This is a genomic window from Pseudoalteromonas sp. SMS1 (assembly GCF_021530565.1).
Lineage (GTDB): Bacteria > Pseudomonadota > Gammaproteobacteria > Enterobacterales > Alteromonadaceae > Pseudoalteromonas.
This window is the reverse complement of sequence record NZ_JAKGBI010000006.1, coordinates 57,672-115,342: the sequence shown is the minus strand read 5'-3', so window position 1 is coordinate 115,342 and position 57,671 is coordinate 57,672. Positions and strand designations below refer to the sequence as shown.

At 43.4% G+C, this 57,671-nt stretch carries 52 protein-coding genes (2 of these 52 cut by a window edge); 26 read left to right on the top strand and 26 right to left on the bottom strand.

The genetic code is table 11. The annotated features are described in order from the left end of the window. The 4 genes from L1286_RS09305 to L1286_RS09290 all read right to left on the bottom strand — a co-directional run. A protein-coding gene (locus tag L1286_RS09305; RefSeq protein WP_235406630.1) for a hypothetical protein crosses the window boundary here: on the bottom strand, positions 1-312 show its start. Its footprint begins 555 nt before the window's first position; only the first 312 of its 867 coding nucleotides appear in the window; its start codon is at positions 310-312; its stop codon lies beyond the left edge, outside the window. Beyond that, positions 309-2,768, bottom strand: coding sequence for a fimbria/pilus outer membrane usher protein (locus L1286_RS09300; RefSeq protein WP_235406629.1), 2,460 nt, complete (start codon positions 2,766-2,768; stop codon positions 309-311). Before L1286_RS09300 ends, L1286_RS09305 begins: the two co-directional genes overlap by 4 nt. A gap of 8 nt (positions 2,769-2,776) precedes the next feature. Then, positions 2,777-3,472 (bottom strand): fimbria/pilus periplasmic chaperone, encoded by a 696-nt coding sequence (locus L1286_RS09295; protein ID WP_235406628.1) that lies wholly within the window; start codon positions 3,470-3,472, stop codon positions 2,777-2,779. A 707-nt stretch (positions 3,473-4,179) separates the two neighbouring features. Next, the gene (locus L1286_RS09290) at positions 4,180-5,925 is read right to left on the bottom strand and encodes an amidohydrolase (RefSeq protein ID WP_235406627.1); all 1,746 of its coding nucleotides are present in this window, start codon (positions 5,923-5,925) and stop codon (positions 4,180-4,182) included. A gap of 71 nt (positions 5,926-5,996) precedes the next feature. Here L1286_RS09290 and L1286_RS09285 point away from each other — a divergent pair, with 71 nt between their 5' ends. Both L1286_RS09285 and L1286_RS09280 read left to right on the top strand, forming a co-directional pair. Beyond that, entirely contained in the window at positions 5,997-6,680 is a 684-nt protein-coding gene (locus L1286_RS09285) for a response regulator transcription factor (protein ID WP_235406626.1), read from the top strand. Continuing rightward, complete coding sequence (locus tag L1286_RS09280; RefSeq protein WP_235406625.1) at positions 6,670-7,827, top strand: sensor histidine kinase; 1,158 nt, start codon at positions 6,670-6,672, stop codon at positions 7,825-7,827. Before L1286_RS09285 ends, L1286_RS09280 begins: the two co-directional genes overlap by 11 nt. A 7-nt stretch (positions 7,828-7,834) precedes the next feature. On the opposite strand, the gene L1286_RS09275 is transcribed toward L1286_RS09280, so the two are convergent. Next, entirely contained in the window at positions 7,835-8,302 is a 468-nt protein-coding gene (locus L1286_RS09275; protein WP_235406624.1) for an OsmC family protein, read from the bottom strand. Positions 8,303-8,439: 137 nt separating this feature from the next. Between L1286_RS09275 and L1286_RS09270 the strand changes: the two genes are divergently transcribed. Both L1286_RS09270 and L1286_RS09265 read left to right on the top strand, forming a co-directional pair. Further along, entirely contained in the window at positions 8,440-9,348 is a 909-nt protein-coding gene (locus L1286_RS09270) for a LysR family transcriptional regulator (RefSeq protein ID WP_235406623.1), read from the top strand. A 355-nt stretch (positions 9,349-9,703) separates the two neighbouring features. Then, the gene (locus tag L1286_RS09265; protein ID WP_235406622.1) at positions 9,704-10,636 is read left to right on the top strand and encodes a hypothetical protein; all 933 of its coding nucleotides are present in this window, start codon (positions 9,704-9,706) and stop codon (positions 10,634-10,636) included. 87 nt (positions 10,637-10,723) lie between these two features. Here L1286_RS09265 and L1286_RS09260 read toward each other — a convergent pair whose 3' ends face one another. Further along, a complete protein-coding gene (locus L1286_RS09260) occupies positions 10,724-11,020 on the bottom strand; it encodes a SelT/SelW/SelH family protein (RefSeq protein ID WP_235406621.1) in 297 nt (98 codons plus the stop codon). 41 nt (positions 11,021-11,061) lie between these two features. Continuing rightward, positions 11,062-11,955: a transcriptional activator NhaR gene (nhaR, locus tag L1286_RS09255; protein WP_235406620.1), complete on the bottom strand. Its 894-nt coding sequence runs from the start codon at positions 11,953-11,955 to the stop codon at positions 11,062-11,064. Between the two features lie 144 nt (positions 11,956-12,099). Here nhaR and L1286_RS09250 point away from each other — a divergent pair, with 144 nt between their 5' ends. The 6 genes from L1286_RS09250 (at position 12,100) to arfB (ending at position 17,953) form a co-directional block, all read left to right on the top strand. After that, positions 12,100-12,390, top strand: coding sequence for a hypothetical protein (locus L1286_RS09250; protein ID WP_235406619.1), 291 nt, complete (start codon positions 12,100-12,102; stop codon positions 12,388-12,390). A gap of 413 nt (positions 12,391-12,803) precedes the next feature. Beyond that, positions 12,804-14,072: an efflux RND transporter periplasmic adaptor subunit gene (locus L1286_RS09245; protein ID WP_235406618.1), complete on the top strand. Its 1,269-nt coding sequence runs from the start codon at positions 12,804-12,806 to the stop codon at positions 14,070-14,072. A 10-nt stretch (positions 14,073-14,082) separates the two neighbouring features. Then, positions 14,083-14,772, top strand: coding sequence for an ABC transporter ATP-binding protein (locus tag L1286_RS09240; protein WP_235406617.1), 690 nt, complete (start codon positions 14,083-14,085; stop codon positions 14,770-14,772). 10 nt (positions 14,773-14,782) lie between these two features. Beyond that, the gene (locus L1286_RS09235) at positions 14,783-16,111 is read left to right on the top strand and encodes an ABC transporter permease (protein WP_235406616.1); all 1,329 of its coding nucleotides are present in this window, start codon (positions 14,783-14,785) and stop codon (positions 16,109-16,111) included. An 8-nt stretch (positions 16,112-16,119) separates the two neighbouring features. After that, positions 16,120-17,325 (top strand): ABC transporter permease, encoded by a 1,206-nt coding sequence (locus L1286_RS09230; protein ID WP_235406615.1) that lies wholly within the window; start codon positions 16,120-16,122, stop codon positions 17,323-17,325. Positions 17,326-17,539: 214 nt separating this feature from the next. Beyond that, a complete protein-coding gene (gene arfB / locus L1286_RS09225) occupies positions 17,540-17,953 on the top strand; it encodes an alternative ribosome rescue aminoacyl-tRNA hydrolase ArfB (protein ID WP_235406614.1) in 414 nt (137 codons plus the stop codon). Here the strand turns inward: arfB and L1286_RS09220 are convergent. From L1286_RS09220 to L1286_RS09205, 4 genes are read right to left on the bottom strand one after another with little or no spacing between them, the layout of a single operon-like run. Beyond that, entirely contained in the window at positions 17,950-19,194 is a 1,245-nt protein-coding gene (locus L1286_RS09220; protein WP_235406613.1) for an ATP-binding protein, read from the bottom strand. The two genes, arfB and L1286_RS09220, sit on opposite strands and share 4 nt — an antisense overlap. A gap of 6 nt (positions 19,195-19,200) precedes the next feature. Continuing rightward, complete coding sequence (locus tag L1286_RS09215; RefSeq protein ID WP_235406612.1) at positions 19,201-19,890, bottom strand: response regulator; 690 nt, start codon at positions 19,888-19,890, stop codon at positions 19,201-19,203. After that, complete coding sequence (locus L1286_RS09210) at positions 19,890-20,294, bottom strand: DUF3019 domain-containing protein (RefSeq protein WP_235406611.1); 405 nt, start codon at positions 20,292-20,294, stop codon at positions 19,890-19,892. Before L1286_RS09210 ends, L1286_RS09215 begins: the two co-directional genes overlap by 1 nt. Continuing rightward, entirely contained in the window at positions 20,284-21,240 is a 957-nt protein-coding gene (locus L1286_RS09205; RefSeq protein WP_235406610.1) for a MipA/OmpV family protein, read from the bottom strand. The genes L1286_RS09210 and L1286_RS09205 overlap by 11 nt, the downstream gene beginning before the upstream one ends. Positions 21,241-21,395: 155 nt before the next feature. Here L1286_RS09205 and L1286_RS09200 point away from each other — a divergent pair, with 155 nt between their 5' ends. Continuing rightward, entirely contained in the window at positions 21,396-23,531 is a 2,136-nt protein-coding gene (locus L1286_RS09200; protein WP_235406609.1) for a beta-propeller domain-containing protein, read from the top strand. 79 nt (positions 23,532-23,610) lie between these two features. Here L1286_RS09200 and L1286_RS09195 read toward each other — a convergent pair whose 3' ends face one another. The 6 genes from L1286_RS09195 to L1286_RS09170 all read right to left on the bottom strand — a co-directional run bounded on the left by L1286_RS09195 (position 23,611) and on the right by L1286_RS09170 (position 29,145). Next, positions 23,611-24,132: a GNAT family N-acetyltransferase gene (locus L1286_RS09195; protein WP_235406608.1), complete on the bottom strand. Its 522-nt coding sequence runs from the start codon at positions 24,130-24,132 to the stop codon at positions 23,611-23,613. Between the two features lie 35 nt (positions 24,133-24,167). Beyond that, positions 24,168-24,902, bottom strand: a complete 735-nt coding sequence (locus L1286_RS09190) for a 5-oxoprolinase subunit PxpA (protein WP_235406607.1) — start codon at positions 24,900-24,902, stop codon at positions 24,168-24,170. 16 nt (positions 24,903-24,918) lie between these two features. Then, a complete protein-coding gene (locus L1286_RS09185; protein WP_235406606.1) occupies positions 24,919-25,716 on the bottom strand; it encodes a D-glutamate cyclase family protein in 798 nt (265 codons plus the stop codon). 72 nt (positions 25,717-25,788) lie between these two features. Next, positions 25,789-27,561 carry a glycoside hydrolase family 3 protein gene (locus tag L1286_RS09180; RefSeq protein WP_235406605.1) on the bottom strand — a complete coding sequence of 591 codons (1,773 nt, stop codon included), beginning with the start codon at positions 27,559-27,561 and terminating at the stop codon, positions 25,789-25,791. A gap of 235 nt (positions 27,562-27,796) precedes the next feature. Next, a complete protein-coding gene (locus L1286_RS09175; RefSeq protein ID WP_235406604.1) occupies positions 27,797-28,531 on the bottom strand; it encodes an MBL fold metallo-hydrolase in 735 nt (244 codons plus the stop codon). Then, complete coding sequence (locus L1286_RS09170) at positions 28,528-29,145, bottom strand: chemotaxis protein (RefSeq protein WP_235406603.1); 618 nt, start codon at positions 29,143-29,145, stop codon at positions 28,528-28,530. The genes L1286_RS09175 and L1286_RS09170 overlap by 4 nt, the downstream gene beginning before the upstream one ends. A 174-nt stretch (positions 29,146-29,319) precedes the next feature. Here L1286_RS09170 and L1286_RS09165 point away from each other — a divergent pair, with 174 nt between their 5' ends. Continuing rightward, positions 29,320-31,596, top strand: a complete 2,277-nt coding sequence (locus L1286_RS09165; RefSeq protein ID WP_235406602.1) for a putative bifunctional diguanylate cyclase/phosphodiesterase — start codon at positions 29,320-29,322, stop codon at positions 31,594-31,596. A 5-nt stretch (positions 31,597-31,601) separates the two neighbouring features. On the opposite strand, the gene L1286_RS09160 is transcribed toward L1286_RS09165, so the two are convergent. After that, positions 31,602-32,321, bottom strand: coding sequence for a hypothetical protein (locus tag L1286_RS09160; RefSeq protein WP_235406601.1), 720 nt, complete (start codon positions 32,319-32,321; stop codon positions 31,602-31,604). Positions 32,322-32,752: 431 nt separating this feature from the next. Between L1286_RS09160 and L1286_RS09155 the strand changes: the two genes are divergently transcribed. From L1286_RS09155 to L1286_RS09120, 8 genes are all read left to right on the top strand, one after another. Beyond that, positions 32,753-32,962 (top strand): cold-shock protein, encoded by a 210-nt coding sequence (locus L1286_RS09155; RefSeq protein ID WP_023398377.1) that lies wholly within the window; start codon positions 32,753-32,755, stop codon positions 32,960-32,962. Between the two features lie 318 nt (positions 32,963-33,280). Next, complete coding sequence (locus L1286_RS09150) at positions 33,281-33,943, top strand: GntR family transcriptional regulator (protein ID WP_235406813.1); 663 nt, start codon at positions 33,281-33,283, stop codon at positions 33,941-33,943. Between the two features lie 27 nt (positions 33,944-33,970). Continuing rightward, a complete protein-coding gene (gene prpB, locus L1286_RS09145) occupies positions 33,971-34,849 on the top strand; it encodes a methylisocitrate lyase (RefSeq protein WP_235406600.1) in 879 nt (292 codons plus the stop codon). Between the two features lie 83 nt (positions 34,850-34,932). Further along, positions 34,933-36,054: a bifunctional 2-methylcitrate synthase/citrate synthase gene (gene prpC / locus L1286_RS09140; RefSeq protein WP_235406599.1), complete on the top strand. Its 1,122-nt coding sequence runs from the start codon at positions 34,933-34,935 to the stop codon at positions 36,052-36,054. A gap of 100 nt (positions 36,055-36,154) precedes the next feature. Further along, on the top strand, positions 36,155-38,743 hold the full coding sequence (gene acnD / locus L1286_RS09135) for a Fe/S-dependent 2-methylisocitrate dehydratase AcnD (RefSeq protein ID WP_235406598.1): 2,589 nt from the start codon (positions 36,155-36,157) through the stop codon (positions 38,741-38,743). A 54-nt stretch (positions 38,744-38,797) separates the two neighbouring features. Further along, the gene (gene prpF, locus L1286_RS09130; protein ID WP_235406597.1) at positions 38,798-39,976 is read left to right on the top strand and encodes a 2-methylaconitate cis-trans isomerase PrpF; all 1,179 of its coding nucleotides are present in this window, start codon (positions 38,798-38,800) and stop codon (positions 39,974-39,976) included. 103 nt (positions 39,977-40,079) lie between these two features. Then, entirely contained in the window at positions 40,080-40,685 is a 606-nt protein-coding gene (locus L1286_RS09125; RefSeq protein WP_235406596.1) for a LysE family translocator, read from the top strand. A gap of 19 nt (positions 40,686-40,704) precedes the next feature. After that, a complete protein-coding gene (locus L1286_RS09120) occupies positions 40,705-42,042 on the top strand; it encodes a class I SAM-dependent methyltransferase (protein ID WP_235406595.1) in 1,338 nt (445 codons plus the stop codon). On the opposite strand, the gene L1286_RS09115 is transcribed toward L1286_RS09120, so the two are convergent. Beyond that, positions 42,039-42,809 (bottom strand): putative porin, encoded by a 771-nt coding sequence (locus L1286_RS09115; RefSeq protein WP_235406594.1) that lies wholly within the window; start codon positions 42,807-42,809, stop codon positions 42,039-42,041. The two genes, L1286_RS09120 and L1286_RS09115, sit on opposite strands and share 4 nt — an antisense overlap. 163 nt (positions 42,810-42,972) lie before the next feature. On the opposite strand from L1286_RS09115, the gene L1286_RS09110 reads away from it, so the two are divergent. The 3 genes from L1286_RS09110 to L1286_RS09100 all read left to right on the top strand — a co-directional run bounded on the left by L1286_RS09110 (position 42,973) and on the right by L1286_RS09100 (position 44,609). Beyond that, a complete protein-coding gene (locus L1286_RS09110; protein ID WP_235406593.1) occupies positions 42,973-43,356 on the top strand; it encodes an STAS/SEC14 domain-containing protein in 384 nt (127 codons plus the stop codon). 110 nt (positions 43,357-43,466) lie between these two features. Then, positions 43,467-44,165, top strand: coding sequence for an SDR family oxidoreductase (locus L1286_RS09105; RefSeq protein ID WP_235406592.1), 699 nt, complete (start codon positions 43,467-43,469; stop codon positions 44,163-44,165). Between the two features lie 192 nt (positions 44,166-44,357). After that, positions 44,358-44,609 (top strand): YdcH family protein, encoded by a 252-nt coding sequence (locus tag L1286_RS09100; protein WP_235406591.1) that lies wholly within the window; start codon positions 44,358-44,360, stop codon positions 44,607-44,609. A gap of 96 nt (positions 44,610-44,705) precedes the next feature. Here L1286_RS09100 and L1286_RS09095 read toward each other — a convergent pair whose 3' ends face one another. The 3 genes from L1286_RS09095 to L1286_RS09085 all read right to left on the bottom strand — a co-directional run bounded on the left by L1286_RS09095 (position 44,706) and on the right by L1286_RS09085 (position 47,099). Continuing rightward, the gene (locus tag L1286_RS09095) at positions 44,706-45,110 is read right to left on the bottom strand and encodes a hypothetical protein (RefSeq protein ID WP_235406590.1); all 405 of its coding nucleotides are present in this window, start codon (positions 45,108-45,110) and stop codon (positions 44,706-44,708) included. Positions 45,111-45,204: 94 nt separating this feature from the next. Next, positions 45,205-46,542: an NAD(P)/FAD-dependent oxidoreductase gene (locus L1286_RS09090; RefSeq protein ID WP_235406589.1), complete on the bottom strand. Its 1,338-nt coding sequence runs from the start codon at positions 46,540-46,542 to the stop codon at positions 45,205-45,207. After that, on the bottom strand, positions 46,539-47,099 hold the full coding sequence (locus tag L1286_RS09085; protein WP_235406588.1) for a GNAT family N-acetyltransferase: 561 nt from the start codon (positions 47,097-47,099) through the stop codon (positions 46,539-46,541). The genes L1286_RS09090 and L1286_RS09085 overlap by 4 nt, the downstream gene beginning before the upstream one ends. 250 nt (positions 47,100-47,349) lie before the next feature. Here L1286_RS09085 and L1286_RS09080 point away from each other — a divergent pair, with 250 nt between their 5' ends. Further along, a complete protein-coding gene (locus tag L1286_RS09080) occupies positions 47,350-48,819 on the top strand; it encodes a chitinase (protein ID WP_442961698.1) in 1,470 nt (489 codons plus the stop codon). Positions 48,820-48,858: 39 nt separating this feature from the next. Here L1286_RS09080 and L1286_RS09075 read toward each other — a convergent pair whose 3' ends face one another. Together L1286_RS09075 and L1286_RS09070 are read right to left on the bottom strand one after the other, a co-directional pair. Continuing rightward, positions 48,859-50,214: a hypothetical protein gene (locus L1286_RS09075; protein WP_235406587.1), complete on the bottom strand. Its 1,356-nt coding sequence runs from the start codon at positions 50,212-50,214 to the stop codon at positions 48,859-48,861. Between the two features lie 146 nt (positions 50,215-50,360). Further along, positions 50,361-51,743, bottom strand: coding sequence for an FG-GAP repeat domain-containing protein (locus tag L1286_RS09070; protein WP_235406586.1), 1,383 nt, complete (start codon positions 51,741-51,743; stop codon positions 50,361-50,363). Positions 51,744-52,052: 309 nt separating this feature from the next. Between L1286_RS09070 and L1286_RS09065 the strand changes: the two genes are divergently transcribed. Further along, on the top strand, positions 52,053-53,279 hold the full coding sequence (locus tag L1286_RS09065; RefSeq protein WP_235406585.1) for an RsmB/NOP family class I SAM-dependent RNA methyltransferase: 1,227 nt from the start codon (positions 52,053-52,055) through the stop codon (positions 53,277-53,279). A gap of 113 nt (positions 53,280-53,392) precedes the next feature. Beyond that, the gene (locus L1286_RS09060; protein WP_235406584.1) at positions 53,393-53,644 is read left to right on the top strand and encodes a DUF2999 family protein; all 252 of its coding nucleotides are present in this window, start codon (positions 53,393-53,395) and stop codon (positions 53,642-53,644) included. A gap of 84 nt (positions 53,645-53,728) precedes the next feature. On the opposite strand, the gene L1286_RS09055 is transcribed toward L1286_RS09060, so the two are convergent. Then, entirely contained in the window at positions 53,729-56,761 is a 3,033-nt protein-coding gene (locus L1286_RS09055) for a TonB-dependent receptor plug domain-containing protein (RefSeq protein WP_235406583.1), read from the bottom strand. Positions 56,762-57,138: 377 nt separating this feature from the next. Beyond that, a protein-coding gene (locus L1286_RS09050; protein ID WP_235406582.1) for a NupC/NupG family nucleoside CNT transporter crosses the window boundary here: on the bottom strand, positions 57,139-57,671 show its 3' portion. It continues 691 nt past the right edge of the window; only the last 533 of its 1,224 coding nucleotides appear in the window; its start codon lies beyond the right edge, outside the window; its stop codon occupies positions 57,139-57,141.

The window sequence follows — 57,671 nt, the reverse complement described above, 5'->3', positions numbered from 1 at the left end:
ATTTCTTACTCTGATTTTTTTAAACTGCGCGTCGTATAATTTGGCATACTTGTCTTGAGTTGGGCCTGAAAATACCATTGAGTAGTAATATACATCTTCGACCCATATTTCATCCGCACAGTCTAACAAACTGTCGGAGACTTGGATCTTAATAGGTAAATATACAGTGACTCGATTATTATGTTCTTCAATAATGTCTGTTGGGTTTGATGTTGCCAGCATCGTACCATCGCAGTCATACCATCTAGCCGCTGCGCTAGGGGTCACCAACCACAGGCTCAGAGATAGCACGGTAAATAGTATCATCTTCATTTGTTATCGCCTCCTTTAGATTGGCTATGCGTAAGCTGTAATGCGCCGACTCTAATAAAACGTTGTTCTGCGTCTGTTACACTAAATTGCCCGGTCATCTCGTTTATTTCAACGGCATAGTTACCTACACTTATCCCTTCCACAACAAAACGTCCAGTACGATTGGTAAATATGGGTATACTTTCGGCTGTATTATCTATGTTCGTTTGCTCTTGCAGTTTAATCACACGACCTCGTTTCATTGCAATAGGCATGCCTTGATCATCCAACAGATTTCCAATCACAGTATAAGAGAGCTCTGAACCAATTTGGATATGGTGTCCGGTTGTGGCGCCACCGACTAATACATACATACCTGGGCCCCAATCATAACCAAGCGGCGCATCTGGTACATCGATGTTTAATTGTGAATTGGTATACCCTGTGCCAATTTCCACCAGTGCACCAATGTGTTCACTGGGCTTGGTTTGTGCTCGACCTTTACGGTCCACATTTACCAAGACATCTGAGTCGCTGAGTGTGTGATGTTTGGTGATGATTGCAAACGGTGCCGTAGTGGTCGCACCCATACCAAAGTGACCATCTGCAATGCCTAAACTAGTAGAGAGGTTGATGCTGGAGCTACTATCCGCCCGTTGTTGGTCGCGGGTATAATTCGTCGCGCTGATATCTGCTCTGACAAATGCGCCCGTATAGCTTGCTTCTAGTTGCTCTTGTCTGAAATCTCGCCCTTTTTCTGTTCGCACTTCATAGCCATAGTCGTTGACAAAGTTATTGTTAGTTTTCGCATAACTGGCGCTCGCTACCTTGTCCCTACTGCTATATTGTGCTCGAGCACGATTATCAGTATTACGTGCGTAGTGATTCCAAGTGAAGTTTAAGAAAAATTGGTTCTCAGAGATGACGCGCGTGTCTGTGCTATCCGTATGCGAAAAGCCCGTGCGGACGCGGATATCTTCGTAGCGCAAGTTAAACTCTATCGCGGCATTGTCCGTAATATAATTATCTTCGCCTTTGTCACGAGACGCGTTCACGTTAAAGTCTAGGTGATCGTTAATAAAATAGCTGTAATCCGCAAATGCGCGTTTGCTACTTGAAATAGTGCTAAATTCCTGCCAAGGAGTGTTGGTAAAGTCTTGTCTAACTTCATACCCTAATCGTAAATTGGGTGAGCCAAAATTACCGTGCCCAAATACACTGTGTTCTGATTCAATAGAGTAAATATTACCAGACTGTGCGGCGTATGCCTTGCTCTGTGAATAACGCAATGATAGGTTGCCTACCACGCTATTAACCGTCGCGATCGTGCCCACGACATGACCGCTGGGGTGGGCTGCGCCATTGATCCCGAGCGTGAGTTTATTGGTGACGCCGTACTCGTAGCTGCCAGAAACAAAAAGTTCGTCATCATACTCGTAACGCCCTTGCTCAATAGAAGACAAATGACCAATGGCAAACGCGTAATCACTTAAACCTTTTGCAAGTAACCTAGCATTGTAGTGCGTGGTGAAATAAAACTCTTGCGTGTCACCGTTTGGGTAGGTCGCAATCACTTGGATATTATTGACACCAGATGTGAGAGGCAGATCACTCAAGTCATAACGTCCGGCTTTCAATCTAATCCGAGATATTAAAAAGTCATTGATATAAATTTCCAAATTAGCGGCACGAGGTAAGACGAACTGTTGACTATTTCCCGGCGTTATTCTGCGTTGAGGTTGCAGTCTTGAGTAGGCACTTTCTATGCTGAATCCTGCCAATTGAGCGCCTGCAAGGTGGCCTGTACTATTCATTTCTGTATCACCAAGCGTAAAACGCTGCGGCGTTTCAGGCTGGTCGTAGAATATAGCGATATCACCACGATATAGATCACTGGTCTGCGTGCTTCCTTCCTCCCAAAATAACGAACTACGCCAGTTTAGACCTTCACTGCCGCCAATATTGGCATTCATGGCCCATTCGAGCTGGGATCTGTAATCATGGTTATTATTGCTGCGTTCATGGCTCAAATTAAAGTTGCTGAGCATTGCCCAATGGGCCTCACCACTTGGTTTATCAAAGTGCTTTTGCTTACCGTATGTTAAGCTGTCTGTTGCCATTGCTTTCTCCGCAAGTGTCATCTCTATGGTGAGATCTTGTGGTTGCATCTGCAGAACAATACCTTGCTTGGCAAACTCTTCTAAGGTGATTGGTGCATCTCCTAGGCTGGCAAGCCAGTTATTGACGTCGTCACTAAGAACCGTGTGCAAATTGTTTTTGAACTCAGCAGCAGAAATAGTGGCAATTTCAATCCCATTGGTGGCGGCAGATACTTGCCCCACGTCGGCAGTATTTAGCCGCACAGGAAAGTCCATATTGAATGTTGCCGCAAAAGAAGTGCAAGCCCAAAGTAATAGAAGTGAGAAAGTAACGTACTTGAGCTGAGCAGGCCATGTACAAAAGCCCGTTTTAACCATTGTTTACCTTACTTTTTATTGAATAAGTTGATCAATGCAGCGCTATCTGTGGGGGTTTCTCCTAACAGAGGCGAAATATCCAACTCCACTTTGTGTCCAGGCATAATAAAGCGCCCCGGTGTGATAGATTGAAATTGCGCCCAATTTATGGTCGTTTTGCCTTGATGAAAATGGTAGTCAAAGTGAGACAAGTCTAGTACACGTTGTCCCTCATTACTGATTGTTAATGTGCAGTCTGCTAGTTTGGCACAATTTAAGGTGCTTTTTTGCTGCGCACTGATCCCGTCTGGGCTGACAAACACCAAGGTTGCAAAGTTAAACACCATTTTTACGCCTGACTTTTCGTCCTCGTTAGGTAAAGGCAATTGTTTAAAAACAATACGATAAGAGTCTGTCTCTTTTAGCGCAGGTGAGCCCAAATATTTTGCGCGAAATACTTGATAACTTTTTGCTGGGACCTCTACTTGTGGAGGAAGCACGATAAAGTCATCTTCAGCTGGGATAAGTACTTCTTTTTGGTTTTCGTCGAAGGTTCGTTTGAAAACTTCTATTTCAATTGGTAATGCACTTTCGCTGGGGTTTTGCAGACGATAAGTGACAAGCGACTTTTTACCATGTGACGCAAGGTCAACGATCATAGGTTGAACTTGATAGGCCATGGTCGGGGTTGATAACCACAAAAGCAACAACAACAGTTTACGCATCAGACTTCCAATTGAGAAACAAGATAAAAATTTTGCTATACGATACCCTGACTATTCGGTAATACAAGCGTAAATTGCAATTGAGTGGTCGTACTTGATCTTTTCAATCGCTTTGTATGCTTTCTTGTATAATCCATTGGCGAGTAGATGGTTTAATTTGGCGCCAATTAGAGGCGCACACTTTAAGGTTTATTGGCGTTTTTGACCCCTATTTTATTTAATTGTGGTTGTTAATCCTGAGTGTGATATGCACTGATAAACTGTACTTGAATGATGCGGCAATGATTTTTATTGCGCTAGGCTACGTATTTGTTAGCACTATTAATTTTTTTGCAAATTGTATATTTTGGAATAAATAACACATAAAAATTAGCTAGCGTGTAAAAAAACGAAAAATACGACGTCAAAGGTGATTTTTCTGAATCTTTAGCTATGCTTGTTTGGCTGTAATACGATGACTTACGTCTTTAAGCTCATTGTATTCGGAGGTGTGTTTAGATTATGTGTTTATGAGAGTAGAATCTTCATTTTATCTTTACGCACCTATATTCATTGCACGAAGTAAGAATTTTTCATTCTCTATTAGAAAGGCAAGTACTTATCGATGAAACATCAGTACGGTTGGTTGTATCGTGTGTTTGTGCAATAAACTGAGCGCACCAGAGCGAAAGGCCATGACGAGATAGCCTTTCACTCAGCATAGGTGTTTATCGTTTGTAAACGACTTCTCCGTCAAGCAAAGTCATTACTACTTTCGTTTCAGCGATTTCGTTTACGGTACTGTCAAACAGGTTTCTATCGAGGATGACTAAGTCAGCAAGTTTACCCACTTCAATACTACCAACTAAGTGTTCTTGCCCCATTGCGAAAGCACTGTTAATGGTATAAGCCTCGAGCGCCTGCGTTAGCGTGATAGCTTGGGGAACTCTAGAAATCGCGTTACTGATCCCAATAAATGGATTGAACGGACTGACATTCCAATCACTGGAAAGGGTCAACGTGGCATTATTTGCTACTAAGCTTTTTATTGGCACCAAGTCTTGTGAACGCTCAGCGCCTAGCAGGGGGATGTTTTCTGGCCAGTGACTTGGATCAGTAAAATCTCCCGCGACTTGCGCATCGGCAATTACGCCCAGTTTATTAAATCGTGGGTAATCTTCAGGGTCTACGACTTCCAAGTGAGTCAGTCTATGACGAGATTTACCCGCAGACGCATTTTCTATGGCATTCAGCGCTTCGTGGATGCCTCTGTCACCGATGGCATGAATATTAAAGTTGAATCCACTTGGCTCAAGGGCTTCTATATACTGCTCTAATCGTGCTTGAGTAAAATAGTTGAGGCCTTTGTTGCCCGCTAAATCTAGCCAGTTTTGATGGTATGCGTCATGCATTGCCGCAGTGGTGTTGACCAAAATACCATCGACATAGAATTTCACCTGATTTACTTTTAACAGGCTATCTTCAGAGGCTTGATAGAGAGACTTAAGCTTTGCAATTTGGCTCGCATCATTCATCTGAGGGTAAGCCCATAAGCCCAAATGTACTCGCAAACTGAGCTTATCTTCATCAGAGACGCGTTGCCAAGTCTCTAAATGGCCACGTTGCCAGTAAGTACGAGCATCACTAATGGAGGTAATGCCTACTTGGTTGAGGGCTGGCATCGTGTATTCGATCAGGCCTAAATAATCATTTTGCTGTGCATTACCGAGAGAGCGCATCGCGATTTCCATCACCTGATTCCCGGCATTGTCGTATAAAATACCGTCCAATCGCATTTGCTCATCTCTGCCGATCACACCACCAATTGGGTCTAGGCTTTGTGCATGGATCCCTGCAAGTGCCAGTGCTTTGCTATTGACCCACATTGAATGCGATGTTTGTTCCATGATAATAACGGGGCGGTTAGGCGCAGCTTCGTCAAGTACCTCTAATGGGCTATCAGACATTTCTAGTAAGGTGGCAATATTGTGACCGTATCCTATTAACCATTGTGCTTCAGGATTTTGCAGAGCAGCTTCTTGTACCAAGGCGATATATGTGTCGACCGTCGCTTCCTGTGGAATTGTAAACTGTGTTGCATCCGATCCTGATTCTAACGGATGCATATGCACATCATGAAAACCTGGCATCATCATTTTCCCAGCCAAGTCTGTGATTTGTGTCTTGTCGCCAATGTATTTTTTGACCTGTTCATTGCTACCTACAAAAACGATTTTATTGCCATCAATTGCGATAGCTTGTGCCCAAGGGGTTGTCGCGTTGACGGTATAAATTTTTCCGTTTGTAAATACTTGCGTGGCGTCATTGTCAGTATGGGGTTTTGTGGGGCTCACCGCTGGTGTGTTATTGCTGCTATTAGAATGATTGGTTGTGCTGCTTGAATCAGAGTTACACCCTGATAGACATAGACCCGCTAACAATAAAGGAAAAATAGGCATATTTGTTACTCGCATAGTTGACTCCTGTTAGATGGCACTACACTATCAATGACATGGTAACCGTAAGGTAACAGTGTAGAGGTTATATGCTGGTATTGCTCGTTGAAGATGACACTGTGTTGGCAGCTCAGTTGATCGACTTTTTGCAACATGAAAATATTGAAGTAGACTATGCAAGTTCTGTGAGAAGTGCGCAAGAGATTGCGGGACAAACAAAAAGGTATAGCCGATATGACGCCGTCATTTTAGATATGGACTTGCCCGACGGCACTGGGTTGAGCTTGGTAAAGTCGGACATAATTGGCGAGGGCGTACCTGTCCTATTTTGTACCGCTGCCACCGCTTTGGAAGATAAGCTCGCTGCTTTCTCTGCTGGTGCGCTTGATTACATCACTAAACCATTTGATCTGCCAGAGCTCGCTGTTCGGCTAAAAATTTTAGCTAAAAAGCAGTCTGTTCAGCAGGGCAATACATTTGAGATAGATACATTAGTAATTGATTTTTTTGCTAAAATAGCCAGGCGAGGTGAGCGCATTTTGGTACTTTCTCCGCAGCAGTGGCAACTATTAGAATTGTTGGCAAAACACTCACCCAGTCCAGTCAATAAAGAACAGATTCTGGCGCATATCTGGCCAGATAAGGACGTCAATAACAACATGTATAAATCATTGGTTACCCGTTTACGAAAGAACATAAGTAAAGCGGGGGAGCAAGAATTATTACAAACGTTGAAAGGTCAGGGTTTAGTAATGAGGACCTATGCCGAGTAAACACCAAAGTATCATCCGATACCTAAGTGTACGCTTAGGTTTGCTATTTGTGCTATTTATCCTTATTTGGACTATCGTGGCTAAGTGGGTGTATCACTATGCATGGGATGATACGACTGAGTTCTATCTGCATCAAGATTTGGAGTTGGCTCTGAGTGGGCGGTTGGCAATACCTTACGAAGTCGATGGAAAATATATCGGCACGATTGCGCACATGCCACAACATTACCGCGCTGTTATAGAGCAAACCGAAATTCCTTTGCACCATACTGCTTTGTTTGACATTCAGTCAGGTGATTTATACGTGCTAAAAGAACAAGGTGTTACAGGGCAAATGCTCTATATTGTGCACTACTTTTCCAAAGGTGACTCACCAAGCTTGATCCCCGTTTTTATGATCCTAGCGGGAACCATGTTGTTGCCACTGGGGGTTGTGATTTGGCGAGTTTGTACAAGTGTATCAAAAGAAGCAGATAATCTCATTGAAGGGATTGCTAATGATGATGCAAAGTCGGCTCGGTTTGCTGAATTTGTGCAGTTAGCGACGGTTTTGAAAACAGCACAATATGCGCAGCATCATGCACTTGAACAAGAACGCTTATTTGCGGCATTTTTGAGTCATGAAATCCGTACGCCACTGACCAAAATCAATCATAGCGTGAGCCGATTGCAACAGCTTGATGAACTGCCCTTTGAAGCGTTGGCGGTATTAGACGTTCTGGAAGCAAGTCAAGACGAGCTATCACGGGTCGCACAAGCAGTTTTACTCTTGAGTCGCCCGAATGCCAGTCAACTACAAAACCTTAATTTAAACTGTATTCTAGTAGACTGGCGTGACAGATGGGCCGAGCATGGGCTGAAGATTAACCTTAATGGAATCGATACACCCGCAGTACAAGCCATCCATTTAGTGTTGTTTACATTGTTATTAACACAACTTGCTAAAAATGCCTTACAACATGGACGGGGGCCTTTAGAAGTGACCCTTTTGAAGTCTGGGCTACGATTTGAAAATGATTCGGTTATTGAGCGTAGCGTAAGCGGCTATGGGCTTGGCAGTAAAATTATGAAACAAGTTTGCGACTGTTTTGGCTGGGATCTAAAGATATCCTCCCAGCATCGATATACAATTGAAATTGGTTTTTAAACTGCGCTTAGGATTGGGAGCAAATGACAATGTTCGTGTGCACTGAGTTTGCTAAAAAGCAGGCTTCATGTGCCTGGTGATGGAGCTCATCTGTCATCGTTGATGACACTACACTTTTATTTGACCATGTTACATTTGGGTTCAGAATAACTTTCGTCATAGCGAGCTTTCCCTGTGCATTATTTGCCATCATTCCCTCTGCATGATCAATGTAAGTATCCACTGTTAAGCCTGACTTCGCTGCAAAGTGCAGAAAAAACAACATGTGGCAACTTGATAATGAGGTCACAAAGGCTTCTTCAGGATCGACATTATCTGGGTTGGAGTAGGGGAGTGGGACAATGCTAGGAGAAGATGAAGCTGCAACTTTTATCCCACCATCAAATATCCAAGTGTGCGCTCGACTGTATTTTTGGTCAACAAACTGTTCGCTTTGAGTTCGTTGCCATGCTATTTGAGCGGTGTATTTTGCCATGTTGATACTCCTTAATTGGGCTGCTAAATAAAACCGACTGATCTGCGAGTGTGTTTAACGTCGATAGTGAGTATGCATTTGACAGCAAGATATTAGAAGCGATAATGCCTCAACTTGGTATGAGGTAGATTCACATCATGAGTAAGCCCAATTTCTCAATGACAGCACTACAGACATTCTCTGTTGTTACTAAAGAACTCAACTTTTCAAAGGCTGCTGAGGTATTAAATATATCGCCAAGTGCGGTTAGCCATCAGATGAAGTTGCTCGAATCACAGCTTGGTGTGAGCTTGTTTCATCGAAAATCTAAAGGCGTCATGTTAACCGACACGGCTGAACAATTGGCTGAGAAGGTGAATAAAGGATTTGAGTTGATTGACTTTGGTATTGGAGCCGCCCAACAAACTGACTCGATTCAGCGGATTGTGTTAGCGGTTGTCCCCTCTTTGTTGGAACACTGGTTGATACCAAGGTTAAATGACTTTTATGACGCGTTTGGTCATGTAGATCTACACTTAATTGCAGCGGATCAATTAGTTGACTTTAATCAACGGCACATTCACGGACACTTGCATTTTGGTCATGGTCAGCAGGCTGAACTTACGAGTGTGTTTATGGCACATGAATACGTTTACCCTGTGTGTTCACCTAGTTATGAAAAAACACTTTTAGAAAGTGAGTGTTTACTATCGTATGCTGGAGGTGCTGAAGATGCACCTAGTAATATGAGCTGGGCTACGTGGTTTAAACACCAATCTCTGGTGCTGCCAAAGCAGCCTAGGTATAGACGTTTTAGTCACGTCGGACATACTTTAAATGCGGCAAAACACGGCCAAGGAATTGCGTTATGTTGGCATCATATTGCCAGTGCTCAGCTTGCTGATGGGGCTTTGCTGCGGCTTCCTTTTACTGCGATTCAACTCCCTTTTTCATATCACCTTATGATGCCAAAAGATATTGCCACGCGACCGATAATGCAGCAGATTACACGGTGGCTTGCGTCGCAATTTGCAAGGTCACACGGTATGGAAAGTGACATAAACTGAGTAATTCGAGGTGATGATAAAACAACGGCATGACACCAATGCTTCAGCCCGTTCTAACCTGTTCAGGTTATCCTCATGAGTATTTTATCGTGCCCGTTTGTGGCTGTCTAAAATACGCAATTCGGGTCGCCATCTGTGACCGTGGTGCTTGGATTTTCGAAATTCCCCACGTTTGAAGGCGATTAAAAGCGTAGCTGGCATCTCGATTTGCAATTTACCCCTAATCTATGGCTAAATTTGAAGTACAACTTTTAACAGTTTTTTAGTGCTGAATAAGCTAGATTACTGCATCGAGTTTTTAATCAAGGAAGTGTGTTTAATTATTAAACCTAATAGATAGGTAAATAGGTACGAGATGTCTCAAACGAAAAGTAATATCGCGCTGGGCCTAGCTGCAACGGCACTCGCATTAACTGTTTATAATCAGAATTTTACACAATCTACCCCCTCGCCTGAGTCATTGCCTTCTGAGTCGGTATCGCAATCGCATCATGCGATTGATGCTAACACGACGCTCAGTGAGTCAATTAGCAAATCACACAGTGATTTAGAGTTGATGGATAAGCGAGCACTCATAGAGCGCATAGAGTATTTAGAAGCACGTGTACTTGATATTGAAAATAGTGCTTTTACAAGCGCCCCTTCGGCTGAAAATATGGAAGAAACCATCCTTGCCGTATTAGAAGAAAAAGAACGTCAAGACAAAGCTCAAAATCGAGAAGACAACCCTGTTTATGGATTCTATGAAGATTTGCCGAAGGATTATGACCTGAAGCTGAAAACTGATCCTGAGTTTGCGATGAAAGTCAGTCAAGATTTAAGAACAAAAGTCTTAGATGAAAGTTTGTCGCCGACAGAGCGTTTGTCTGCGATGGGTCAGTTACAAATGAACATGTATATTCTTAATCGCACACAAGGTGAAATGTTTGACTATGAGACGGTCGATGCCGTGCTTGATATTAGCCGCAATAGCCAAGATGAGAAATTAAAAGTACAAGCGCTAGAGGTGGTTGCACACTCCCCAATTGTAGACCATCGAATTGCAAAGTCTTTGCAAGATATTATAGAAAAAGAGCCAAATAAGTATATGAAAACAATGGCGGCTGAAGGGTTAATTGGTCAATATTATCAGTCTGGCGAGACGTCTCCTGAGCTGAAGCAGCAACTGGCCAGTGACATATTGGATTTATACAATAATTCTAACAGCTCAGAAACGCAGCTGGTGATGCAGCGTTTAATCCGTGATGATGAATTACTCGAACAAATTAAAAGAGACGCGGGTAGATAATCTATTCGCCAATGCTGTGCAGGCAATGACTTAATGTATGCGTCTGCACAGCGTGTGTTTTTTCATTCAATGCTCTCAACTGTAAGCCTATTGAGGGTTTTGATCTGAATGTTTATCGATGTGCCCTAAATCACGATCTGGGCATAATTTGTCTCTTACTCTTCGTTTGAGCTCTTTGGCTTCTGGGAAGCCCCCATCTTTTACTCTGCACCAAATTAACTCTTGATTATAATAGATCTCGAAGACGCCCTTTGACGCGGGTGCCAGTGACACTTCCTCTAAGTCTTGACCAAAAGTGGAAAGTAGTTCTTGTGCAAGCCAACCGCTTCTTAATAGCCATTGACACAATACACAGTAGTGAATCGTAATTTTTGGACCGTTCATAGCTCTCCAACTCAGCTTTAATAACCCACTTGCGATGTAGTTTACTCGCCCTCTTGTTGTGCATTTTGCACAAACTCGGAGTATATCGTGTCTTTAATTAGTCTATCTGGGGTAAATGCATAGTAGTGCTGAAATACGTTTTCAATACTACCGATAAACGTGACATCGTAGTGTCGCTCAATTTCTTCTTTAATGGATAAGGGGGCTGGAAAGATGCCAAAACCTTGTTGTCCTAAAGACTTCATTAATGCGCTGTCATCAACGTGCCCCGCAACAGACATTTTAATATCAAGGTCTTCCAACCAGTACTGAATCGCATTGGTCACGGGGCTGGACTTAGCGGGTAAAATGATCGGCATGTCTTTGAGTGTATTAGGGTAATCTTTGCTAAGTTTGGCATAGTAGTTCGAGTTACCATACAACCCAAGTTGGCTTTTCCCAATCTCGTGACAGAATGCTTTAAATGGCGTTGAGCTATCTAGGGGTTTGTCTGCTAAAACCAGATCTATTTTATGGGTTGCCATCTGAGCCAGTAGCTCTGATTGTTGCCCATCGATACAATGTAAATTGGTGATGCGTTCATGCTTAATTAAAGGTGATAGCCACTTAGATACCAATGATTTTGGCAACGCATCAGAGATGCCGACTTTGAGGGTACGATTAATGTTATCCAGATCCCCTCGCGTTGTTTCAAGCCATTCTTCAGCGACATTGAACATGTCATTGGCATATTGCTGAGTAAGCTGCCCGTACTCTGTGAGCCTCAAGCCTCGACCTTCACGCACAAACAGTGATTTGCCAAGTCGTTGCTCTAAACTGGTGATTTGGGCACTGATTGTTTGAGGTGTCAGGTGCAACACTTTACTGGCTGCCGCAATGCTGCCTAATTTACTGACCTGCCAGAAATAATAGAGGTGATTATAATTGATATTCATGATACTTCGTTAATTTCGATGTCTAACTAAGAATTAATCAGCTTTTATCTTTGATTCCACCTTAGTAGATTTAAGTCATCGACGCAATCAGTAATTTCGCTACGACGTGATTTTTGAGCGTTTAATTGAACGAGGTCAATAGAGATGAAATTAAATTTACGTATGACAGGCAAAGCTTTAGGTGCAAGCGCTAAAACAAAAGCAGCAAAGTTGATCACAGTTAAGCTGGCAAAATACGTGGCTAATATTCGCAAGGTAAAAGTACATATTGATGATGTGCCTTCGAAACTTCATGGTACGTTGACTCAATGCCGAATCGAAGTCTTATTACCTGGCTTACCAAGTATTATGGTTAAAGCAAGGGGCAAGGATATGGCACAAGCAATTAAACGGGCTGTCACAAACAGCGAAACAGTCTTGACGCAAAAGTTGTGATGTTACTGGTAAACCTCTTGAGTGTGATGTTTGCACTCAAGAGGTTTTCAGTTAACTTTTTGATTTTATTATACTAAGCATTACTCCCAAGCACTTGCTGCGGCACGGAAGCTGCGCTTTTTATCCTGAAAAGTTCACTATTGTTACTGTCCCTTCCTTTTTTGTTAACAAGTTAAATGCCTTCCTGATTCTAACAACGAACTCATTGCATCAATGAATGTTTTTATTTTGAGCAATAAAATCAGATATAAACCAGTAGGATAGCTATCTAAAAATGTAATTTTTGGGCTTTTTATTGTTCGTACTGATGGTGATTAATCTTTAATGAAATGTTTATTATTGGTGACATCTCGCGCCTTGTTGTGTATTTTATACGGTGAAAAGCTGTAATACGATTCTCAAGGAAGTAAAAAATGACATACATATCTGATACCAGTGCTCAAGACACGCAAATAGAGAAGAAAAGGAATTACAAGCTCTATTTGGCTATTGCTGTAGGTATCATTATTTTTTTCATGTTTATTATTCCACAACTATCAGTATGGTTTAGTGGCCAAGGCGCTGTGCGTCTTGAAAATATCCGCGTTGCGCAAGTTCAAAAAGGTCAGTTTATTCGTGATATTTCCGTACAAGGCCGTGTTGTTGCTGCCAAAAGACCGACACTGTATAGCCCTGCTCAGGGGACAGTGACCTATCTAGTGACACCGGGTGATACTGTAGAAGTAGGTGAGCAGTTGGCGGTGATCGATAGTCCGGAGTTGACCAGTCTATTCGCGAAAGAGAAGGCTGAGTTAACCCGTTTACAAACGCAACTAGAGCGCGAAAAAATCCAAGGAAAGAAGCAAAACTTGGAACAAGAAAACTATATTGGTAAAGCACAAGTGGCGCTCAATGCCGCTAAACGTGAAATGCGCCGCAATGAAGAAGGGCATAAAAGTCAGGTTGTAAGTGACATCGACTTTCAAAAGGCTAAAGATGATTTAGAAAATGCACAAAGAGAGCATCGATTAGCAATCAAAGAGGTTGCGTTGTTAATCGAAAGCCAAAAGTTTGAGATTCAGACTCGAGCACTAGAACTGCAAGCTCAGCAAGTCATTGTTGATGAAATTCAAAGGCAGGTTGATGCCCTCTCAATTACTTCTCCCGTAGCCGGTATTGTGGGTAATTTGGCTGTTGAACAGAAAAATACAGTAACTAAAAATCAGCCCCTGCTTAGTGTGGTTGATCTTTCTCAATATGAAGTCGAAGTCAATATTCCGGAAAACTATGCCGACGACTTGGCTTTGGGGATGAGCGCAGATCTCATGCTTAATGGCAATACCTATAAAGGGGAGTTGACGGCGATTTCTCCGGAAATTGTTAACGGTCAGGTGGAAGGGAAGATTAGATTTAAAAGTAAAAATATTAAAGGGTTAAGGCAAAATCAACGGCTGACCAGCCGTGTTGTGTTAGAAGAAAAAAGTGATGTTTACTTTTTGCCTAGAGGGCAATTTGCGGAGTCTGGAGGGGGTCGCTACATATATGTAGTGCAGGACGACACCGCGGTTAAAAAACAAATAAAGCTTGGGTCGAGAAGCTTAGGTCAAGTCGAAGTTATTTCTGGTTTAGCGATGGGTGACAAAGTAGTGATCTCTGATCTAAGCGTATTTAAAGAAGCTGGTAGCGTAAGAATCGTGCAATAAAGGAGTACGTATGTTAAGAATGAATAAGCTAGCGAAAACTTATTTCACAGACACCATTAAAACACAGGCCCTGCGCCCTTTTGACTTGGAAGTGAAACAAGGTGAATTTATTGCTGTTGTTGGCCCGTCAGGTTCAGGAAAGACAACTTTTCTTAACATTACCGGACTTCTTGAGGACGCGTCTGAGGGCGAGTACTGGTTAGATGGCGTCGATGTTTGTACTTTAAGTGATAAACAAAAATCTCGTCTGAGAAATGAAAAAATAGGTTTTGTTTTTCAGAGCTTTAACCTCATTCCAGAACTAAATATCTTTGACAATGTAGAAATGCCATTGCGCTATCGCAAGTTATCAAGTGCAGAACGAAAAAAGCGTGTTGAGCATGCGCTGGCGCAGGTTGGGCTGCACAGTAGACAAACTCATTATCCTTCTCAGTTATCTGGCGGGCAGCAGCAAAGGGTTGCTATTGCGAGAGCGTTGGCAGGCTCTCCGGCATTTCTTTTAGCAGATGAACCAACGGGCAATCTAGACTCCACCATGGCTGATGGTGTTATGTCACTGCTCAAAGAGATCAATGCTGCTGGCACGACCATTATTATGGTGACGCACGACTTGGAGCAAGCAACACAAGCTAGCCGAATAGTCGAAGTTAAAGATGGTGTTATCTGTGAAGTAGATAAACAAACCCAAGCAATCGCCTAGAGGGGTCGCTATGTTTATCTATTATATAAAACTGGCTTGCTTAAGCTTATGGCAAACTCGGTCTCTCAGTTTTCTGGCGGTACTGATCATCGGTGTGGGCATATCTGCAACCATGACCACATACACGATAAACTACATGATGACGAAAGACCCCCTCCCAGCCAAAAGTGAGCGTGTATTTTTGGTTAGGTTAAATAATTGGAGCCCTGAAGCTTCTTATCGTAATCGAGCAGAGGAACGCCCACCCACCTATATCTCTGTCCAGGATTCATTGAATCTAATGACACAGAATAAAGCCAAAGGGCATATACCTATTGCGGGCTTTAAAGATATGCTCAAACTACCTGAGCAAAGTGCCATTGACGCTGAAGTATCCGTTGTTCGAGCAACGACGAGAGACTTTTTTAGCACTTTTGATGTGCCGTTTTTATATGGCTCAAGCTGGCCTCAAAGCAGTGACACCACAGGTGAACAAGTTGTTGTAATTTCGAAAGCTTTGAATCTGTCACTGTTTTCAGGGGAAAACTCGATCGGTCGTACCTTAATGCTTGGCGAAAACCAATTTACGGTGGTCGGAGTACTCGATGATTGGCATTTGCTGCCACGCTTTTATGGTGATTCTATGCGGGCGTTTCAGCCACCTCGAGAAATTTTTGTTCCCTTTCAAACCCAGATTAACCTTGAGCTATGGACATCCAATTTACAATCCTATGAATGTTGGAAGGAGCCTGAAAATGCTTCAGTGGCTGCACTGTGGAGCTCTGAATGTATTTGGGTATTTTTCTGGGTTGAACTCGCAAGTGCCGATAACAAATCTGAATATTTAGACTTTCTAGATTCTTACGTGCGCGAGCAACAAGCGTTAGGACGTTTTCAAAGACCTATTTTAAATCAATTACAGACCGGGGCTGACTACTTGCAAGAGCGTCGTGCTTATTCAAGAGACAGTGAAATTGCAGTGTGGCTAGCAGGTTGTTTCTTGGCTTTGTGCTTGTTAAATGCAATGAGCATTATTATGACTAAATTTCAGGGTAAAACAGCCGAAGTTGCGTTGCGTAGGGCTGTTGGGGCGAGCAGTGCTGATTTAGTCCAACAGTATGCATTGGAGACCGGCATTATTGGTTTGTTGGGTGGCATGCTTGGGCTTGTATTGACACAAGTATGTTTGTACGTATCAAGCCAACTCTATACGCATTTGAGCAAGGATATAATGAATATGAGTATGGCGTTAATGTTGGCGACGGTCATTTTATCTATTGTGTCGAGTTTAATATTTGGGCTACTGCCCATTCTTCGTGCGATTGGTGTGCAACCAGCTGAACAGCTTAAAAGTTTGTAGGGGCAAGGATGAGAGATTTACTGCCAATTTTAAAGTCACTGAAAAGCAACTATACAGCGGCACTGCTGTTTGTGTTACAGGTGGCTATTACATTTACAATTCTAGTTAACGCTATCTTTTTGGCGATGGAGAAGCAATCCGTGATTGCTCGCGCGTCGGGGTTGGATGAAGACAATGTGTTTTATGTTGCGACCAACTTACCCGTATCCGATGATGAAAAAGCGGCCCAACTTGAACAGGATCTGATAAAAATCAATGAGATTGTTGGTGTTAAAAGCGCTGCGGTTTCATCTGGGATCCCGCTTACAGGCTGGGGGCGACTGGTTGAAGTGGCAGTAAATCCCGATACAAAATATGATACTTTTTCTGGGTATTATGGCGGTGATATAAAGTTGTTGAACAGTTTCGGTGCACACATTGTGGCTGGCAGAGGATTTATTCTAGGTGAGGAGTTAACTGCGAGGGTAGACGGTTATAACTACGCGACAGAGGCAATTGTCACCAAAACACTTGCTCACTCTCTATTCGATACTCAATGGCAGTCTATCGTTGGTAAAACCCTTTATATTAATAATAAGCCTCAGCGTATTGTTGGCGTTGTTGATACGTTACAGGCCGCTTGGCCGTCTTGGGTCGTTGTTGAGCATGGGGTGATCTCAGCCGTTAAAGAGACAGATGGGATCATCAACTTTGTGGTGCGTACTGAGCCAAATACGCAACAGCAAGTAATGGCACAAACTTTAGAGTATTTGATGTCGGTTTATGGGCGTAAGATTGACAAATACGAAACATTCAATGCCGTAAAAAAACGCGCTTATAGCGCTGAGAATGCAGCCAGCAAAACGTTGTTTGGCGTGATATTTGGACTGTTGATGGTGACGACGTTAGGTATCTATGGTCAATCTCGATATGGTATTGTCAAGCGTGTAAAGTTAATAGGTATCCGACGCGCAATGGGCGCGAGTAAAGGCGAGATCATGCGTTACTTCATGCTTGAAAACGTTATCTTGACCTGTGTAGGGGTTATTTTAGGGATTATCTCGGCAATTGTGTTGAGCATCACATTCAGTAATGCATTTGAGCTAGGCACTGTGCCACCCAGTTATATGTTGTATGGCAGTTTGTGCACATTATTGCTCGGTCAGGTCGCGGTGCTTTATCCCGCATTTCGTGCTGCACAGTTACCACCGGCTATTGCAACGAGGATTGTCTAGTACCACATTCAAGACAATGTTCGTTGAATACAGTATGTCCTAAGTATTTTCTTATTGTATGATCTCTAGACTCACTCAAATCAGATCTGTGTTATGCACGTATCTGGGCAATTAATCAGTAAAATTGATACAATATTGACGACGAATTTATTAGGGGCAATTCTTCCCTGTCTTGATGGGAAGGTGCACTCGCGAATGCGGTGGTAGTTTAAACATGTTGAAACTCTCGAATAATGTAGAATTGGCGTCTTGGGAGATAGAGTTAAGTGCCATCAGGGCGCAAGGTGCTGGCGGGCAAAATGTAAATAAGGTTTCTTCAGCAATCCACTTAAGGTTCGATATCAATAGGTCTAGCTTACCTGTATTTTACAAAGAGCGTTTGTTGGCTTTGTCCGATAGCCGCATCAGTAAAGAGGGGGTGATTATTATTAAAGCACAAACCTTCAGAACACAGGAACAAAACAAAGAAGATGCACTCGTCAGGCTCAAGCAGCTGATATTAGATGCCATCAAAGTGGAAAAAAAGCGTAAACAAACCAAGCCAACTAAAGGCGCTCAAAAGCGCCGTTTAGAAAGCAAGAATAAACGTGGGCAAACCAAAGCGTTACGCCGTTCAGTTAAGTACTAGTTTTGCTTTAGGGGAAGGGTAATATTGAATGCCGCGCCGCCTAAGCTCGAATCACTGACCCAGCATCGGCCATCATGCCAACTGAGAATTTTAGCGACAATGGCAAGTCCTAAGCCAAACCCACCCGTTTCTTTGCTTCTACTTGTCTCGAGCCTAATAAAAGGGCTGAATACATTTTCACGTTTGTCATAGGGGATACCGGGGCCATCGTCGCTGACCTTTAAATGTAGGTTTTCGTCGCGATTGACAGTCAGATGGATGTCGATGACTTGTGCACCGTATTTATCTGCATTTTGCAGTAAGTTTTGCAAAACTCGGCAAAGGTAGTGGCTATTGCCGAACACATAGAGGTCTTCTTGAATGTTAAACTGGAGCTTTTTATGGGTTGTGCTCTGTGTTTTTGCAATTGACTCAGCAACCAATTTACTGAAATCGAAGGTGCGTTTTTGCATTTCCCTTTCTGAAAACTCGAGCCGTGCATAGCTGAGCATCTCATCTATCAGTAGTTCCATTTCTAACACATCATTGCTCATCGCTTGAATTTGTTTTGGATCCTTCGCTGCCAGCATCGCCAAAGCGAACTTTAAGCGTGCTAAGGGGGTTCTGAGCTCATGAGAAACGGCATTCACTAAATGCTTTTGGTTTTGCATTAAGCTTGCTGTTTGCAAAGCGAGTTTTTGAATTTGTTGTGTTAGTGTCGATATCGCGGAAAAGCGAGAAGGCTGAGTTTCAATATCTAGCTGGCCCGTTGCAAGCTTGGTGGTAATGTACTTTAACTGGGTTAAATCTCGCCATAATGGTCGTAGCCAGAGCATCAAAAGCAATGCCAGAATCGCGAATGAAATGAGCCTGAAACCGTATTGCGCAAAAAACGAGCTGCTTTGTGGGGCATAGGGTCCAAGTTGCACCAAATGTTGGCCATCTTCCAACAACATACTTAATTGATAATGATCATTGGCATCAAAAGATATGACAATCTCACCTTGATTTAAACGCTCAAGCTGCTCCTCAAACCATGCGATATCATTGACGTTGATGATATTCAGTTGATCACTGTGTGGGTGATTCTCAACGCCAATTTCATCGAGTACAGACTTCAAGTTTAATGCAACTTGCTTTGCATAGTTGAGCTCATTAGGAGCTTGGTTACCCCATTTTTTCCAGATGTATTCACTGCTTTGGTTAATTAATACGATACTCGCAAAAACAAATAGATATAGGCTTACAAGAAGTCTCAGCATCAGTGCTTAGTCCCATGCTGATTTCGAGCAAAGGTACCCTTTACCCCACACCGTCACCAGTCTAAACGGTTGCTCTGGATTGTCTCCCAGTTTTTTTCTTAGACGTGATATACGCACATCAACACTTCTATCTAGACCATCATATTCGCGGCCTACGACGCATTTGTAAATATGCTCTCGACTGAGCGTTTGTCCCGCATTATTGGCAAGCTCCCACAATAGGTCAAACTCATAACTTGTCAGCTCCACTTCTTCACCTGACAAATAAGCTTTGCGTGCCGCTTTATCGACTTCTAATTGACCTAGGTTGATGATGTCACTACTACTTTGTTGCACACCACCACGCCTTAATAACGCATTGAGTCTCGCTAACAATACGTATGGCTCTACAGGTTTAATGACATAGTCATCAGCGCCAATCTCCAACCCCCTGACATGATCAAAATCGCTGTCTTTGGCAGTTAAAAAAAGCACGGGCCCGGTATATTCGTTGCGGATCTCACGGCAAATAGAAAACCCATCCATATTGGGTAGCATAATGTCCAAAATGACAATGTCTGGCTGAGCAGAGATGATTGCGTCAACAGCTTTCGCGCCGTCGTTTACCAACGTAACTGAAAAGTTGTTGCTTTCGAGGAATTGCCCGGTGAGTTCTGCGAGTCTTTCATCGTCTTCTACAAGTATCACTTTTGCCATTAGAAAAAACTCCAGTCAGATTTTAATTTTCGTCTATATTTGCGGCTTATTGCAGCGTTCACTTTCACTTTCTGTGAGGCCAATGTTTCCATCTTCGCGTTTTTAAGCGAAAAAACCATATCTTGCCCCAACGCTATATTCAGCTTGGCCTTTGCTTGGCGGGTATTTTGCCAACACTGTAATTTTTGTTCATCTTGAAATAAACACACGTCATCAACCGTCTCAGCATGCCATTGCACTGCGATGGTCATTTCACACATTTGACCGATGGACTGTACCATACAAATTATAGGTTTGATTGTGAGCGCAGCCTTACTTGATTGCGGCACTGCATGTGCGCTGTTCGTGTTTGTCGCAATTAAACAGACTGACGCAACCAGTGGATAGGTCCACTTAAAACTCATATACACCCCCAATAAAGACATTAGAAGTATATTTTTTATCTATCAGCGGACTGTCTGTAATGCCTGAACCTAGCCATGTTTGCTTCGCGCTAAACTTCAACTGCCAATCTTGGTTCAATCGATAATTAAACGCAATGCTGACAAAAGGGTTGATTGTTGCTTTACCTGTGTACAGGTGGTATTCAGACTCGGTATCCAGCGGACTGATCCCATAATAATAGTCCACGAGTTTTTGGCTTTTATATTCAGCCCCTACTTTGAGTTTGAGCCTAGCGATATGAGGCTGACCAACTGGCACATGATAACTGTAATCTATTTGCCCATGGTAACCGCGATAAGTACCTGTTACATCATGCAGCCAAAGAATTGAAAGTTTGCCATACTTTTCGAGATACCAATGAGCTAAAAAACCACTGTCGAGGGCCCAGTCGCGTTTTGCAATATCATCAATTGAAATGGATTTCTTAGTTTGCTTGTCATCGGGGTCAACGTTGTCCTTGTCACCATCAATGTCATCCGGTGAATCTGAATCAGTGCCCGTATCGGGGTGAGGATCAATCACTGGGTTTGACGGCGAGCCTGATTCTTGAGAAAAGCTATTGCTTACTAATATATTACTCGGGTGAAAGCGTTCAAAGTACGCACGTTCGGTGTTGAGCTGTGTGATAAGGCTCAAATCATACTGGGGCTTTTCAACGAAGGTATAGCCAACAGTGGTATTGTCGACAAAAAACTTGTCACCATAGTAGCTAATATAAGGCAATACTACGAGAGGCACATTGTCCCCATCTCGTACGGGGTTGGTAATCACGCCAGCACCGACTGCAACAGCCAGTTCCCATTGCCCCACTTCGATGCACTGTTGGTCTTCAGCTGCGCAGCTAGCGGCACTAGATGGGCTGATTGTGAGTGTATATATGAGCAACAAAAAGAAGAAATATTTCAATCAATCGACTCCTGTAAATTCTAGGCTTAAATTTACCAGTAATTTTGTCAATTACCAGAAGCAGTTACATAAAATAACAAATAGATCGAGCTAAATAACAGAAGATTGGCCTTGATGTATTACAGTTGAATTACTTTCAGTCAAGGAGAAAAACTATGTTCTACTTAAGCAATACCCGCCAAATAGCAAGGAGCCGCATTTTTTTCGTCGTCTTACCTGCCCTGGTCGCGTGTGGAGGTAGCAATAATAGTGAAGACAATCCAGATGGTGGCGGGTCAAATACACCAAATTCAGTACCTCAGCTTACATGGTTATCCGAGTCATCATCTTCCCTGCGCCAAGCATCATCAAGTGAATTCAACCAGTTAGTAAAAAATGGGATGTACTTAAGCCGTTGGTCTTCTGGGTCAGATGATGGTACAGATGAGGTCGCTAACGCAGCACCTGAAGCAGATAGCGGTTCGACGAATTTCTCCAATACCAACGTTCAAGAAGCGGGCGTTGACGAGGGAGATCGCATTGAGTACGACGGAAACTATCTATATATCGCAGGTCACTCTGATCAAGAGATGGTCACTCAAGCGGCGTTTAAACAGTATGTTCGCGTTATGAAACGTACCGAGCAGGGGTTAGAGGAAGTTAAGAAACTAGCGGCTTCTGAGAGTTTGTACAGTCATCAAGAGCTGTATTTAGATGGCAACAGGCTAGCGTCCCTATTTAAGTACCCAGTGTATTCCATGGATAATTCTCCACTCCCCAATGACGCAGATGCAAGTGTATCTACTTCACCTGTCGTGAACGTATATCCCGATACATTTGAGGTGAGTGTGGCTGATGTAACGTCTCCAGAACAAGCGGCGGTAATCAAACAATACCGTTTTGATGGCAATATCATCGACAGCCGTGTTATTGATGGCAATTTGTATGTCGTCAGTAGTTTCAACGCGTTCTTTGAATTTTCGCAAACAGACGCATTGGCGGCCTATCAGGCCTTGTACAAGGCGGACATTTCTGCGCTTTTACCTAAAGTTACTGACCTGAGCACAGGGGCAACTTCGGCGCTTTTTGAATCCAATAATTGTTATATCCCTACTAATACAACCTCTTTGGATAGTGCTAATCGCATTACGACGATCACGCGCGTGTCGCTCACGGATCCGACTCAGCTCCAATCAACCTGCATCAATGCTCCCACAGATGGTATTTATGCTGCGAAAAACAGTATTTACTTACATAGTCGCTTTTGGCCAGAAGAGGAAGCTAGCATTGAAGACATTGCCCAAACCGCACTACATAAATTTCAAGTCTCTACACAGGGTATATCGTATAGCGCATCTGGTTCCGTGCCAGGCTCCCTTGGCTTCGGCGGTGGCAACTTCATTGAACCTGCAATCATTGGAGGCGTAAGCAACCCTGCTTTTAGACTGAGCGAGTTTGAAGGCCAGCTCAGATTACTGACGACCCGTTTTAGTTCAACAGCTGGACTTGTTCACCAGTTATTCGTGCTAGAGCAGCAAGGCAATGCGTTAAATACCATCGCTAAGCTACCAAACGAAAGTCACCCAACACCGATAGGGAAAGTGGAAGAAAATGGCAGCGTAGAAGAGAATGTTTATGCGGTACGCTACGTGGGCAATAAAGCATATATTGTTACCTTCAGGCGTATAGACCCACTTTATGTTATTGATTTGAGCAATCCAATTGAGCCAACCATTGCTGGGGCGTTAGAAATTCCGGGTTATTCGGCCTATTTGCATCCGGTTTCGGACGCTTTACTCATTGGTGTTGGTCAAAATGTTGATGAATGGTTCTGGGCAGCCCCTGATTCCTCTAGTTCTAACGATGAGCCTGTTGTTGGCGCGAAAGTGAGCTTGTTTGATGTATCAGACATGAGTAACCCTAAACTCATAAATGAGCATATTTTCGCCAATGGGTATACGCCAGTTGAATTTGATCATCATGCTTTTAGCTTTTTAAATGTGACCGATGAACAATTCAGAATGACGTTACCTATTGAAACGTGGCTCACTGAACAAGAGGCAGACGGTAGCATGGTTTGGACGAATAAAAATGAATTGGCCGCATTTGAAATTAGGACCGGCAGTACTGCGGCCTTAGCTTATTTGGGCAGTAGTATCGCAAGGTATGAAGAATCAGCGCAAAGCGTTCCTTATGTACGAGCATCTGACGACAGGGGCGTGATCCATGATGATACAGTGTACTATATTCATGGCAATTTCGTTTGGTCTAGTTTATGGCAAAACCCGGCACAAAACTCAGGCCCGTTTTAACTCGTACATGTCAAACCCTTGAGCCAACACTCAAAGGGACCAAGCGTCACCTTATTACGCAAGGTGGCGCTTTTTCACGTTACTCAGCCTCTAGTACAAGTATAATATCGTCATACCATGTCTCGTATATCTGGTAGTTTTTTTGAAGCGTGTTTAGATGCGTAAAGCCAAGTTTTTTCAATAAGCTCAGTGAAGCATTGTTCCCTGCTGTGACGGTGGCAATGAGTGAGCTGTAGTTTTGCGTCTTGATTGCTAAGTCGATCACTGCCTGCGTTGCTTCCAAGGCGAAACCTTGTCCTTGAAAATCAGGGTGTAACATAAATCCCAGCTCGGCTTGTTGTGGATTTTGGGCAGAGCTTTTAAGCCCATGCAACCCAATTGGTTCATTGTTATCGCGGCGCTCAATGATGAAAGTTAGCCAATTATCTTGGCCTTTTTCCCAAGTGGCTATACGTGATGTGAATAGCGTTTTGAGCGATTGCTCATCTGGGACCTCAGCGACATAGCGCATCACTATATGATTTTGATTGAGCTGTTGAAAAAAAGCCCAGTCTCGCGATTCGAGCAGTCTTAGATTAAGTCTTGGTGTACGCAACTCCATGTTATGTCCTTCTACAAAACAGCCAGCTAAAAATACTATTTAGCGCTGTTTAATATGCTTCGAATCTGTTTTATTTGAGTAATGGCCGCTTGATTGTCACCGTGGACACAAAGTGAGTCAGCGGGTAAATAAAGCGTGTGCCCACCTGCCGTTATGACCGACGAGTGTTTTGCCAGTTGCTGAACTTGAGCTATCAAATTTGTCTCGGTATGTACTGCATTTGCTTGGCTTCGCGGTGTTAACAGGCCTTCATCGGTATAGAGTCTGTCTGCAAATGCTTCCATGATAAGTGTAACACCGTATTGTTTGGCAAGTGCTTTGTGGTGCTCAGCATTGGCAGTAGCCAGAATCATTAATTTCAAATTGGTTGGATACAAGCTGATCGCTTCAATGAGGGAAAGTAAAATATCTTCATTGCACATCATATCATTGTATAAAGCGCCATGGGGCTTTACATATGAAACAGAGACATTTTCAATTTTGGCCATCCCTTCAACGGCAGCAATCTGGTAATGTAGACAGTGGATCAACTCTTGTTTTGACATATTCAATGAACGTCTACCAAACCCCTGTAAATCCGGATAACTGGGGTGTGCACCAACGGTCACTTTATGCTTGCTAGCGAGTTTTAATGTGTTTGCTAATACACGCGGGTCTCCAGCATGAAAGCCACAGGCAACATTGGCCATGTCAATGTGCGGCATGACTTCGGCGTCTAGTCCCATTTCCCAAGCCCCAAAGCTTTCCCCTAAATCACAATTTAAACGCATACAACCCTACTTATTTTTACTGTATTAACAGGTCCATATCTGGTCTATCGGTAACCAGCATATGCTGTGGACTGTTTATAATACACAATTCTGGTGCTGCGCGGGTAATTGCGAGGTGTGCGGTGAGGCTGGTGGTCCAAAATACCGGCTGTTTGTCCTCAGAAAAGAAAATGGGCTCGCCAAAATTGGGCTTATTTAGGTTTTTTATGCCGATATGTGTAGGGTCTCCAAAATGGACCGGGATCCCATGAGGCACGCGACTAATACTGCCTGCTTGGATAGCTTTAATAATTTCTTGGGTATCCATAGGTCGCATACAGACGACCTTGTTGCCTGCAAAGGGGCCGACTGAAAGGCTATCTATGTTACTGATATACATAGGTAGGGTATGAGCAGGACTTATTGTGGAGTGTGCAAACCCAAAACTGTTTAACACGTAATCAAATGCCATATAGCTGGCGAGTGCAAACGTGACGAAGTCTTTGCGCCAGAGCTGATTAATATCACTGACTTCATCAATTAATTGACCATCTCGTAGAATACGATATTTGGGGACGTCACTGCGAATATCAATGTTTCCCCCGAGCGCATCTAAGTGGCTGTCACCAGCATCAACACTCGTTGCGAGCAAAGGGCAGCAATCGTGGTTTTGCAGGCAATACTTTTGAAAATCGAAAGCATATGCTTTGGGTAAAATGACAATATTACATTGAGTAAAACCGGGCACAAATCCATTGGTTGGGCCCGAATAATCACCCGCTCTGATCATTTCTCGAATCGCATTAGGTGCCGTTAAGGACGCCTTTGGATCCATAATTCCCCCACCTGCAATATCTGTCACTGTATCGTACGGGCAGCGTTATGTACTCTAGGTTCTTTTGTCCGTTCAAATACTGACCGGCAACTTTCCAAGAGCCTTCGCTTTTCCCAAAATTACTTGCGCCAAGGCGGAATAAGCTGGGCCGCGCACATCATTTTCTTGAGCTACATCCACATTATAGGCATAGCTGGCTAAAACTGCCTGATTGTATTGTGCATATTTTGATATTTCATAAGGTGCACGCAAACTGATAAATAAGCTGGGTTTATTGTGTGTGCTTGCGTACTGCATAAGTGCTAACAACGCCTTTGGTTGCTCATGTTTACTGAGTTCATAGTTGTGCAGTTCGGCTAAGTCATCCATACCACCAATCTCTGCAGCGCTTTGTTGTGGTGATGCATGAGCACTGATCACCCAATCAGCATCATTGATAAATTGGTGTGCACGTTTGGGTTTAAATGCTTGCAGGCTTGTAATCGTGATTTTTAGCGGTAGTGCTGACGTGCTGAGTAGCGCCTGTTTTAGTGCTAAAGCTTTCTGCCTATCTGGCATAATGAGATGAATATGTTGATTTTTTTGAACTTTAAAAGGCAAAATTCCGTCATTTTTCACTTCTGTAATAGCATCTAATGCTAGCTGTGCTTCTAATTGACGATGTTGGGGATTGCCAAGTGTGGCTTGTGCAATACCGAAACTAGGGCGCGTTGCATGCTTGGCGACTTGTGCTTTTAACTTTTGGACCCGTTGATACGATGTCAAAATGGCCGATTGTTGTAGTGTGCCATTGGTAACGGCATTTTCTAATTTGCTGAAAAACGCCTCAAATTGTTTAATATCTGACGGTGTACGGACAGGGATGGGCATGAGTGCGATGTCAACACCGGCATTAAAGGTCTCTATGACGGCATCCAGCGGAGAAAAGAAGTCACTGATCCCCGCCATGTCCAACGCATCCGTGATAGTCACCCCTTGATAACCAAGTTGATCGCGTAATAAGTCTTGCATAATAGCCCGTGACATTGTGGCAGGGCGTATCATTTGTTGGCCTTTGCTATTGAGTACTTTGCTACTGTCTAAAGCGGGGTATTGAATATGCGCCGTCATAATCATACCCGGCTGTTGCTTTTCAATAATGTGCGCGAAAGGTAGGAGCTCCTGCTGCTGAATTTGCGTTAACGAATGTGCTACTTTTGGCAGCCCTGTATGACTGTCGACTTGGGTATCTCCATGACCTGGAAAATGTTTTAATGCAGATACAACGCCATGTTGTTCGAATGCCGCGACTTGGGCTGCGCCAAGTATTGCCACGCGTTTGGGATCTTCTCCAAACGACCTAACGTTAATGACAGGGTTTAGTGGGTTTGAATTGACATCTACGGTTGGCGCAAAATTGACGTTGATACCTAAGCTTGAGAGCTCTTTTGCAATGACGCTGGCAACTTCGGTCGCATATTTATCGCCATGCCTTTCATATGTTGCACCAATGCTCATATTTCCCGTAAACGAAGTGGCTTTAGCTCTATTAATACGTGCAACACGACCGCCTTCTTGATCTATGGCGATAAGTACAGGGGAAGTACTCACTTTTTGCAATGACTGCGTTAGTTCGACTATCTGTTTTGTGTTCTGTACATTTTCTGCAAACAATATGACACCGCCAATTTGATACTTCTCCAATAAATCTGACAGCGATGAGGGGAGTTTTGTCATGGGCTTACGACATGGGAGTGTGTCGCCTTCGTTACAAAAATAACGTAAGTCCAACATGAGTTTTTGTCCAATCATGGTGGTTAAGGGTGGCAGAGCGTCATTTGCACTTATCGTGGGGCTGATTGTCATAATCGAAATTAAACCTAATCGTTTAAAAAATTGAGGAATACGCACGCGATGTTTTTATTTGGTAATTTGCGCCTACTTTACCATGGTACACCAGTGTATAGTCGAGAATTTGTAAAATAGTACAACAATTATGAATTGCGCCTTTATCAAAGGCCTGCGCGCCGAAATGTTTACGGACCTAAGGCTCCCAAGGTCGCTTTGGGCCCGCTAAATAAATGAAAAGAGAGGGAAGGGTTTACCTTATTGCACTGCCGACATCTAATTTTGCAAACCAGTCTAAAAATTCTTGTACTTGTTCCCCTTTATACAGCTTACCATGGTTGGGCGCCAAAACCTCTACATCGAGCTCTTTCACTCTAGCTATCCAATTATCTTTGGCTTTGTTAGAAGGCATCCAACGCCGATGAAATGGTTCGATATGTTTAATATGTGGGCCAAAGTCCTCAACAAACTGAGAGTGAGAGTCTGACTTGATAGCAGATCCTACGTTTGCGGACATCAGTATTTTGGCCGATGGGTCATATAGATGATAATTGCCTGCAGAGTGTAAGTAGTGTGCTGGCATTAAGCGCAGCCTGACGCCGCCTAATTGGATTTCACCGCCATCATCATTGATCCCTTCGTACTTGAGGTTGTCTAAATCAAAATGATCTATAAATCTATCCCAGAGCGCGGGGGCGTACAAAGTCGCGTTGGGCACGGCTTTATCCCACAGACCAAGTGTAGAGATGATGTCGGGATCCTGATGAGATGCAAACACGGCGGTCAATTTGTTTAGCTCGGTATGTTGTAAAATGGCCGCGAGCATCGGAGAAAAAAGCTCTATACCGCCCGGATCCATGATCATAGATTCATACTGAGAATGAATAAAGTATTGGTTCACCGAGCCGAGCGTATTTAGCATTTCATCGTTACGCTCCAATATCATCCAGCTGTGCGTTTTAGCTTTGTGTAGCTCTGTTAGTTTCACCTTAATTGTCCTCGCAATGTATGAATTTCACTTAGGTTATATACCACTGCCGTTTTGATGGTTTTTGCCGCACTGGCAATAAAGTCAGATACCGACTGTAGGCTGTCACTGAATTCCCCTGCATTCGTGGCTTCAACTCGACTTGTAACGGCGATGTATTCAGCACTTTGCATTTGTTTTTGAATATCCTCGAAATGGTTCTCAAGTTCGCTGAGTGCCTGAGATAAGTGATTGGCTGCGATGCGTTGTGATTTAATCGCAGATACGTACAAAGTATCTACTTGGCTTGTACAAATCTGCGCGCTTAATTTACCAATCTGGTCGTGATATTGACTGCATCTGACAAGCTCTAGTGCGACTTTAAATAGCTGATTAGACAAGTTGGATATCTTTGTTGTTGAAGCGATCGTCTGTTCTGAAAACTCGTCGATGAAATTAGTAATGGGTTTAAATCCTAACGCTGCATCACCTGCTCTAAGCGCAACCACCCTGGCGTTTTTAGCGGTTAAAGAGAGGTTTTTTGCTTGGCTCAATATGGCCTCTAAATTGGCAATGATCTGTGCAACTCGAACAAAATTCTCCACGACCTTTGAATCATCGCTTAAGCTCATCATAGTTGGTTTCCAAAGATTACTCCCCTATTAGATGTAGGACAAAAAAGCATTTAATTCCAGAAATATAAACAATCTCTTTGTTTTATCAAAGCTGTCTAATTTATGCGACTTTGTCTAATATTAAATTAAATGAAAATATCTATATTCTAAACTCCGTTTACTGTGGACACCTAGATGAATCGAGTAACTCAGAAACTCTTATTCAGCTTTTTTTTCTTATTAGTGGGCTTATCTTTTGGTGTGCAAATAAGCCAATTAATTGAAAACTTTTTGTTTGCCGAAGCCGGCATTTATGGCAACGAGTCGTTGATTGCGCTATTTAACTATTTCTCTTTGGGAATAGTTGGCTTTGTAATGGCGGTTGTGACCGGCGGAGGAGTGATATACCTAGCGCGAAAAAAGCAACAAGAGATTGGATTCGGAGAGCATGGTGAGTTGTATTATGAAGTGTTCAAAGAGTCGCTCACTGCGCAATTCTTAGTTTGCGAAAATGGCTCTTTTTATGCGGTCAGTCAAGGTCTAAGCACCCGTGTTGACTTGTCAGAGTCTGATTTAATCGCTGGTGGTATGAGTAAGCTGGTAGATGAAGAGAGTTTCGCTCAGTTTCAAACGTGGCAAAATAATGGCGAGGATTTCGAGCAACTCACCCTTTACTTGCGCGCACAAAGTATAGCCTCGAATACATTGATCGTCAGTCTAAACCACACGCATTTAAAGGGGGTGTTTTTGGGGCAGTTAATCGATGTTGCAGAGCAAACACATAGGCAAAAGCAGCACGAGTTATTGGCGATTACGCTCAGTTCAGTGGGAGATGGGGTGATCTGCACGGATACCGATGGCAACATTTCGTTTATGAACCCCGTTGCTGAAGCCGTACTTGCCTTGTTGACTCGAGAGGTGGAAGGCAAACCGTTTAATGAAGTGATGCCACTCATTCATGAAGAGAGTAAAGAGCCTATTGATGACCCGATGCATTCGGCAATGACTGAGATGCAAACGGTTTCCTTGTCACAACTAGCTAGTTTTCGTAACCACCTTGGCTTAGAGTTTGCTGTTGAAGTCTCATGCTCTCCAATATTTATCAAGCCCGAAGAGATTGCGGGTGCAGTATTGGTTTTCCAGGACGTGACTGAGTCACGGTTAATGAGAAAAAAAATGGCCCACCTAGCCCATCATGATGCATTGTCCGGGTTACCCAATCGATTACTGTTGCAGGATAGATTGATACAGGCATGCAAACGCGCCAAAAGGCATGCTCATCAATTCGCCGTTATCTTTTTGGATTTAAATAAATTTAAATTGATTAACGATACGTTTGGACACGACTTTGGGGACGAGCTACTAAAGCATGTGGCAAAAAAACTCACGTCGACAATTCGAGCGTGTGATACGGTCTCGCGTATTGGCGGCGACGAATTTGTACTGCTGATTGATGCCATGGAAGATAGGCGGCATGTACGCCATGTCATCGACAAAATATTCTCAGCAGCCACGGGGGAATATGAGGTGAGGTCTAACAAGGTTAATGTATCGTTTAGTGCGGGAATTGCGCTATACCCTAATGATGGTGATAACGCTGATACACTCATGAAATGTGCAGATATGGCCATGTATCGAGCCAAAAAGGTAGGGCATTCGAACTATCAGTTTTACTGTACGACTTTAGACAAAGAGGCGGAGTATTGTCTTGAGCGAGAAAATAAATTGGTCAAAGCCGTAGAACACCGTGAGTTCGTTCCCTACTTTCAACCTGTGGTTAATGCACATAGCCATCAAGTAGAAAAATTGGAAGTCTTGGCTCGTTGGCAAAACGCTGACGAAGTGATTGCTGCTGAGCAGTTTATTAATGTTGCTGAGGAAGCAGGCGTGGGCAACCAGTTAAGTATGCAGGTCTTTGAGCAAGCCATTGCCATTTTCGCGACATTAGTAGCAAACCACGGGTCACTACAGCTTTGTTTGAACCTTTCAGTAAAGCACTTACTTGATGGTGATTTTGAAGCGCAGTTACTTAATCTGCTGGATATGCACGAATTAAATCCAGCGCAATTTGAACTCGAAATTGCTGAGCGTCCGCTTTTAGAAAGAGCTGATGACTTAAAGGTTCGGTTAGATACATTGAGTCGACTAGGGTTTAAGTTGTCGATAGATGACTTTGGGTTAGGGCAGACAAACCCCGCTTTATTGAAAGAGCTGCATTTTGACTCCATTAAAATTGACCCTAGCTTTGTGAGCGAAATTTATGAAACTGGGCATGAAGACGACTTGGCGTTGGTGATGATAAATATAGCCAAGAGTTTAGGGGTAAACTGTATTGCTGAAGGGGTAGAAAGTACGCTTCAAGCACATACATTGGCGAGTCATGGTTGCAACCAATTACAAGGTCATCTATTTTCAGTCCCTGTTTCTGCAAGTGATGTCACACACATATTAAAACGTGGGCTGGATAAATAAGCGAATTACTTTGCGTTACTATCTAAAATCTCAGTGATACGACCCGCTATTTTGTCTGCTATCTCAGCATGTTTTTTATGTACAACGTGATAGGCATGGGTTTCAAATAAAACATGCCGGTTTAGGTGTTCTAAAGCTTGCGGTATCGGCCAAGATGAAGACATCACATAGATTGCATATTCAAAGCGTTGTTCTTGTAGAAGATGTGGTAGTCGGCCCAGTTGATTCAATTGATAATATCGATTTCGACGCGAAGTTGGAAACTTATTTAAGATAACGCGCATGGATTCATCGGTGGCTAAAATGGTTTTAGGTGATGTTTGTATCACGCGTTGGTTACAAGGCACCTTCTCAACACACAGCAGGACAAACTGCACTTTGGTCAAAGGGGGGCCCACGGCGATGAGCTCTTTATATGGGGCGAAGATTTCTTTGGCAAGTATGACATCACCATCCGTGTGTTGTGATTGAATTTCGTTGATAAGACGATGGGAAGGGATTGCAACAAAGTCTACGCTAATCTTTTCTGCTTTATACGCTTTCTCAATTAATGGCAGTGCTTTATTTACAACACTGGGGTGATCGATATAAGAGATTGTCAGCTTTGCGGCATCTGTGCGTTTGTCTGTTGCGAAAGATGCAACACTAAACATCAAAATTAATCCGATTATAACAATATTCAACGACGCTATTCCCATGTAACTTTCACCAATTTGATTATACATTCCCTGCTTTATAAAAGAGATATATTTAAACTTTTTGTGCAGAAAAATCAATAAAGTTTGAGTTGTATCAATTGCCTTGAAGACCCCATTTTTAGTGGTGTTATAGAACTGTATTTAATTGTTCACATTGCTTATGAGAATATGTCATTAAGCATTCATAAATATGTTTAAAAATTAGTTGACTTAGAGGGGCATCCCTATAAGATGAACATAGACAGAATTTCGGTCAGTGTTTATAAATCTCCATTACGATGTTGTATAAGTGTTAGCTTGTAGTAGTACCGTCCTGAAGTTTTATCACCGGCAAAATTTAGGTCTATGCGCCCACAAGGGCATAGGTTTGCCAGTTTTGTAAAAATAGATTCTCTTTAAGCAGTTTAGAGTTTGCTTTTAAGGATTGGCATTTATATTTTTTATCAGGATTTATTATTATGTCTAATACTTTAACAGGTACAGTAAAGTGGTTTAACGAGTCAAAAGGCTTCGGTTTTATCGCTCAGGAAAATGGCCCAGACGTATTTGCACACTTCAGTGCAATCAAAGGCGACGGTTTCCGTACTTTAGCTGAAGGCGAGCGTGTAGAGTTCAAACTTACTACCGGTCAAAAAGGTCCTCAGGCTGAAGAAATCGTTAAGCTGTAACTGTCACAGTTTAAACACCCGAAAAAGCAAGCTTAGCTTGCTTTTTTAATGCCTAAAATTCACTGTTTACTCTCTTCCCACCACTTTTTCCACTTACATGCCATCGTCATTGCAGTAATCACGTGCGATTAACCGCGCTCACTAGGCACTATCCCGAAATTTATGTTTTGTATTCTGTCCATTTGTAGAATGGCGATAAATGTGGTGAATACTACATATAATTAATATTGTCGACAATTTGTGTTTTATTAGGTTGACGTTAACGTAAAGTGTATCTATATTGTTGGCATTGATAGAATACTAAAATATAGGTTGATGATGAGCTTCTTCCAAGAGCAGGCCGTAACATCTTCAGATAAAACATTTTTTCGACTAAGAGAAGAAATCGTCGAGGGTGAAATAGCTGCAGGATCAAAGCTCAGTGAAGTTGAATTGTCGACAAAATATGAGGTGAGCAGAGCGGTCGTTCGAGAAGCAATTAACCGTTTAGAAGCCTGTAATATTGTAGAGCGCAAAGCGAACGTCGGTGCCCGCGTGGTCACTTTAACAGCCGAGGGGCTGTTAGAGTTATACCAGATCAGGGAGGCACTGGAGGGGATGGCTGCACGCCTTGCTGCGCAGAATATGCCTGAGGCTGAAATTGAAAAGCTTGCGACTTTATTAGACGACCAATTTGAGTTGGTTAAGCAAGGACAGTCATATTACCAAGAAGCGGGCGACCTAGATTTCCATTACCGCATTATTGTCGGCAGCCAGAACCAACAACTCATCACCATGTTAAGCAATGGAATTTATCACTTGGCGAGAATGTACCGAGTTCAATTAGGTATGACAGGGCCTCGTGTTACAACCGCATACGACGAGCATAAACACATAGTAAGAGCCATCGCGAATCGAGATGGAGAATTGGCAGAAATTTTAATGAGACGCCATATTCAATATTCAAAAAACAATATTGCCGTCAAATTATCCAAAATGTAGTAAATCATCACAGGAGAGAGCATCACCATGAGTGCAGGAAAAAAATTTCGTGACGCATTAAAGGCAAACCAACCACTGCAAATTGTAGGTACCATTAACGCCTATAGTGCAATGATGGCAAAACAAATTGGTCACCAAGCAATTTACCTTTCAGGCGGTGGTGTGGCGAATGCATCATATGGTTTACCAGATCTTGGTATGACGTCTCTAAATGATGTGATTGCAGATGTGCAGCGTATTACATCTGCATGTGATTTACCTTTGATGGTAGACATTGATACGGGTTGGGGTGGCGCATTTAATATTGCAAAGACCATTCGTGATATGGAGAAAGCGGGCGCTGCGGCTGTACACCTTGAAGATCAAGTAGCACAAAAGCGCTGTGGTCACAGACCAAATAAAGAGATTGTTTCTACAGAAGAAATGGTTGATCGCATTAAGGCTGCAGTGGATGCGCGTACAGATAAAGATTTCTTTATCATGGCACGCACTGATTCGTTTGCGCAAGAAGGTTTAGAGGCTGCAATTGAGCGAGCAAAAGCTTATGTTGCGGCGGGTGCTGACGGTATTTTCGCTGAAGCAGTTCAGACCGAAGAGCACTATCGTGCATTCTCTGAAGCTCTGGATGTGCCTATCCTAGCGAACATGACCGAGTTTGGTAAAACAGAGTTATGGAACAAACAAGATTTGGCTGATTGGGGCGTTGGTATGGTGCTTTATCCTTTAAGCGCCTTCCGTGCAATGAATAAAGCGGCTGAATTAGTTTACAGAACATTATTAAATGACGGCGATCAAAAAGCCGTTGTCGACACAATGCAAACACGTATGGATCTGTACGATTACCTTGGTTACCACGATTACGAACAGAAGCTAGATGCACTGTTTGCAGAAGGCAAAAACAAATAAAGCATAATTAGGGGCTGCTTGAGTAGGTATGTCCCATACTAAAATTTATAAATTCAGCAGGTAAAATTTTTCAGGAGAATATCATGGCTAAAGTACTAAGTGGCGCTGGCTTACGTGGTCAGGTTGCAGGGAAAACTGCACTATCAACCGTGGGTAAATCAGGCTCAGGACTCACCTATCGCGGATATGATGTAAAAGATTTAGCACACAACTGTCAATTCGAAGAAGTGGCGTATCTAATTCTAAAGGGCAAATTGCCAAACCAAGCCGAGCTAGATGAGTATAAAGCGTTACTGAAGTCTATGCGTGGCCTGCCTCTTGCGCTTAAAGAGGTACTTGAGCGTATTCCTGCTGATGCGCATCCGATGGATGTGTTACGTACGGGCTGTTCCATGCTTGGTAATCTTGAAGGCGAAGCGAGCTTTGACGAACAAGGTAAAGTAACAGACCGCATGTTGGCTTGTTTCCCCAGTATTATTTGTTATTGGTACAGGTTTAGTCATGATGGAGTGCGCGTTGAAGTTGAAACCGATGACGACTCAATTGGTGCTCACTTCTTACATTTACTACGCGGCGAAAAACCATCAGAGTTGCACGAGCGCGTCATGCACGTATCACTGATCTTATATGCAGAGCATGAGTTCAATGCATCTACTTTTACCGCTCGTGTATGTGCTTCCACGCTGTCAGATATGCATTCGTGTGTCACTGGTGCGATCGGCTCACTTCGTGGACCGCTTCACGGTGGTGCCAATGAAGCCGCAATGGAAATGATTGAAGGCTTTGAGTCGCCAGCGCATGCAGAGCAAGAAATGATGGGCATGCTGGAGCGCAAAGAAAAAATCATGGGCTTTGGTCATGCCATTTATTCGGAGTCAGATCCGCGTAACGAAATTATTAAACTATGGTCAGAAAAGCTTGCTGCAGATGTGGGTGATACTGTGCTTTACCCAGTGTCGGTGCGTTGTGAAGAAGTTATGTGGCGTGAGAAAAAGTTATTCTGTAATGCGGACTTCTTCCACGCTTCTGCTTATAACTTTATGGGCATTCCAACTAAGCTATTCACGCCTATTTTTGTCATGTCTCGATTGACGGGCTGGGCAGCACATGTAATGGAACAGCGCGCAGACAACCGCATCATTCGTCCTTCTGCTGAGTATACCGGCGAAGAGCTACGTGCCGTGCCTGCTATTTCAGAAAGATAAGCAGGCCCTTGGCCCTCATTGAGATTGGGCCAAAACGCTTGAAGTGGTTGCCCACTTCAAGCGCATATACACCGTCACTCCTCAGTTGGAATAAGCAGTTATGAACACCCAATACCGTAAACGACTACCAGATTCAACTTTATGCTATTACGATACGCGTGAAGCCATTGAAGCGATAAAACCAGGTGCTTATGAAGGGTTACCTTACACATCAAAAGTACTGGCTGAAAACTTAGTTCGCAAGGCAGAGCCTGAAAAACTAAATGACTATTTAACCCAAATTATTGAGCGCCGCCGCGATTTAGACTTCCCTTGGTTTCCTGCGCGCGTGGTGTGTCATGATATTCTCGGCCAAACTGCATTGGTAGACCTGGCTGGTCTGCGTGACGCAATTGCAGAGAAAGGTGGCGACCCTGCAAAAGTGAACCCTGTTGTACCCACTCAGTTGATTGTTGACCACAGTTTGGCAGTTGAACATGCTGGGTTTGAAGAAAATGCCTTTGAGAAAAACCGTGCGATAGAAGATCGTCGTAACGATGACCGCTTTCATTTTATCAACTGGACTAAAACGGCGTTTAAAAATGTTGATGTTATCCCTCCGGGCAACGGCATATTACACCAAATCAATTTAGAAAAAATGTCGCCAGTGATTCAGGCCCGTGATGGTGTGGCATTCCCGGATACACTGGTTGGTACTGACAGTCATACACCGCATGTAGATGCGTTAGGTGTCATCGCCATCGGGGTGGGTGGTTTAGAAGCTGAAAGTGTGATGTTGGGACGTGCGTCATACATGCGCCTGCCCGATATCGTGGGTGTAGAGCTCGTGGGCAAACGCCAGCCAGGGATCACAGCAACCGATATTGTATTGGCAATCACTGAGTTTTTACGTAACGAAAAAGTGGTTTCGAGCTACTTAGAGTTTTTTGGTGAAGGGGCTGATGACTTAACATTAGGCGACCGTGCGACAATCTCTAATATGACTCCAGAATATGGTGCAACGGCTGCGATGTTTTACATCGACCAAAAGACCATTGATTACTTAAAGCTCACTGGTCGCGAAGAAGAGCAAGTTCAACTTGTTGAACAGTATGCGAAATTAACCGGCCTATGGGCTGATTCTATGACGCAAGCCAAGTACGAGCGAGTATTAAAGTTTGATTTGTCGAGCGTTGGCAGAAATCTTGCGGGTCCGTCAAATCCGCATCGTAGAGTGGCAACACAGGACTTAGCTAAGCAAGGCATTGTTGCTGACTACGAAAAAACGGAAGACAAAATGCCAGATGGTGCGGTGATCATTGCAGCCATTACCAGTTGCACAAACACCAGTAATCCACGTAATGTCGTTGCGGCAGGTTTACTCGCCCGCAATGCGAATAAGCTAGGTCTGAAGCGCAAACCTTGGGTGAAAACGTCATTTGCACCGGGTTCCAAAGCCGTACGCTCTTATATGACCGAGGCTCAGTTATTACCTGAATTAGAGGCACTTGGTTTTGGCATTGTGGCTTTCGCATGTACCACCTGTAACGGGATGAGTGGTGCGCTAGATCCGAAAATCCAACAAGAAGTGATTGATAGAGATCTCTACTCAACGGCAGTGTTGTCAGGTAACCGTAACTTTGACGGCCGTATCCATCCTTATGCCAAACAGGCATTTTTAGCTTCACCTCCATTAGTGGTTGCTTATGCCATTGCAGGCTCGGTTCGCTTTGACATTGAAAAAGATGTGCTGGGTCATGACCAAGCTGGCAATCCTGTAACTTTAAAAGACGTTTGGCCAAGTGACGAAGAGATTGATGCAGTGATCGCACAAAGTGTGAAGCCTGAGCAGTTTAGAGAAGTGTATGATCCCATGTTTGACTTAAGTGTGGATTACGGTGAGCACAATGACCCACTCTATGAGTGGCGAGAGATGAGCACCTATATTCGCCGCCCACCATATTGGGAAGGCGCGTTGGCGGGTGAACGTACGATGACAGGCATGCGCCCACTGGCAATTCTTGGTGACAACATCACAACCGATCATCTGTCTCCATCAAATGCAATTTTGGCCAGTAGTGCTGCGGGTGAGTATTTAGCTAAGATGGGACTGCCGGAAGAGGACTTCAACTCATACGCGACACACCGAGGAGATCATTTAACTGCACAACGCGCTACGTTTGCAAACCCTAAATTGCTGAATGAGATGGTGAAAGAAAACGGTGTCGTTAAGCAGGGATCTTTAGCGCGAGTCGAGCCCGAAGGTCAGGTTACGCGCATGTGGGAAGCCATTGAAACCTACATGGTGCGCAAGCAACCGTTAATTATCGTTGCTGGTGCTGATTATGGTCAGGGTTCTTCGCGAGACTGGGCTGCAAAAGGGGTGCGCCTTGCAGGGGTAGAAGTCATCGCTGCGGAAGGTTTTGAACGTATTCATAGAACTAATTTGATTGGTATGGGTGTGCTACCGCTTGAATTTAAAGCGGGTACGACACGACTTACCTTGGGCTTAGATGGTACTGAAACCTATGATGTAAAAGGTGAACGTACACCGGGTACCACCCTAACCTTAGTGATTAACAGACAGAATGGAGACGTCGTTGAAGTGCCTATGACGTGCAGACTAGACACGGCAGAGGAAGTATCCATTTATGAAGCTGGCGGTGTATTGCAACGATTCGCCAAAGACTTTTTAGAAGCTAACGCTTAGCACGATTAGACATAAAAGCCCAAGCTCCGCTTGGGCTTTTAGTTAGGAAACACGATGAGTTTTAAACCACAAATTAAAATCCCCGCCACGTATATGCGTGGCGGTACCTCTAAAGGGGTATTTTTTAAACTAACCGATTTACCTGAAGCCGCGCAGGTGCCGGGTGAATTCAGAGATCAGCTTTTGCTAAGGGTCATTGGGAGTCCAGATCCTTACGCAAAACAAACCGATGGCATGGGTGGCGCAACATCAAGCACCAGCAAAACCGTAATTTTATCGAACAGTGTTAAAGCTGACCATGATGTTGACTATTTGTTTGGTCAAGTCGCCATTGATAAGCCATTTATCGACTGGAGTGGAAACTGTGGCAATTTGACCGCAGCCGTGGGCGCTTTTGCGATCAGCAATGGCTTAGTATCTGCAAAGCGTATTCCAGAAAATGGGGTGGCGATTGTGCGCATTTGGCAGGCGAATATTGGCAAAACAATTATTGCCCATATTCCAATTATGAATGGTGAAGTGCAAGAAACTGGCGATTTTGAGCTAGACGGAGTTACTTTCCCGGCAGCAGAAGTTGTTGTTGAGTTTTTAGATCCAGCCGATGCCGATGCCGATATGTTTCCGAGTGGTAACTTGGTAGACAAGTTAGAAGTGCCTGATATTGGCAACTTTGATGTCACCATGATCAATGCTGGTATCCCAACCCTATTTTTCCGTGCACAAGACCTCGGTTTTTCTGGTACCGAATTGCAAGATGCAATCAACGGCGATAGTCAGATTTTGCAGCGACTAGAGACGATCCGTGCTTATGGCGCTATAAAAATGGGTCTAATCTCATCACTCGATGAAGCAAAAGTGCGTCAACATACACCTAAGATAGCCTTTGTCAGCGAAGCCAAAAAATACATTGCGTCGAGTGGCAAAGAGATAAATGAACAAGATATTGATTTGTGTGTTCGCGCGCTCTCAATGGGTAAATTACATCATGCAATGATGGGCACGGCCGCGGTTGCGATAGCGACCGCGGGTGCAATTGACGGTACATTAGTCAACCAAGCTGCGGGAGGGGGAGAGCGAACGCAGGTGGTATTTGGCCACCCTTCAGGTACGCTAAAAGTTGGGGCTGAAGCTCTGCAACATGATGGACGCTGGCTTGCCAAAAAAGCAGTGATGAGCCGTAGTGCACGAGTGCTAATGGAAGGAAACGTGCGTATTCCTGACCCAACAGTCTAACCAAACAGATGTTGAGGGGGCGCACTTGCTCCCCGTCCATATTAGCTAGAGTTAATTACCACACATCAACTTTTAATACGCAAGGATTTGTAGGAGAAGTAGGTTGCTAGAAGCATTGTTGTCTTTGGTGTTTACGACCTTTTTGCTTTTGGGCTCACCAGGGCCTGCGCCATTAGCGCTTGCCGCAGTGGGAGCGAGTAGTGGGGTGCGTGCCGGTTTGTCATTTTTGTTAGGCATCTTATGCGGTTTATTGGTTGCGATTATTGCTTCGGCCACGGGAGTCGGGGCGCTGCTGCTAAGCTTTCCTCAGTTGACTAAGGCATTGCAAATAGGCGCGCTGGTGTATTTGTTTTATGTTGCTTATAAAATAGCGACGAATCATGGTGGGCTTGCAGAGCTCAACAGCCAACCACTAGGGTTTGGAGATGGGTTTATCTTAAATTTATTAAACCCCAAAGCCTATGCGGCCTGTATTGCAATTTTTGCTAATACGAATATTCCGTTAGATTCTCCTTTTCAAGCCAGTTTAGTTGCGGCGGTGACTTTGTTTATGGTTGCGATAGTTGTCGATTCTTTGTGGTTGTATTTAGGTGGGCTATTGCATCGATTTGTAAGAACGAATAAGCAACTTAGGCATTTAAGAGTATTTTTTGCGAGTTTACTGGTTTTACTTTTGGTATTTGTGACTCTATCCTCAGAGCTGATATAAAAAAGACAACAGGGATATTATGTGCGAGTCTAAAGTTCAATTTATAGAAACCGTTAACCGATTATTTAGTGCTGAAAAAGGCGCAGTTGTAACGTCTGATATAAAAAACATGGTTGCGTATCTTGGCAAGGTTACACAGGTTTTTACGAGCACTGATATGAATGAGTCGCACACAGCACACACTGCGTGTGGAGTAGCGATTTCACCCGTACAGGCCGCCAAGTGTTTCGAAGAAACGCTGCGTACACAAATATTTGCGCAGGGCGTTGCTCTGGCCATTGAAGACAACCTCAAATTGCGAGAGGGGCCAATTAAGATTCTATACGCAGGGACTGGCCCTTACGCTACTTTGCTCTTGCCCTTTTTGACGAGCCGAGAAAAATTACCCCTTGAAATTACGTTATTAGATATCCATGAAGAAAATATCGCTGCGGTAGAGGCGCTTATTGCACATTTTGGCCTGGAAGATTACAACATCAACGTGGTATTAGCAGATGCCACACAGTGGTGTCCGGCGTGCCCACAAACACGTTTTGATATTATTATTTCTGAAACCATGACGGCGTTGTTAAAAAGAGAGCCGCAGGTTTATATTTTCAAACACCTCGTTCAGTTTCTAAAGTCGACTGGGGTACTCATCCCTGAAGAGGTTAGTTTAAAAACATGGCTTACCAAACGGGTTGATGAGGAGTACGAAGATTTACTCATTGGTGAATTCTTTTGTTTAGATCAAGCGTGCGCGTTGGCATTGAACAAAGGAGATGAAAGCTGTCTTACGTCTCAATTGATCATTCCGGATGGTGATTGGGCTGAGCATGTTGTTAAACTGACCACTGACATTCGCGTTTACCGTCATTTGTCTTTGCAAGAGGGAGATTGTAGTTTAAATATTGCATTTGTGTTCAGTCCGTATGATGCGGTTTTGATGCCCAGCAAGCCAATTACATTTAGCTATATACAGCCACAGAGCCCCGACTTTGAGGTCGTTTTTCCTAAACCTGATTGGCGCCAAAGCGAGTTTACTTTGCCAGAGTCTGAAGACGTCGGTGAGCTCGGTATCATTCAGATTAAACGCGCATTTCAAAGGGCCTATATAATCAAGCGAGGAGAAAAATTAACGGCGCCCAATGATGAGTGGCAAGCTGAGCTGGCTATCTATGAAGCGTTATCACTGAATCCATTTGAAGTGATGGGTAAAATGTATGAAGTAGAACGTTTCTCAGATTTTGAAGCGTGGTTATTGGCGCAAGTAGGGCGATTAGAAAAAGAACAAGTTGACCTGTTAAATGAGAATTGCCGCAGTCAGCTGAGTAACCAAGCTCCAGCTGTCCAGAGATCCTTACCTGAGCAATGCTAGAATTGCGCTTGCATAGACATCTCCAGAGATTGCTCGTCATCGCTCTGCTCTTGGTATCGTGCTTTGACGAAAAAGCTATGATTCACAAAGTACTTACCTTCGATGAGTAAGTGGGAAGCTTGACTGCCAAGACCCAATGCAAAATGTTGGTTAAAGTAGTAATTCGCTACAAAGTCATTTTGGTTTTTGGTACTGTTATTATGATGCGACAGGTCCAAAGTAAAGTATCTTTGCTCACCAAAGCCCCTAAAGTAACGAACTTCAAAGCGCCAATCATCGAGTGAATCGTCTGTATTAGCCGTTAACCCGATATAAGCGTTTGGGTTTAAATCAATATTGAGCTGACCTTGAAACCAAGTGATGTCCTCGGCATTTTTCAAACGCTGCTGTTGTACTGTTGCTTTGATGCTATCAAAAAAAAGGTACCCAACCCCTGCACTGTAGTCTTCATCTGCATTCCCTAAGTCAACGATTGCGAGCGGAATAAACCAATTACCAATAAACACTTCTCCCTCTGCGCCTGTGTAAACGTCGCTATCATTGGTGTATGTGAGCAGGACGTTGCTGTCAGTATCCAAGTAGCCAAAGTCGTCCCATACGCCGAAATAGGCTTGTGGTGCAAAATAGTAATGGCTGCTGATTTGCCAGCTATGTTCGTCTGCATCCTCATATTTGGTATACACAGCTTGATTGAACCACGTTTTTTCTGTGTTAGCGAAGCACAGAGATGAGTACAGAGTCAATGTTAGTATTATTAGTATTTTCAAAGGTTTTTCCTAATTATTGGGCATAAGGGGGACAATACCACTGAGCAATACTTATGTTAAAGCATAGACTATATGAATAATTGTGCGCGAATTACCATTTTGCGCTATTGTTAAAATGCGTATTTTGTTTACTTAAAATTTACTTAGGTGATTGGTTATTGCAATGAGTGAATTCCACGGTATTTCGGTTGCAACTGAGGTCAGAGAGACTGGGCTGTTGATCAGTTTCAAGGCTGTCGGCAGGTTAACCCATAAAGATTATTTAGTGATTTTGCCTGTGGTAGATCAAGCGCTCGCGAGGCACTCACACGCTTCGGTCGTTGCCCTAATCGATATTACTGAGTTGACTGGATGGGAGCTGGGAGAAGCGCTTCACGATATACGCATTGCCTTTCAGTACAGTGAACAATTCACTAAAACTGCGGTTATTGGCAACAGCCGGTTACAGCATATCTCTTCGATAGTGGGAGGGTGGATATTGGGCGGGCAAACTCGTTACTTTGCTCACCGCAATGTTGCTAAAAATTGGCTAGATGCACTCGGCTAGACAATACGCTGGGTAAGGCACAGCATACTTTCTAATAAACAAGCTTGAATCTGCACTCCCCCTTGATCACAATAGGTCTCCATAAATACGATTATAAATTTGAGTGTATTATGGCGAGTGTGTTGATTACGGGAGCAAACAGAGGGATTGGTCTTGCGTTAGTGAAACTGTATTTAGCAAAAGGGTGGCAGGTGTTGGCCACGGTCAGAAACGAGTCAAGTGCTAATACATTGCGCGAACTAATTGATCAAGCGCATCAAGCAAGTCTTTCAATCTATGAACTGGATGTGGTGAATTATCAGCAAGTGACTGCGCTAGCAAAGTCTTTGGTAGGCGTACCGATTGATGTGGTGATTAATAATGCCGGCTTGTATGGACCTAAGGGGTATGGTTTTGGCCATTGTGATGTTGAAGCATGGAAACAAGTGATGGAAGTCAATGCAATTGCACCAGCCAAATTAGCTGAGGTTTTTTATGCAAACTTACAGCAAGGTAATAAAAAGGTTTTTGCGGCATTGTCATCCCGGGTCGGTAGCCATACAGAAAATACCAAAGGTGGCGGATATATATATCGAAGTTCCAAAGCCGCACTCAACTCAGTGATAAAGAGCTTGTCTAATGACCTTTTATCTGAAGGCATAAAAACGGTTGCCCTGCACCCAGGTTGGGTAAAAACAGATATGGGTGGACCAAATGCGCTGATAACGCCAGAGGCCTCTGCAATGGGACTCAAACATGTTTTAGACAATTTAACGGCCAAAGAAAGTGGCAGCTTTATCAGCTACGATGGCAGCAAAATTCCATGGTAATGATGAGTATTGTCGTGTTGCTTGATATTTAGCACAGCCAGAGTTGATGTTGAGTAAGCTCTGATTTAATACAGATCAAAGATATTGGGTTGTACATAAATTGTGCCGTAATATGTGATTTAGATCAAAAGTCTTTTTAGGCTTGTTGGAATAATGAGGGTAGACCAATAAATACTTCAAAAGGATACTCTCATGAGCATTGAAAAACATGACCTATTACATGAATTCCCAGATCATCATCACACTATTCGACATCTCAAAATGAATGACAATCATTTTGCAAAACTATTTAATAAGTACAATGACTTGGATAGAGAGGTTCGAAGAATAGAAGACGGTGTTGAGAATACAACGGATGAATACTTAGACGCCAAAAAAATGGAGCGTGTGCACTTAAAAGACGAGCTATTTGGTCTGATTAAAAAGACTGAATCCACAATATAAGTGGTTTATATTGGCACTTTAAGCGGGATTAGTGCGACTAATATTGATATAAAAAAGCCCACTGCATTGAAAGTGGGCCCAAATTAAGTGTTTATATTACTGACACTTAATAGTTGCATATAGTTGGTAACACTGGTTCTTGCTGCCAGTGTCTTTATAAACCCAAGACTTACCATACCAGTCATAGTTTGCGTAAGATGACTCATCTTCACCGCACGTGATGGTACTGCCGCTGATTTCTTGGTTGTGACCACGTTCTTCACAAAATTGGTTACCATTTGTAGGGCCAACAAAGAATTTTTGTAGACGGCCATTGACCCAGACACGTGGGCTATAATAAGTCACGGCACTTGACGCGAATACACCCTGATTGGCAGCAATGGTGACTTCTGCTTTTTCAAACGCAACCGAACCATTGTCTACATTTTCAAGGTTGATAGTTTGTGCAGACGCAACGCTCGAAAGGCCAGCAAGTAGCCCTAAAACAATCATCTTTTTCATTTCTTGTCCTTAGTTAATAGTTGTTTCAAGTCCATTTAACGCGTCTAATGTTGAGATAACATGTATCTTTTGTGTATTTTTTGTTCGTCTTGAGTTAGTAAAGCCTGTCTTTTAAAATCGCGAGGTTATAAAAGCCGTACTGACCCAATCTACTGAGTGTGGCAAAGGGAAACTTTGGTGCAGGTGTTTGGTAGATGGGCAATTTGGGAACTGGTTGTCCTGACACCATTTGCGCTAGTCGGTATGCTGCTTGTGCACTAAATGCGACGCCAGAGCCACAATATCCGATGGCATAAGCTAAATTATCTTCACAATATATATGCGGGTGGTCGTCTAGCGCAGCAGCAATATAACCATGCCAATGGTATTCACTGTGGCAATTTTGCAGTGCTGGAAAGCTATGTTTTAGGGCTGCCTCTAAGTGATGCCGATACTTAAGCTTGGCTTGATCTTTCCCAAATACTGCGCCACGCCCCCCAAACAGTAAGCGATTATCTGGCAGTAATCGGTAATAATATTTTAACGTGCGGGTATCCATCATGACTTGATGAGTTTTAAGTCCGGTCGCAATGAGTTCATCTGTGGACAATGGACGTGTCACAAGAATACTGCTTAATATTGGCAGGTAGCGATTGTTTAAGTGGTGATGAATTTGCCTGTTATTATAGGCATTGCCTGCAATGATCACTTTTTTAGCAGTGATGTGTATATCGTTAACCTTAACACGATAGGCTTGACCTTTTTTTACGAGCTGTTGCGCCAAGCTTTGTTCGTACAAGTCGACGCCAACCTGCTGCACTAATGATTTATACGAGCGCACTAGTTTTAGGGGGTTGAGCCCAAAACCATGTGTTGTCCTGACTGCGCCAAAGCTGTTGGGCGTATTGATATAATTAGCCTGTAATTCGTCGTTGTGAATGAATGAGAGGTGGTTGTCGTTTAGGACATTTTGACTGTATTCGAGACCGCTCAGCAATCCCTTAGCAGCATTATGTGAGTGCGCTATTTTTATATAGCCCTGTTCCTGTTTATCACACTCAATGTCATGTTGATCTATTAGTTCAGCGACGCGACTGACAGCAGTTTGGTACTCATGATATATCTGTTGCGCAATCTCTACGCCCCATTTTTTACCCATTTGTAAAGCACTTAGTCGACCAGATGAGGGGAGTGCAAATCCCGCATTACGAGCGCTGGCACCGAACCCTACCTGATTAGCCTCTAAAATACACACTTTTTGATTGAACTCTGTAGCAAGATAGAATGCACTCAGTAATCCTGTGAAACCGCCACCGATCACAATCACATCATACGTGTGGTCTCGCTGAGGAGGCGCCATAGGCTTTTCTAATTGGCAGGTGCTTGCCCAGTAACTCGATGCAAACGCTTCACCTTGGCAATGTGCCTGGTAGAGTGGGTCATAGGTACTCATGATATTACCAACACCATTTCAGCTGCTTGGCAGTGACATTCATTGCCACAGATAGTGCATTCATATCCATCATTGATACAGTTTTCTAGCCACCTATCATCATGCAACTTAATTAAAGTTCCCCCTGCCTTAGTGAAGTATTTTACCGCTCCATTTCCAGGGCTTTGTTTCCACAAGTGCGCGATGCCAGCTTTGGCACCTTGGCGTTTTAATATCTGCACAGATGCATCTAATAGCTGTGGTCCAATTCCTTGACCTTGGGCACTTGGGTGTATCGCAATGCACTTAAAGTACGCCATGTCCTCGCGACTTACAGGCCAACTTTGCGGGGTACACCATTTGTCAATTGGCCATTGACCAGCACAGTATGTCAGCCTGAATCCAATTACTTGGTCTTGCTCATTCAGTGCCACGAATGAAGCGTTCAATCCATTTTTAAGGCCCATCCGATAAATTTTTTTCAGTTTATCTTCATCAAGATAATTTTCACCGTGTACTAAGTTTCCTAACTGAATTACTTGGCAAAAATGTTGTGCTTCTAGTTGTTCTATGCCCATGACGGTAGCTTGTTCTTTTTATTCATAATATTTACTTATTTTGCAGCACAATTTATAGGAATCAAGTTTCCATGTGTTTAAAAATTAGGTAATTCACATTGACAGCGATGTCAATGTGTAATATTTGTTAAATTGATGATTTTTGATGTTCATCAATTTAAAAGCCAGCAGAATTTGTTTTGTTGGTGACAAAATACGATAAAAATTGACTTTCAAATTCAATAATTTCAACAACATGTAAAGGTAAATTATGAATATTTCAAATGCTAAGGTAGGCAAAATCGCCAAATTGGCGTTGTTATGCGCGCCTGTTTTATGTGCTAGCACATTCGCTCAAGCCATGAATGTACAGCCAGACCCAAACAACCCGAACGGATACGTGGTATCTCGTGTTGACTTAAAAGCTGCTGAAGATGCGCTGACTGCTGATCCTATGTATGCGATTTGGTCAAAAGCGCTTGAAACTCGCAGCAATGCAATCGTAGAGGCGATTGTACCAGGTGCAGCGGCTAACCCAGAGAATGTTAAACGCGTCGAGCGTGTATTTGGTCAGGCACAATGGGACTTCCTCACGCAAATGGCTGCGCCAGAGTACACCTACACACGCTTTCTTCGCGCGATAGGTAAGTTTCCTGCCTTTTGCGGTACCTACACCGATGGCCGTAATTCAGATGCGATTTGTAAAAAATCAATCGTGACTGCCTTTGCACATTTTGCTCAAGAGACAGGGGGGCATATTTCGAAAGATAATACCTCAGATAACCCCAATGGATTGGAGGAGTGGCAACAAGCATTAGTTCACGTTCGAGAAATGGGTTGGTCCGAAGGTCAAGGCGGCTACCGAACTGGGTGTGGTCAGAATGACTGGCAAAACCGTCGTTGGCCCTGCGGTGCGGGCCAAGGTTATTTTGGCCGAGGTGCAAAGCAACTTTCATATCACTTCAACTACGGCATGTTCTCAGAAGTAATGTTTGATGGCGACGCAACTGTGCTACTGAACGATCCTGGGCGCGTTGCAGACTCTTGGTTAAATTTAGCTTCTGCGATATGGTTTTTCTTAACGCCACAAGCACCGAAGCCTGCAATGCTGCATGTCATTGATAGAACTTGGGTGCCCTCTCAAGTAGAGCTAAATGCGGGAATTGGTTATGGCTTTGGTACAACCATTAATGTCATTAATGGTGGGATTGAATGTGGTGAGCATAATCGTAATAAAGGACAACCAGTAAACCGTATTCGTTACTGGGAAGGACTGTCTCATTACTACAATATCCCCATTGAATCTGATGAAGAAAATACGTGCTGGCAGCAAACGCCATTTGGTAGCTTGAATTTGGATGGCGCAAGTGGTGTTTTATATACAAACTGGGAAGCGAATTGGGCTCATTATTCAGACAGACCGGGTGGTCACTCATTTGAGTGTAAGCTAGTGGGCTATCAAACTGCCTACTCAGCTTTAGTCCCAGGTGACTATGAAAAGTGTGTCACGAATTTCTATGAGTCACACACTGGGTGGCCGAGTGTGACCGCTGTGGATACTCTCCCGCCTGTTGATGACAAACCGCCAGTTGGTGGCGTTAAAGCATGGGACGCTGCAAAAGTTTACCTTAAAGGTGATAAGGCAAGCCACGAAGGTCGCATTTATGAGGCGAAATGGTGGACGCAAGGAAACACACCAAGTCCCACCAATCAGAATGGCCCTTGGAAATTATTGCCATAGTGAGAAAGCAGGGGAAGCCGTCGGGCTCCCCTTCCTGCTTTACAGGGGTTTAGCCGTGATTGTAAAAATGGCTGCACCATCATAAAGTTGTGACTCGACTCGCTTTTCGAAGCTTTCTTGGACTTCAATCATCACTTCTCTAAGTACATCAAATTCGAGCTCGGTATTGAGTGCAAGCAGCGTAACATCCATAGAGACATTTAATGGTGTGACCTTGTCTTGCGGAATAATATCCCCAAAGTTTAAATCAGGTATTGTATCGTTGCCATCGGTAATGAATTGCCATTGAGCTGTACCCTGTTGTGCGTCTTTCCAGTTTAGCGTCAATGTAACGGCATTGATGCGGTGATCAGCCTCACTGAAGTTAATGACTGCGACATCAGTGCTGCTCTCGTTGGCTAACGATTCTGCTAAAGTTTGATAACCGTGAGTAAGCGCTGCGTCATTGATAATGTGCGGGGCACCGACAACTTGACCTTCCTCATTGACCTTGTTGATGGCATAGGAGTTTGTGCTCACTGAGACGCCAAATGCTGTTGCTTCTTCTAGCCGTGTCGTTGACAGATAACTGATGGTATCGAGATCTTTGAATATCAGAAGCCGGTTGTCATCTTGGTATGAGGTGTGGTTATAGCGTGTTTCGTTGACATGCTCATTGTATACCATCGCATTGCCAAAATATGACGATAGTGTGATGAGCTCTCTTGGTTCAAATGTGTGATCGCCAAAATCTAGTACAGTGCCTTGAGCCATAAATTGCGCATCAGACAAAGTAATGGTACTTGGTGTCGATGTATCAAGTATCGCCCCTTTTCGTGTCTCTTCGAATCGCGTATACAATAACTGTTGTTGCTCATCAGTACACAATGACACGGAATCAGGTGCTGTATTTAGGACGATTGGGTCAACACTTGCGCCATAAAGGTGAGCGTCGGGCACTTGTGCTCGGAGTGTTTCTAAATCGTAATCGATGGTATTACAGCCACACGTATCGTAATTTTTAAACACAATTGCATCTGCCTCAAAGCCATGCTGAATGTTGAGCACGGTTTGCACTTGGAGAAACTTTTCCCCTGTGCCTGTTTCTGAACTGTATACAAAAGAGACATGTTGTGCATTCGTTGGAATGTCGGATTCCAGCGTGCCATCCACTTGCGTCATTTGGCTGGAAATGAATGTGCCATTATCTTGATGAAAAACCACATTCGCCATCACTGGTAAATTTCCACATTTGTTCTGCTCCATCGCTTTTATCGACAGATGCGAAAATACAATAGGGGCTGGATCTGGCCTCTCCTCAGTGATTGGCGCGCTATTGCCACTACTTCCACCACAGCCAGTCAGATGTAATGCGGTCAATGTGGCTAAAAATAGCCCGTTGTATTTTGGTTTCATTGTATAGTTCCTTTATCAGTTAATATTTCCTGAAGACGGCACTATACAGCGGGTTGTACATATTTTGAACTTAAATCAATGGATTATGAAAAATAGCATACAAAAAATCAATGGACTAAATACTATTTAGTCCTTTCAACAGCAGCTTAGTTGAGTAAGGTTTCTAGTCGTGCTTGGCCTTTGTCATCGGCGTATTTAAAGATAAAGTCTTCCTTACCATTGCCATCAACGTCCACCAGCACAATATCATTGGCATTTTCTGGTAGCTGTCGACTTATTTTTTTGCGCGTTTTGTTGAGTAGATTCTCACTCGTGCCGTAATAAATGTTAAGTGTTTTATCCCCTGATTTAAAAACGATATCCTGTTTGTTGTCGCCATTTAAGTCACCGGTGTAAAATGGAATACCGCGCATTGAACGCTTCATATCAATCTCTAATTCGACTTCTTTCTCAGTATTAGGCTGTTTAGCAAATAAAGTATGAGGGTTTTGCTTAAAAAAGTGCATTTGTACATCAACATCCGCTTTTCCGCCCCCTAGTGCCATTGCGGCAATCGTGGTCAGTCCTATATCCACACTAAGCGTTTGTAAATCGAGTAAACCATCGCCATCAAAGTCATGCTCGATGCGAATGCCACCAGCGCCGATCGTATGCGGTAGCTTAATGGCACCAGAGTTAAACCCTTTTGGTTGCCCTAAATATAGGTCATAGTTTATCTTCGCTTCTAACCCAGAGATCCCCTCAGTGATAGGACGGGTTCTCGTGATCAGGTCTAAATGACCGTCCTTGTTGATATCGAGCAATTCATGGGTTGTTCGTATCGCGTTGTTTGTGGTTTTACCAAAAGAGGTGGGTAAATAAATATGCGTGACTTGGGAATTAAACCCGGTTTTGTTTGCGTATAACACGGAGACATTTTCGCGGGTGCGAAATACCAAGTCAGCGTGGCCATCCTTATCAAAATCATGGACAGTTGGTAATGAATAAAAGTGAGTACTTACCTCCATGCTGTCTGAGTAATTACTAGATCTAAGGGGAAGAGCGTACTTGAACTGGTGCTTTGTAAACTGCCCGTCTTGCTGTTGCACATACAGTTCGCTGTGTGTAAAACCGGGTAAATAAATATCACTGAGACCATCATTATTTACGTCTAGTACAAAGTCAATTTTCTTAAAATCATCTACTTGTAATCGAGTCAGGAGGCTATCTGACTCAACTACACGCGTCGTGTTGTTGTGTGTTGCAAGGTAAACCCCTTTGTCGTCAATGATAAAAGCTTGTACATCTTGATGGTTAACAACATGGCCAAAATGAAACCCTTTTGACTGTTCTGAAGCTTGGATCAGCGAAGATTGTCCATTGCTTAAATCAATGCGCTCTAATTGCTTGGTATCTTTATTCAGTGCAAACACAATGGGAGAATCGGTAAGCTGTAACGGGCTTTTGGTTTTCAACTTTAGCGACATAGGCGAAGCTTGTAGTTGTGCAGCGATAATAAGGCTGAGTGAAAATAGCAATTTTGATTTCATGGGTCTGCTCCTCAAAATCCTGTTGATTTGAAATTAATATAAGCCTCACGTTTCGCTATTTCGTCATTTATTTGGGCGCGAAGCCTGTAAAGCGAGCTGCCTAGAGTGACCTAATGACTTACCCCAGCGCGAAGCTTACTTAACTTATCTTTGTATTATTTCAACCATGCTATGGGAGGAAGAGAATATGCTCAATGTGGAGGATGTAAGTTTTTGTGATTTAATCTAGTCAAAAGTGTGGCATTAAGTGGAGTCAGATATTGAAAAGCGCTACAATTCTCGCCTTAAATTTGTAAAGAGAGAACCGCTGTGACAGTGACCCGTCAATTGTTAGATTGCTTGCATAATGCATTCTTACAGGCCGCTACTTTAGAGCATTATGCAGATAAAGTAATTCAACAACATCTGGCTGCAAACGGCAGTTGGACATTGGAACAAAGAGCATATTTTGTTACAACTCTCTACAATATGATCCGCTTTAGCAGAATGCTCATGTGGGTAACTGGTCACCAAGAAGATGTAGATACACTCCAAGATTGCACGCGAGACGATGTTTGGGCGTTGTGGGGAGCCTATACATGCTTACAGAAAGGGCAAGTACCGGATTATCCAGAATTAGAATCGCTCAATACAACAGATTTAAAAGCGGCGCTGGATGATGCCCCAACGGATATTCAATTGAGCATGCCTCTGTGGTTACATGCCCGTGCGCAGCGAGAGCTGAGTGAAAATTGGCCTGTGGTAGCGCAGGCACTTAATCAATGTGCTGATAACTTTATTCGTGTGAATGGGCTAAAAGCCGACAGAGAAGCTGTCGCCAAAACACTGTCCAAGCAAAATATTACAACGTCGCCAGTTGATGCACTATCGGATGCGCTTGAAGTAAAGCAAATGGGCTATTTATTTCGTACCGATGCTTTTCAAGATGGGTTATTTGAGATGCAAGATGCTGGCTCCCAACAGATTGTGCCATTATTGGAATTGGCGCCAGGTATGAAAGTAGTGGATGCGTGCGCTGGGGCGGGTGGCAAGAGCCTGCATATTGCAGCACAGCTCAAAAATAAAGGCAGGGTATTGTCTTTGGATATCCACCAACACAAATTGGACACCTTGAAAAAACGTGCCAAAAGGGCGGGGGCTCATGTTATTGAAACCCGCGTAATACAAAGTAGTAAGACCATAAAACGTCAAAAAGAGAAGTTTGACAGGGTGTTGCTGGATGTTCCTTGCTCTGGTACTGGGGTGTTACGTCGCAATCCAGATGCAAAGTGGCATTTGGATGAGCAAAGTGTATGTGACTTGATCTCATTGCAACAAGATATTTTGCAGCGCTATAGTCAAATGTGCCGCGTAGGCGGCAAGCTAGTCTATGCAACTTGCTCAATCTTTCCCTCGGAAAATGAGCAGCAAGTAAAACAATTTTTGGTAAATAATCCGAACTGGTCACTGGAGCAAGAGTTGAACTTATTACCAGGTATTAGTTCTAATTTTGATGGATTTTATGGCGCTCGACTGGTAAAAAACAGCGCAGAATAAAAGCCAAGGCCTTGAAGTTATTGTATCAAGGCCCAATAACTAACACATTGTAATTTGATGATAGAACACAGTGCGTAGCATTGGTTTTTGAATATGAGTTGAAAGGTTTAAACATGAATCCAATTATTGCTTTGCTAAAAGAACACAACATTTCAGATGAACAGATAAAAGACGTTTTTAAAGCATTAACAGAGAATCCATTAATGGCGATGGCAACGGTTCAGCAGTTGGCAATTCCCCCTGAAAAGTTACAGCAATTAATGGGGTTAGTGATGCAAAACCCAAACCTTATCAAAGAAGCGGTGAATGAGCTTGGGTTAGATTACGCCAAGGTGGAAGAAGCCAAAGCGCAGCTGAACAAATAACTTCACCACCTTTGTACATACAATGTACCTAATAATAAAGCCAGCTTATTGCTGGCTTTATTATTATTGGTCATCGTTCATCGATTAAAAAGTGTATTGTGCCCCCAAAAATGCAAAGCGACCTAAACCACCGCCATAGGCGCTGTTAAAGTTACCTCGGCCACCAATTATAAATGGCCCTTGCTCGTTGAATAGGTTTCTTATACCGCCATATAAACGCAGTGAGCTATCGTCATTCATTGGCAGGGTATAAGACAAGCTTAAGTCGTGTGTAGTGACCGAAGGGAGATCATTGCCCCACAACGCTTCCGGCTCTGCGATGCATGTCGCTTCTTGCTCAGCACAGCGCGTTTGGTTTTTATCCATTGCGCTCAGCCAATTTTCGTAATCTTCCTTATCACGCTTGATCGAGCCTTTATACTTGGTGCTCCAACGGACACGCCAATCGTTCTTACGCCAAGTAAGTGAGGCAGACCCTTTGTCTTCGAAAATGTCCCTGTCCAAGAACCCCTCTTCGAAATCTTCAAACTGTCCATCTGGTCCGGTTGATTTAACGGAGTATTCTATGACATGACCCCAGTCGAGTTTAAAGGTTAAATCACCATAATCACCCATGCTGTAATCGTACTGCATTGCGATATCATAGCCTTTTGTTCGGACTTCATCGGTGTTAATTAGGCGTTGTTTAACCTCAACAATTTGTCCCTCTTCGTCACGGCGTATGTCATTACAAAACTCATTACTCGCGCCATATGCAATGGCTGAGTTATAGCAGAAGGTAATAATATCATCATTGGAAAGGGCGGTGATGGCATCTTCAATTTGAATATCATAGTAGTCAATCGCGATCCTTAACCCAGGTATAAATGCGGGTGCGAGCGATACACCGACGGTGTATGTATCCGCTGTTTCCTCATGTAATTCGTTATTGCCAGCATTGGGTGAATAGCTATTGTTTTCATCCTCGAACACACCTTCGGTAGCGATAGCGGCTTGAATTCCCGCTTCTTGTCGACAGTTATCATGGCCTGGATTGGTGGATGTCGCCGTCACGCCGTCACAGAAATCACGGAAGGTATTGTAGTCACCGCGTGGCGGTGACATGAGCTCTGTAATAGTGGGCGCGCGCATTGCTCTCGCCCAGTTTGCTCTTATTGAATAGCCTTCAACTGGTTCATAGATAAACCCAGCTTTGTAGCTTTGAATTAACCCCGTTGTTGACCAACTATAATCGGCGAGACGGGCTGAGAATTCGGCGCTTAAGTGCTTTGCAAAAGGAGCATTGTTTAAAAGTGGTACCGATACCTCAGCAAAAGCTTCATAGACACTTACGTCGCCAGAGAAGTGAGGGACATAGTTAAATGTAATACCGCCTTGAGGCACATTGGTTGCAACACTTTGCTCATCTTTTCTATACTCAAATCCAAATGCAGACGCAATGGGACCAGCAGGCAGCGTATATAGGTCGCCTGTGAGTACGGCTGCAAAGGTTGTTTGCTTGATATCTGTGTAGATTTCAGCATTGACTCGAAGATAATCAGCCGCCTCTGGTGTAATTGACCCTTCGCCAAATAAGTTCAGCGGAACGCACCCAGCAGCACGGGCAGCTTCATTTTTACAGCGAATGGTGCCATCTGCAAGGCGTTCTGCATCAAGCGCGTATTTTGCGTGTGCGACGACAATTTCATTGGCACGTGTTTGTGTTTGTTTAAACTTGCCATACCCAAGCGATACATCCCATTCCCAGTCATCCCAAGCATAGCCTCTGACGCCTGCCCAGCTGCGAATTGTGGTACGGTCATTGTCGTTTATCACGTTGCCAACTTCTTGAAATAACCTATCCCATTTGACACCACGCTCACTCGCCTGTGCGCGAATTTCCTCTGGCATATAGGGGTTATCATAGGGGATGCGGCCCATACAATCTGAACCAAATTCATCATTTTGTGGGCTATATGTAACGATTGGGTCACACTCGTCTTCACTTTCTGGCGACTTGAAGTTATGTGAATCATTTTGGCTCAAATGCAATTGAAAATATGCTTGTGTACCAGAGTCAAATTCAAACTCTGTTTTTAATGCTGCACTAAGTTGCTTATCGGGTACCTTGAGCATGGTGAATTGATTAAAGTGGATACCATGTTGTTCTTCTTGCCAGTCGCTTCTCAGTGTGGTCCCGTCGTACCAAAAACCTGCATCGGGTCTAAAACTACTCGATTCATCAAACACCCCGCCAGGTATTGAATCACTCAAAGATCGCCAATCCGACTGATCGATGTCTCGCATGCATTGGAATGCGGTTTTGTTTTGTTCATCATAAATGGCTGTAAGCATGGTATTACACATGCGTTTTTCATCATAATCCCAATAGTCTTGTTGCTGTGCGCGGTCACGGTCCCAATATTCCATGCCGAACTGCTCATCGTAAGAAGCACTCATAAAGAGATAGCCTCTTCCGTTCGCATAACTGGTGCCATAGTCAGCGTCAAAAGTTAACTCTCGACCCCCACCATCAGTGCTTTCACCCGTTCGAACATTAAATGATGCACCTTCTTTATCTTGTTGCGTGATGATGTTAACGACACCTGAGATTGCATCTGAGCCATACGCTGCAGATGCACCACCGGTAATGATTTCTACCCGCTCAACCATCCCTTTGGGAATTGTTGAGAGACTCACGTAGTTACCTGAGTAGCTATTTGAGACGACACGGCGTCCATCGACTAAAGTGAGCGTACGGTTAGTACCTAATTCACGTAGATCTATCGTTGATAGACCCGTATTTTGTACGCTACTTTGTGAGTTTGTATTACTTTGGCCTTCGCCAATTTGTGGCATTTGGTCAACTAGAATTTCAGACAAAGAGCCAAGACCTGCATCACTTAATGCATCTTTAGATAGCGTTGCAATGGGCGTTGCAACGGAAAAACTGTCTCGCTTTATTCGTGAGCCTGTGACAACGATACGTTCCGTCTTTTCCGGCTCTTGTGTGGTTGCAACAGAATCCTTTGAATCTTCAATTTGAGTGCGGCTTATATCTTCGTTGGCAAATCCTGGGCTGCTCAGAGTGGCGGCTATGGATATGGCAAGCAAACTGCGCTTCTTGCTTGATAACACTAAACTTTCCTTAATTCGTTTTATTGTTTTTGAAAACAATCAAATTTTGGGAGAGACGATATAAATGTTGTTTTGTCTCTATTATCTCCCTTTTGATTAACGCAATGATATTATCTTGTGTATCCAATGTAAATTAAATCATCTTTGTTGGTTTTGTATTTCTAAGAGGTATGATCAGTTGGTGTTGAAAGGAGTTGATTGTCACTGTGTTAAGGCTGAATAGGGAAAGTTATGTCGTGCGAAGTGTAAAGCTGTAGAAACGATAAAAGGGCCATAAAGGCCCTTTGGTGAAGTATCGTTCAAGTTAGTATGGTTACCCTAACCCCTTAAGGTAACCAACCAATTGTTTTGCAAAAGCGGCATATCTCGTTAAGTTTCTAAGCTAGCGAGAGGAAAAAACCTGCTATTGCTGCGCTCATTAGGTTAGCCATTGACCCTGCTAAAACCGCCCTGAGCCCTAAGCGTGCGATATCCTTTCGACGACTAGGGGCCATACCGCCTAGTCCACCTAGTAAAATTGCAATCGACGACAGGTTAGCAAATCCACATAACGCAAATGTGACAATTGCTTGGGTGTGTTCAGATAACCCATCGCGATAATTCATAAAATCTAAGTAAGCAACGAACTCGTTAACTACTAGTTTTTGACCGATAAAACTACCAGCCGTTACGGCTTCTGCCCACGGTACACCAATCATCCAAGCGACAGGTGCAAAGACATAACCTAAAATTTCTTGCAGTGTTAGTTCAGGGTGATTAAACCAGCTACCAATACCACCTAATAAACCATTCATAAGTGCGATAAGTGCGACAAACGCAAGTAACATTGCACCCACATTCAAAGCTAAGTGCATACCGCTGGACGCACCAGCTGCAGCCGCATCAATTACATTAACTGGTTTATCTTCAC

Coding starts and splice junctions, on each gene's coding strand:
- L1286_RS09300 (WP_235406629.1), bottom strand. CDS start 2,768: ATGGTTAAAACGGGCTTTTGTACATGGCCTGCTCAGCTCAAGTACGTT.
- L1286_RS09295 (WP_235406628.1), bottom strand. CDS start 3,472: ATGCGTAAACTGTTGTTGTTGCTTTTGTGGTTATCAACCCCGACCATG.
- L1286_RS09290 (WP_235406627.1), bottom strand. CDS start 5,925: ATGCGAGTAACAAATATGCCTATTTTTCCTTTATTGTTAGCGGGTCTA.
- L1286_RS09285 (WP_235406626.1), top strand. CDS start 5,997: ATGCTGGTATTGCTCGTTGAAGATGACACTGTGTTGGCAGCTCAGTTG.
- L1286_RS09280 (WP_235406625.1), top strand. CDS start 6,670: ATGCCGAGTAAACACCAAAGTATCATCCGATACCTAAGTGTACGCTTA.
- L1286_RS09275 (WP_235406624.1), bottom strand. CDS start 8,302: ATGGCAAAATACACCGCTCAAATAGCATGGCAACGAACTCAAAGCGAA.
- L1286_RS09270 (WP_235406623.1), top strand. CDS start 8,440: ATGAGTAAGCCCAATTTCTCAATGACAGCACTACAGACATTCTCTGTT.
- L1286_RS09265 (WP_235406622.1), top strand. CDS start 9,704: ATGTCTCAAACGAAAAGTAATATCGCGCTGGGCCTAGCTGCAACGGCA.
- L1286_RS09260 (WP_235406621.1), bottom strand. CDS start 11,020: ATGAACGGTCCAAAAATTACGATTCACTACTGTGTATTGTGTCAATGG.
- nhaR (WP_235406620.1), bottom strand. CDS start 11,955: ATGAATATCAATTATAATCACCTCTATTATTTCTGGCAGGTCAGTAAA.
- L1286_RS09250 (WP_235406619.1), top strand. CDS start 12,100: ATGAAATTAAATTTACGTATGACAGGCAAAGCTTTAGGTGCAAGCGCT.
- L1286_RS09245 (WP_235406618.1), top strand. CDS start 12,804: ATGACATACATATCTGATACCAGTGCTCAAGACACGCAAATAGAGAAG.
- L1286_RS09240 (WP_235406617.1), top strand. CDS start 14,083: ATGTTAAGAATGAATAAGCTAGCGAAAACTTATTTCACAGACACCATT.
- L1286_RS09235 (WP_235406616.1), top strand. CDS start 14,783: ATGTTTATCTATTATATAAAACTGGCTTGCTTAAGCTTATGGCAAACT.
- L1286_RS09230 (WP_235406615.1), top strand. CDS start 16,120: ATGAGAGATTTACTGCCAATTTTAAAGTCACTGAAAAGCAACTATACA.
- arfB (WP_235406614.1), top strand. CDS start 17,540: ATGTTGAAACTCTCGAATAATGTAGAATTGGCGTCTTGGGAGATAGAG.
- L1286_RS09220 (WP_235406613.1), bottom strand. CDS start 19,194: ATGCTGAGACTTCTTGTAAGCCTATATCTATTTGTTTTTGCGAGTATC.
- L1286_RS09215 (WP_235406612.1), bottom strand. CDS start 19,890: ATGGCAAAAGTGATACTTGTAGAAGACGATGAAAGACTCGCAGAACTC.
- L1286_RS09210 (WP_235406611.1), bottom strand. CDS start 20,294: ATGAGTTTTAAGTGGACCTATCCACTGGTTGCGTCAGTCTGTTTAATT.
- L1286_RS09200 (WP_235406609.1), top strand. CDS start 21,396: ATGTTCTACTTAAGCAATACCCGCCAAATAGCAAGGAGCCGCATTTTT.
- L1286_RS09195 (WP_235406608.1), bottom strand. CDS start 24,132: ATGGAGTTGCGTACACCAAGACTTAATCTAAGACTGCTCGAATCGCGA.
- L1286_RS09190 (WP_235406607.1), bottom strand. CDS start 24,902: ATGCGTTTAAATTGTGATTTAGGGGAAAGCTTTGGGGCTTGGGAAATG.
- L1286_RS09185 (WP_235406606.1), bottom strand. CDS start 25,716: ATGGATCCAAAGGCGTCCTTAACGGCACCTAATGCGATTCGAGAAATG.
- L1286_RS09180 (WP_235406605.1), bottom strand. CDS start 27,561: ATGACAATCAGCCCCACGATAAGTGCAAATGACGCTCTGCCACCCTTA.
- L1286_RS09170 (WP_235406603.1), bottom strand. CDS start 29,145: ATGATGAGCTTAAGCGATGATTCAAAGGTCGTGGAGAATTTTGTTCGA.
- L1286_RS09165 (WP_235406602.1), top strand. CDS start 29,320: ATGAATCGAGTAACTCAGAAACTCTTATTCAGCTTTTTTTTCTTATTA.
- L1286_RS09160 (WP_235406601.1), bottom strand. CDS start 32,321: ATGTATAATCAAATTGGTGAAAGTTACATGGGAATAGCGTCGTTGAAT.
- L1286_RS09155 (WP_023398377.1), top strand. CDS start 32,753: ATGTCTAATACTTTAACAGGTACAGTAAAGTGGTTTAACGAGTCAAAA.
- L1286_RS09150 (WP_235406813.1), top strand. CDS start 33,281: ATGAGCTTCTTCCAAGAGCAGGCCGTAACATCTTCAGATAAAACATTT.
- prpB (WP_235406600.1), top strand. CDS start 33,971: ATGAGTGCAGGAAAAAAATTTCGTGACGCATTAAAGGCAAACCAACCA.
- prpC (WP_235406599.1), top strand. CDS start 34,933: ATGGCTAAAGTACTAAGTGGCGCTGGCTTACGTGGTCAGGTTGCAGGG.
- acnD (WP_235406598.1), top strand. CDS start 36,155: ATGAACACCCAATACCGTAAACGACTACCAGATTCAACTTTATGCTAT.
- prpF (WP_235406597.1), top strand. CDS start 38,798: ATGAGTTTTAAACCACAAATTAAAATCCCCGCCACGTATATGCGTGGC.
- L1286_RS09120 (WP_235406595.1), top strand. CDS start 40,705: ATGTGCGAGTCTAAAGTTCAATTTATAGAAACCGTTAACCGATTATTT.
- L1286_RS09110 (WP_235406593.1), top strand. CDS start 42,973: ATGAGTGAATTCCACGGTATTTCGGTTGCAACTGAGGTCAGAGAGACT.
- L1286_RS09105 (WP_235406592.1), top strand. CDS start 43,467: ATGGCGAGTGTGTTGATTACGGGAGCAAACAGAGGGATTGGTCTTGCG.
- L1286_RS09100 (WP_235406591.1), top strand. CDS start 44,358: ATGAGCATTGAAAAACATGACCTATTACATGAATTCCCAGATCATCAT.
- L1286_RS09095 (WP_235406590.1), bottom strand. CDS start 45,110: ATGAAAAAGATGATTGTTTTAGGGCTACTTGCTGGCCTTTCGAGCGTT.
- L1286_RS09090 (WP_235406589.1), bottom strand. CDS start 46,542: ATGAGTACCTATGACCCACTCTACCAGGCACATTGCCAAGGTGAAGCG.
- L1286_RS09085 (WP_235406588.1), bottom strand. CDS start 47,099: ATGGGCATAGAACAACTAGAAGCACAACATTTTTGCCAAGTAATTCAG.
- L1286_RS09080 (WP_442961698.1), top strand. CDS start 47,350: ATGAATATTTCAAATGCTAAGGTAGGCAAAATCGCCAAATTGGCGTTG.
- L1286_RS09075 (WP_235406587.1), bottom strand. CDS start 50,214: ATGAAACCAAAATACAACGGGCTATTTTTAGCCACATTGACCGCATTA.
- L1286_RS09070 (WP_235406586.1), bottom strand. CDS start 51,743: ATGAAATCAAAATTGCTATTTTCACTCAGCCTTATTATCGCTGCACAA.
- L1286_RS09060 (WP_235406584.1), top strand. CDS start 53,393: ATGAATCCAATTATTGCTTTGCTAAAAGAACACAACATTTCAGATGAA.